Annotated in this window: 53 protein-coding genes and 1 pseudogene (2 of these 54 running past the window's edge); 45 read left to right on the top strand and 9 right to left on the bottom strand. The window is 51.0% G+C overall.

Features of this window, described 5'->3' with window-relative positions:
• From PLA01S_RS18280 to PLA01S_RS18150, 29 genes are all read left to right on the top strand, one after another.
• Positions 1–1,268: the 3' portion of a phage tail sheath family protein gene (locus tag PLA01S_RS18280; RefSeq protein WP_127593452.1), read on the top strand. It extends 199 nt beyond the left edge of the window; 1,268 of the gene's 1,467 nt are visible here — the last part of the coding sequence; the start codon falls outside the window, past its left edge; it ends in the stop codon at positions 1,266–1,268.
• 96 nt (positions 1,269–1,364) lie between these two features.
• A complete protein-coding gene (locus PLA01S_RS18275) occupies positions 1,365–1,772 on the top strand; it encodes a phage tail tube protein (RefSeq protein WP_009594594.1) in 408 nt (135 codons plus the stop codon).
• A 140-nt stretch (positions 1,773–1,912) separates the two neighbouring features.
• Positions 1,913–2,347: a phage tail assembly chaperone gene (locus PLA01S_RS18270; protein ID WP_127593451.1), complete on the top strand. Its 435-nt coding sequence runs from the start codon at positions 1,913–1,915 to the stop codon at positions 2,345–2,347.
• Between the two features lie 14 nt (positions 2,348–2,361).
• Positions 2,362–2,505: a hypothetical protein gene (locus PLA01S_RS32045; protein WP_164817456.1), complete on the top strand. Its 144-nt coding sequence runs from the start codon at positions 2,362–2,364 to the stop codon at positions 2,503–2,505.
• 17 nt (positions 2,506–2,522) lie between these two features.
• Positions 2,523–4,295, top strand: a complete 1,773-nt coding sequence (locus tag PLA01S_RS18265; RefSeq protein WP_127593450.1) for a hypothetical protein — start codon at positions 2,523–2,525, stop codon at positions 4,293–4,295.
• 66 nt (positions 4,296–4,361) lie between these two features.
• On the top strand, positions 4,362–5,006 hold the full coding sequence (locus PLA01S_RS18260) for a lytic transglycosylase (RefSeq protein WP_127593449.1): 645 nt from the start codon (positions 4,362–4,364) through the stop codon (positions 5,004–5,006).
• Entirely contained in the window at positions 5,003–5,980 is a 978-nt protein-coding gene (locus tag PLA01S_RS18255) for an XkdQ/YqbQ family protein (RefSeq protein ID WP_127593448.1), read from the top strand. Before PLA01S_RS18260 ends, PLA01S_RS18255 begins: the two co-directional genes overlap by 4 nt.
• Positions 5,973–6,362, top strand: coding sequence for a hypothetical protein (locus PLA01S_RS18250; protein WP_127593447.1), 390 nt, complete (start codon positions 5,973–5,975; stop codon positions 6,360–6,362). The genes PLA01S_RS18255 and PLA01S_RS18250 overlap by 8 nt, the downstream gene beginning before the upstream one ends.
• Positions 6,355–6,813, top strand: coding sequence for a DUF2634 domain-containing protein (locus PLA01S_RS18245; RefSeq protein WP_127593446.1), 459 nt, complete (start codon positions 6,355–6,357; stop codon positions 6,811–6,813). The genes PLA01S_RS18250 and PLA01S_RS18245 overlap by 8 nt, the downstream gene beginning before the upstream one ends.
• Positions 6,813–7,967 (top strand): baseplate J/gp47 family protein, encoded by a 1,155-nt coding sequence (locus PLA01S_RS18240; RefSeq protein WP_127593445.1) that lies wholly within the window; start codon positions 6,813–6,815, stop codon positions 7,965–7,967. The genes PLA01S_RS18245 and PLA01S_RS18240 overlap by 1 nt, the downstream gene beginning before the upstream one ends.
• Complete coding sequence (locus PLA01S_RS18235) at positions 7,960–8,526, top strand: YmfQ family protein (RefSeq protein WP_164817463.1); 567 nt, start codon at positions 7,960–7,962, stop codon at positions 8,524–8,526. The genes PLA01S_RS18240 and PLA01S_RS18235 overlap by 8 nt, the downstream gene beginning before the upstream one ends.
• 1 nt (position 8,527) lies before the next feature.
• Positions 8,528–10,021: a hypothetical protein gene (locus PLA01S_RS18230; RefSeq protein ID WP_127593444.1), complete on the top strand. Its 1,494-nt coding sequence runs from the start codon at positions 8,528–8,530 to the stop codon at positions 10,019–10,021.
• Between the two features lie 541 nt (positions 10,022–10,562).
• Positions 10,563–11,000, top strand: a complete 438-nt coding sequence (locus PLA01S_RS33055; protein ID WP_127593443.1) for a phage tail terminator family protein — start codon at positions 10,563–10,565, stop codon at positions 10,998–11,000.
• Positions 10,997–11,170 (top strand): hypothetical protein, encoded by a 174-nt coding sequence (locus tag PLA01S_RS32040; protein WP_164817462.1) that lies wholly within the window; start codon positions 10,997–10,999, stop codon positions 11,168–11,170. Before PLA01S_RS33055 ends, PLA01S_RS32040 begins: the two co-directional genes overlap by 4 nt.
• The gene (locus PLA01S_RS18220) at positions 11,171–12,490 is read left to right on the top strand and encodes a phage tail sheath family protein (RefSeq protein ID WP_127593442.1); all 1,320 of its coding nucleotides are present in this window, start codon (positions 11,171–11,173) and stop codon (positions 12,488–12,490) included.
• 1 nt (position 12,491) lies between these two features.
• A complete protein-coding gene (locus PLA01S_RS18215; protein WP_009594586.1) occupies positions 12,492–12,950 on the top strand; it encodes a phage tail tube protein in 459 nt (152 codons plus the stop codon).
• A 28-nt stretch (positions 12,951–12,978) separates the two neighbouring features.
• Positions 12,979–13,401 carry a phage tail assembly chaperone gene (locus PLA01S_RS18210; RefSeq protein ID WP_076324761.1) on the top strand — a complete coding sequence of 141 codons (423 nt, stop codon included), beginning with the start codon at positions 12,979–12,981 and terminating at the stop codon, positions 13,399–13,401.
• Between the two features lie 194 nt (positions 13,402–13,595).
• Positions 13,596–15,482 carry a phage tail tape measure protein gene (locus tag PLA01S_RS18205; protein ID WP_127593441.1) on the top strand — a complete coding sequence of 629 codons (1,887 nt, stop codon included), beginning with the start codon at positions 13,596–13,598 and terminating at the stop codon, positions 15,480–15,482.
• A gap of 1 nt (position 15,483) precedes the next feature.
• On the top strand, positions 15,484–16,203 hold the full coding sequence (locus PLA01S_RS18200) for a LysM peptidoglycan-binding domain-containing protein (protein ID WP_127593440.1): 720 nt from the start codon (positions 15,484–15,486) through the stop codon (positions 16,201–16,203).
• A 12-nt stretch (positions 16,204–16,215) separates the two neighbouring features.
• Positions 16,216–17,181 carry an XkdQ/YqbQ family protein gene (locus PLA01S_RS18195; RefSeq protein WP_127593439.1) on the top strand — a complete coding sequence of 322 codons (966 nt, stop codon included), beginning with the start codon at positions 16,216–16,218 and terminating at the stop codon, positions 17,179–17,181.
• 6 nt (positions 17,182–17,187) lie between these two features.
• A complete protein-coding gene (locus PLA01S_RS18190) occupies positions 17,188–17,484 on the top strand; it encodes a DUF2577 domain-containing protein (RefSeq protein WP_009594605.1) in 297 nt (98 codons plus the stop codon).
• Complete coding sequence (locus PLA01S_RS18185) at positions 17,481–17,894, top strand: DUF2634 domain-containing protein (RefSeq protein WP_127593438.1); 414 nt, start codon at positions 17,481–17,483, stop codon at positions 17,892–17,894. Before PLA01S_RS18190 ends, PLA01S_RS18185 begins: the two co-directional genes overlap by 4 nt.
• Positions 17,887–18,945 carry a baseplate J/gp47 family protein gene (locus PLA01S_RS18180; RefSeq protein WP_127593437.1) on the top strand — a complete coding sequence of 353 codons (1,059 nt, stop codon included), beginning with the start codon at positions 17,887–17,889 and terminating at the stop codon, positions 18,943–18,945. The genes PLA01S_RS18185 and PLA01S_RS18180 overlap by 8 nt, the downstream gene beginning before the upstream one ends.
• Positions 18,942–19,487, top strand: coding sequence for a YmfQ family protein (locus PLA01S_RS18175; RefSeq protein WP_127593436.1), 546 nt, complete (start codon positions 18,942–18,944; stop codon positions 19,485–19,487). The genes PLA01S_RS18180 and PLA01S_RS18175 overlap by 4 nt, the downstream gene beginning before the upstream one ends.
• The gene (locus PLA01S_RS18170) at positions 19,488–22,100 is read left to right on the top strand and encodes a hypothetical protein (protein WP_127593435.1); all 2,613 of its coding nucleotides are present in this window, start codon (positions 19,488–19,490) and stop codon (positions 22,098–22,100) included.
• Positions 22,101–22,113: 13 nt separating this feature from the next.
• A complete protein-coding gene (locus PLA01S_RS18165; protein ID WP_127593434.1) occupies positions 22,114–22,695 on the top strand; it encodes a hypothetical protein in 582 nt (193 codons plus the stop codon).
• Positions 22,682–22,852: an XkdX family protein gene (locus PLA01S_RS18160; RefSeq protein WP_371860428.1), complete on the top strand. Its 171-nt coding sequence runs from the start codon at positions 22,682–22,684 to the stop codon at positions 22,850–22,852. Before PLA01S_RS18165 ends, PLA01S_RS18160 begins: the two co-directional genes overlap by 14 nt.
• A 186-nt stretch (positions 22,853–23,038) precedes the next feature.
• A complete protein-coding gene (locus tag PLA01S_RS18155; RefSeq protein WP_127593432.1) occupies positions 23,039–23,491 on the top strand; it encodes a phage holin family protein in 453 nt (150 codons plus the stop codon).
• Positions 23,478–24,263 carry a glycoside hydrolase family 73 protein gene (locus PLA01S_RS18150; RefSeq protein WP_127593431.1) on the top strand — a complete coding sequence of 262 codons (786 nt, stop codon included), beginning with the start codon at positions 23,478–23,480 and terminating at the stop codon, positions 24,261–24,263. The genes PLA01S_RS18155 and PLA01S_RS18150 overlap by 14 nt, the downstream gene beginning before the upstream one ends.
• Positions 24,264–24,573: 310 nt before the next feature.
• Here PLA01S_RS18150 and PLA01S_RS18145 read toward each other — a convergent pair whose 3' ends face one another.
• Both PLA01S_RS18145 and PLA01S_RS18140 read right to left on the bottom strand, forming a co-directional pair.
• Complete coding sequence (locus PLA01S_RS18145; protein ID WP_127593430.1) at positions 24,574–29,535, bottom strand: CBM96 family carbohydrate-binding protein; 4,962 nt, start codon at positions 29,533–29,535, stop codon at positions 24,574–24,576.
• 96 nt (positions 29,536–29,631) lie between these two features.
• On the bottom strand, positions 29,632–30,951 hold the full coding sequence (locus PLA01S_RS18140) for a polysaccharide lyase family 7 protein (RefSeq protein ID WP_127593429.1): 1,320 nt from the start codon (positions 30,949–30,951) through the stop codon (positions 29,632–29,634).
• Positions 30,952–31,379: 428 nt separating this feature from the next.
• Between PLA01S_RS18140 and PLA01S_RS18135 the strand changes: the two genes are divergently transcribed.
• From PLA01S_RS18135 to PLA01S_RS18125, 3 genes are read left to right on the top strand one after another with little or no spacing between them, the layout of a single operon-like run.
• A complete protein-coding gene (locus tag PLA01S_RS18135) occupies positions 31,380–32,795 on the top strand; it encodes a deoxyguanosinetriphosphate triphosphohydrolase family protein (protein ID WP_127593428.1) in 1,416 nt (471 codons plus the stop codon).
• Between the two features lie 23 nt (positions 32,796–32,818).
• Positions 32,819–33,781 carry an LLM class flavin-dependent oxidoreductase gene (locus PLA01S_RS18130; RefSeq protein WP_127593427.1) on the top strand — a complete coding sequence of 321 codons (963 nt, stop codon included), beginning with the start codon at positions 32,819–32,821 and terminating at the stop codon, positions 33,779–33,781.
• Positions 33,782–33,800: 19 nt separating this feature from the next.
• Complete coding sequence (locus PLA01S_RS18125) at positions 33,801–34,781, top strand: TRM11 family SAM-dependent methyltransferase (RefSeq protein ID WP_127593426.1); 981 nt, start codon at positions 33,801–33,803, stop codon at positions 34,779–34,781.
• A gap of 13 nt (positions 34,782–34,794) precedes the next feature.
• Here the strand turns inward: PLA01S_RS18125 and PLA01S_RS18120 are convergent, their stop codons facing one another.
• The gene (locus PLA01S_RS18120) at positions 34,795–35,106 is read right to left on the bottom strand and encodes an MGMT family protein (RefSeq protein WP_071222479.1); all 312 of its coding nucleotides are present in this window, start codon (positions 35,104–35,106) and stop codon (positions 34,795–34,797) included.
• Positions 35,107–35,211: 105 nt separating this feature from the next.
• On the bottom strand, positions 35,212–36,165 hold the full coding sequence (locus PLA01S_RS18115; RefSeq protein ID WP_127593425.1) for a D-2-hydroxyacid dehydrogenase: 954 nt from the start codon (positions 36,163–36,165) through the stop codon (positions 35,212–35,214).
• A 302-nt stretch (positions 36,166–36,467) separates the two neighbouring features.
• On the opposite strand from PLA01S_RS18115, the gene thpR reads away from it, so the two are divergent.
• From thpR to PLA01S_RS18100, 3 genes are all read left to right on the top strand, one after another.
• Positions 36,468–37,049 (top strand): RNA 2',3'-cyclic phosphodiesterase, encoded by a 582-nt coding sequence (thpR, locus tag PLA01S_RS18110; protein WP_164817461.1) that lies wholly within the window; start codon positions 36,468–36,470, stop codon positions 37,047–37,049.
• Positions 37,050–37,146: 97 nt separating this feature from the next.
• On the top strand, positions 37,147–38,046 hold the full coding sequence (locus PLA01S_RS18105) for a cell wall hydrolase (RefSeq protein ID WP_127593424.1): 900 nt from the start codon (positions 37,147–37,149) through the stop codon (positions 38,044–38,046).
• Between the two features lie 42 nt (positions 38,047–38,088).
• On the top strand, positions 38,089–38,772 hold the full coding sequence (locus PLA01S_RS18100; protein ID WP_127593423.1) for a metal-dependent hydrolase: 684 nt from the start codon (positions 38,089–38,091) through the stop codon (positions 38,770–38,772).
• 100 nt (positions 38,773–38,872) lie between these two features.
• On the opposite strand, the gene PLA01S_RS18095 is transcribed toward PLA01S_RS18100, so the two are convergent.
• A complete protein-coding gene (locus PLA01S_RS18095) occupies positions 38,873–40,048 on the bottom strand; it encodes an MGDG synthase family glycosyltransferase (protein WP_127593422.1) in 1,176 nt (391 codons plus the stop codon).
• A gap of 331 nt (positions 40,049–40,379) precedes the next feature.
• Between PLA01S_RS18095 and PLA01S_RS18090 the strand changes: the two genes are divergently transcribed.
• The 4 genes from PLA01S_RS18090 (at position 40,380) to PLA01S_RS32035 (ending at position 48,938) form a co-directional block, all read left to right on the top strand.
• Positions 40,380–40,961 (top strand): TetR/AcrR family transcriptional regulator, encoded by a 582-nt coding sequence (locus PLA01S_RS18090; RefSeq protein WP_127593421.1) that lies wholly within the window; start codon positions 40,380–40,382, stop codon positions 40,959–40,961.
• A gap of 197 nt (positions 40,962–41,158) precedes the next feature.
• The gene (locus tag PLA01S_RS18085) at positions 41,159–43,426 is read left to right on the top strand and encodes a YhgE/Pip domain-containing protein (protein ID WP_127593420.1); all 2,268 of its coding nucleotides are present in this window, start codon (positions 41,159–41,161) and stop codon (positions 43,424–43,426) included.
• Positions 43,427–43,872: 446 nt separating this feature from the next.
• On the top strand, positions 43,873–48,468 hold the full coding sequence (gene gltB / locus PLA01S_RS18080) for a glutamate synthase large subunit (protein WP_127593419.1): 4,596 nt from the start codon (positions 43,873–43,875) through the stop codon (positions 48,466–48,468).
• A gap of 326 nt (positions 48,469–48,794) precedes the next feature.
• The gene (locus tag PLA01S_RS32035; RefSeq protein ID WP_164817460.1) at positions 48,795–48,938 is read left to right on the top strand and encodes a hypothetical protein; all 144 of its coding nucleotides are present in this window, start codon (positions 48,795–48,797) and stop codon (positions 48,936–48,938) included.
• Positions 48,939–49,029: 91 nt separating this feature from the next.
• Here PLA01S_RS32035 and PLA01S_RS18075 read toward each other — a convergent pair whose 3' ends face one another.
• Complete coding sequence (locus PLA01S_RS18075) at positions 49,030–49,398, bottom strand: helix-turn-helix domain-containing protein (RefSeq protein WP_076324736.1); 369 nt, start codon at positions 49,396–49,398, stop codon at positions 49,030–49,032.
• Positions 49,399–49,656: 258 nt separating this feature from the next.
• Here PLA01S_RS18075 and PLA01S_RS18070 point away from each other — a divergent pair, with 258 nt between their 5' ends.
• Together PLA01S_RS18070 and PLA01S_RS18065 are read left to right on the top strand one after the other, a co-directional pair.
• The gene (locus tag PLA01S_RS18070; protein ID WP_164817459.1) at positions 49,657–50,019 is read left to right on the top strand and encodes a hypothetical protein; all 363 of its coding nucleotides are present in this window, start codon (positions 49,657–49,659) and stop codon (positions 50,017–50,019) included.
• Positions 50,020–50,487: 468 nt separating this feature from the next.
• The gene (locus tag PLA01S_RS18065) at positions 50,488–51,414 is read left to right on the top strand and encodes an LCP family glycopolymer transferase (RefSeq protein WP_127593417.1); all 927 of its coding nucleotides are present in this window, start codon (positions 50,488–50,490) and stop codon (positions 51,412–51,414) included.
• A gap of 110 nt (positions 51,415–51,524) precedes the next feature.
• Here the strand turns inward: PLA01S_RS18065 and PLA01S_RS18060 are convergent.
• A pseudogene (locus PLA01S_RS18060) lies at positions 51,525–51,716 on the bottom strand (helix-turn-helix domain-containing protein); the annotation flags it as partial.
• A gap of 586 nt (positions 51,717–52,302) precedes the next feature.
• On the opposite strand from PLA01S_RS18060, the gene PLA01S_RS18055 reads away from it, so the two are divergent.
• Positions 52,303–53,220: an ABC transporter ATP-binding protein gene (locus PLA01S_RS18055; protein WP_127593416.1), complete on the top strand. Its 918-nt coding sequence runs from the start codon at positions 52,303–52,305 to the stop codon at positions 53,218–53,220.
• On the top strand, positions 53,210–53,986 hold the full coding sequence (locus PLA01S_RS18050; protein ID WP_127593415.1) for an ABC transporter permease: 777 nt from the start codon (positions 53,210–53,212) through the stop codon (positions 53,984–53,986). Before PLA01S_RS18055 ends, PLA01S_RS18050 begins: the two co-directional genes overlap by 11 nt.
• A gap of 137 nt (positions 53,987–54,123) precedes the next feature.
• Here PLA01S_RS18050 and PLA01S_RS18045 read toward each other — a convergent pair whose 3' ends face one another.
• Both PLA01S_RS18045 and PLA01S_RS18040 read right to left on the bottom strand, forming a co-directional pair.
• The gene (locus PLA01S_RS18045) at positions 54,124–54,543 is read right to left on the bottom strand and encodes a bactofilin family protein (protein WP_127593414.1); all 420 of its coding nucleotides are present in this window, start codon (positions 54,541–54,543) and stop codon (positions 54,124–54,126) included.
• Between the two features lie 33 nt (positions 54,544–54,576).
• Complete coding sequence (locus tag PLA01S_RS18040) at positions 54,577–55,548, bottom strand: M23 family metallopeptidase (protein WP_100539135.1); 972 nt, start codon at positions 55,546–55,548, stop codon at positions 54,577–54,579.
• A 238-nt stretch (positions 55,549–55,786) separates the two neighbouring features.
• Here PLA01S_RS18040 and cls point away from each other — a divergent pair, with 238 nt between their 5' ends.
• Both cls and PLA01S_RS18030 read left to right on the top strand, forming a co-directional pair.
• A complete protein-coding gene (gene cls / locus PLA01S_RS18035; protein WP_127593413.1) occupies positions 55,787–57,217 on the top strand; it encodes a cardiolipin synthase in 1,431 nt (476 codons plus the stop codon).
• Positions 57,218–57,385: 168 nt separating this feature from the next.
• Positions 57,386–57,671, top strand: partial view of a YitT family protein gene (locus tag PLA01S_RS18030; RefSeq protein WP_100539133.1) — the start only. Its footprint extends 632 nt past the window's final position; the window shows 286 of its 918 coding nt (coding positions 1–286); its start codon is at positions 57,386–57,388; its stop codon lies off the right edge, out of view.

Raw genomic sequence — 57,671 nt, 5'->3', positions numbered from 1 at the left:
ATAGCCAGGATGGGGCTACGGCTTACGAAACGCTTTACCTGGCCTTGCTTGGCGGGCCGAAGAAGCTGCTGGCTTATCGCCTGGCAGATAACACGGCGGCAGCGTCTAGCGTAACGCTGCAAAATGCGGAAGCCACGCCTTCCGATGTACTGAAGCTGCAGGCCAAATATCCGGGCAGTCGGGGCAATGGCTTCTCCGTAACCGTGCAGCCGTCGCTGATCGACCCGACAGCACGCGAGCTTCGCCTCTATGAAGGCGCCAAACTGCTTGGTACTTATACAAGCCTGGACGGGACAGCAGCGTCGATTGCGGCGCAGATCAATGAAGACGATGAGAACCTCTGGGTAACGGCTACCGCATTGGAAGCGGCCGGCGTTCCTGCTGATGTGAATGGAGCTGTGCTGTCCGGAGGCAAAAGCGGCAACGGCGGCCTGACGAATGCTGATTATATCGAGATGCAGGATGCGGTCGAAGGCCAGGAATTCAATGTGCTTGCCCTGGACTATGCTGCAGATATGGCTCTGCTGCAGAGCTTTGCGGCCTGGGTGAAGCGTCTTCGTCAAGAAGGACGCGGCGTGATGGCCGTATTCGGGGGAAGCGTAGCGGACGATACCTCCAAGGATGCAGCCAAACTGGCGGCAGCCCGCTCGCTTGCATTGAACCATGAAGGGATTATCAATGTAGGTACGGGCGTGCGTCTGTCCGGCGTGAACTACAGTTCTGCCCAGACGGCTGCTTATGTGGCCGGGCTTATTGCGGGTCAACGCTTGAACCAATCCGCTACATACGCGGTAACGCCATTCGAAGATGTGACTCGCCGCTGGACCCGATCCGAGCAGGAGCAGGCTGTACGCAATGGCGTGTTCGTCCTGTTCTACGACGGTCGCCAGGTAAAGGCGCTGCGCGGCATCAACACGTTGGTAAATCCGGCGGAAGGCCAAAACAATGCCTGGAAAAAAATCCGTTCCATCCGCGTGATGGATGCGATCCATGCGGATTTGCAGCTGGCCGCGGAACAGACCTACATCGGTAAGGTGAACAACACGGAGGAAGGCCGTCTGGCGCTGATCGGCGCCGTGAAGGAATATCTCGCTTCGTTGTCGCTGAGCAATGTCATCGAGCCGGACGGCTATGACGTCATTCTCGATCCGGCCTACTACGGCGATTCCGCCGTGAACACGCCGGAGCCGGACCAGGTCTTCCTGCAGTGGAACGTGAAGCTGACCGATGTGATGGAGCAGCTGTTCGGTACGTTTTACGTGCAATAATAACGAGTTCGTCGATCAGCGTATTTAAGATGAGACGGACTGCCCGGAGAGGGCTTTTTCAAGAAAAAACTTATCGAAATCGAGGAGGAACTTAACATGTTGGATGCTTCAAGAGTCATTATGGGGACATACGGCCAGGCATATATTGACGGGGTTTGGCAGACGCACATTAACAAGCTGGAAGCCAGCGTGGAATTGGAGAAGCGCGAGCTAAAGCTGGTCGGTAACGACTGGACAGTACACAAAAACGGCAGCAAAAAAGGAACCGGCACGATGAGCGGTTACAAGGTCACTTCCGATATGATTTCCCGCGGCTTCACCAAATTCGATATCATCTCCAAGTTGGATGATCCCGAATCCTACGGCCATGAGCGCGTTCGCCTGATCCGCTGTATGCCGGACAAAATCCAGCTGGCTAACTGGACGGCCGGTGAAGAAGTGCAGGAGGAAACTTCATTTACCTTTGAGGGGTACGAGCTGTTGGATCCGATTCAGGGGGATTAAGAGGTTTCTTATTATCAAGGCCAAGTGCGGCGTAAAGCGGGGGTTCGCCCGGTAAGGAATGCCTGATTCGGGCGAGCGTCGCCCGCCGCAATAGGAAGATGAAATCTATTATTTTATGAGTAAAGGAGAGATATATACGCATGAGCTTGCATGAGAACATGAGCGAAGAGCAAATTTTGGACAGTCTGTTTGAGGCAGCCGAGAAGCTGCCGGAGGAAACGGTACGCATTAAGCGCCTGGATATGCAGATGGTGCTGCAAGGCTTGACTTCGAGCAAGGTGGACAGCATCCGTGAGCGCTGCACGGTTCGCCGTACGGTAAAGGGTGCGGTGGATGAGAAGGTGGATACGGAGACGTTTAATGCGCTGCTAATTTCCGAGGCGACCAGGAGTCTGTCGGTGAAGGGTTTGACGCTTAGTGGTTGGGGCGATCCGCGAATTACAAGCCGCTTGAAGCTGTCGGGCGGAGAGCAGGCGGTTCGCCGGATGCTGCTGGCCGGAGAGCTGGATGCCGTTGGCGATAAGGTGCTGGAGCTGTCCGGATTCGGAGTTGAGATTGCTGACCTAAAAAACTGATCGGCTCCGGGGGAATGACGACGATGCTGTATCATCTATGGGTCCGGCATCACCTTCGTCCCGGAGATTTTTGGCGGCTCCCGCGAGGCGAGCGCCTGCTGCTGCTCGCTTTCACCCAGGAGGAGATCGAGGGCATGGCCGGTCAGAGTTTGAAGTGAACAGGAGGTGAAACGAAATGGCTGAAGCCATGAACTACCGCATGAATCTGGTCATCGATCCGAAAAACGTGATCAAGGCCAACCGCGAGCTGCGGGCGATGGAGCGTTATTTTGAGCGGATCCAGGGACGCGTTATGAGAATCGGGCGTACCCGGATGGCGCCTGAAATCGTGCTGAAGGACAGCGCCTCGAAAGGGCTGGACAACCTGCTCGCCAAAATGCAGCGGGTGAAGTCGCAAGTCATCCAAGCCTCGGCGAATGTGAAGCTGAACGTGCAGAAGCAGATTGATACGAATTTGAATCTGAGCGTGCAGAAGCAGATCGAGGCGAGTGTTCAGGTGGATCTGCGGGCGTCAGGGCTTGATTTTTCTCCGTTGACCGATGCGTTGACGGCGAATACGGCTGCGGTGGATAAGCTTACGGCTGCGCTTGGATCGCTTCAGCTTGGGGGCGGGGGTAGCGGTAAAAAGTCTGGATGGGATACGGCTCTAGGCATTTTAGGCGGTGTTATCACCGTGGGTTCCACTATGAAAAATGGTGGCCAACTATATGGTAAAGGAAGCAAGATGCGCGAAGCATGGAGTAAAGATACACCAGATCCTACACCAGCCCCTAGGACGGCACCTAGGCCCAATGGGGTTAGAAGGGGGGGCGGCCGTGGATCCAATTCCAATCAAAGCCAGGCTGCCCCGACCCCGAATAGCCAAGGGGATAAGCCACTAACCAAATGGGGTAAGCGTTTTAACAAAGCTAAAACACTGGGAGATTTCATAGAAACTGCAGGCAACACAGGAAAGGGAGCTGTGACATTACTCAAGGATGCCGTGGGTATGACGAAAGGAATGTTTGGCGGCGGCGGGGGCAGCGGCATCGTATCCGGAGGCGCGGCGAGCGCTGCCAAGACGGGTGCTGGATCAGATGCAGTAAAACAGGCGGCTGACGGTAGCGCTGGAGCAAGTGCAGTAAAAAATGCCGGCAAAAGCGGCCTAGGCTCCGGCTTGATGAAGGGGCTTGGCAAAAGGGTTCTTGGCCCGTTGAGCTATATAGCCGATGCGACCGCAATCGCTACTGCTAAACCGGGAAAAGAACGAAACCAAGCGATAGGCTCTACCGTAGGGGGCGGCATCGGAAGCACGATCGGCGGCCTCGTCGGCTCCGTGATTCCAGTTGCAGGCACCTTGATCGGTTCTACGCTCGGCGGCACCGTAGGAAGCTTTATTGGCGAGAAGGTGGGCGGCGCTATCACCGGTGTCAGCGAACAGTTCAAAGAAGGCAAGGAGAAAGTGTCGAAATGGTTCTCCAAGACGTTTTCCTTCGGAAAAAAAGACAAGGAAGCCGTTCAATCGAAGGAGACTCCTTCCAGTTCGGCTGCCCTTCCAGCTCCCATCATTCCGAAACCAGCACCGGCTGATTTTAGCAAGCCGCTGCTGCCGAATCCAGCATTGAACCCGACATACGGCCCGTATGTGCCGCCTAGCCATACTGCAAGCATGAGTACTTTTGGTCCACCCGCGAGTGCAGCGCAAAACCAAGCTTTTGCAGGGAAGCCGATGTCCCCGCAATCCGTTCAGATCAGCCCGGAGCAGATGAGCACGATATCCGGCTTGCTGATGGATTTCAAAACGGAGACAACGGTGAACTACAATCTACCTCCAGGCGCGGTGCAGGTTACGGTGCATGAGGAGCACCCGATTGATGTGGAAGGATTGATCCTTCTGATCGGGCAGCGGCTGAGAGCCGAATTCAGCAAAGCGGCGCAGAACCGGAAGCCGACTCCGATGGCCTATTGAAGATGATGGTTAACAGCAGGCATGAAGTCGGTTCGAAGGCATCCATACAGAAAGGAGGGGGCCAAGTTGGAGTTTCTTTTGAAGAACGGAAAAGGCATGACGTTCCTATTCCCAGTGAATCCCGAAGAGGTGACCATTTCACGTCAAAAGGGACTGGAAACGGCGACGATTCTCAACTATGGGGAGTTTGATTTTCCACAAGGCCATCGGATCAAGGAGATATCGTTCTCTTCCTTTTTCCCACAAGAGTATGATGCAGCTTATTGCAAAGGTAAAGAGACGGATCATATTAAACCGCAAACCGCGATGAATAAACTTAACGAGTTTCTGGCATATAAAACGCCATTACAATTCGTCATTACCAAGACGGCGGTGAATGTGCCGGTGTATGTCGCTTCCCATCAGTCCACGTTCCGTGGCGGGGAGGTAGGGGATGTGTATTTTGACATCACGCTCCGGACATGGAGCGAAATGAAGGTGGCCAAAATGGCTGGCAGCAGCGGGGCAGCGGGAAGTAATAAAAAGCCCCGGGTCGACATGAAGGAAAAGAACAAGACGTACACCGTGAAGGCAGGAGACTCACTCTCCAAAATCGCCAAGCTGGAGCTCGGGGACAGCTCAAAATGGAACCAGATCTACAAGCTGAACCAGAAGACGATCGGTAAAGATCCGAACGCCATCAAGCCTGGCCAGAAGCTGGTGCTGTCATGAGTTATAAGGTGATTTTGCAGGATCAATACGATTTATCTCCTTTGGTGGAAGTTATCAGTCTGCGGGATTCACTTGAACAAGTCGCTTATCAGGGAACCGTCAATCTGGTCGTAACGCCGGATATGCCGCCGATCTCGCCGGGAATGGCGATCCGGATCAGCGGAATTCCGTATGGTAAAAAAGATTATGTTCCCCTGCTGCACCCAGCTGTCGTGTGGGAAGTGGAAACCTCGAATAACGGCGTGAAGCGGATGACCCTCACGCTGTACGATCGGACGGTATATCTGGACAAATCGGAGGATGAATATCTGTTCCCGGCAAAGCAGACCGCTACCCAGCGATTCAAAAAGTATGCGGCGGACTGGAATTTGAAAATTGCGGTTTTGCCCGATACCGAGAAGTTGCTGGGGCGTTCCGTTTACCGGACGCAGTCGATCTACGCGAGCATGTTCGCTGATCTGCGGGAGACAGCCAAAGCCGGCGGCAAGCTGTATCATCCGCGGATGATCGCTTCAGGGCTTGAGCTGTATGAGTTGGGAACGAACAAAGAGGTTTACATCCTGGAGGCTATCACGGATACTACGCAATCGCGGACGCTGGAGGGTGCGGCGACCAAGGTCAAGGTGCTGGCGACAGCCGCAAGCGAGACCGGAAAAGAGGTTCCTTCCAAGGTGATGGCCATCGAGGAGAAGGATATCGCAAAATACGGCCAACTCCAAGCTATTATTCAGGATGATGAAGTAAAGTCGCCTGCGGCCGCCCGTCAGCTGGCCCGGAGCAAGCTGAGAGGGATTCGGGAGACCATCTCCCTCAATGCACCCGATATCAATACGATCCGTGCCGGAGATGCGGTCATGCTGGGTTCAATGAAACTGCTCGTGATCTCCGTCAGCCGGGAGCTGGGCAGTCCGGGAAGCATGATGCTGGAGCTGGGGAGTTATGACGATGTAAAAAGGAGGTTTTACCTTGAATAAAGACCCCTATGGACAATTGGCGTCCTCCTTATATGCCTCATTGAATAAGCAAACCCGTCAAGCCATGGGCGGTGTAGGGGCAGTGCTCGGCACGATTACCTCGACGGGACTCAAGCTGGATGATTTCAAGCATGAGCTTCAGGACTATATGGTGGCGGAGCTACCTGGAATGCTGTCCTTGCCCCGTTATACGGCAAAGGGCACCGTAACTTTGGGGGGCCAGCAGCAGGATATGACGTTTGATGCCGAAGAGAACGATGTTGAAGATACCCTTTTTGAATTGGGAAAAGGTTTGAAACCGGGAGACCGTGTGCTCGCCGTTCGGGTCAACAGCGGCAATGACGTGGTGGTTGTATGCAAGGTGGTGAGCAGCGGTGGCTAATTTATTCCCGGAAGGCGATGACATGATCTGGACGGATGCGACCGACCCGGATGTACTGGAAGGGGACGGGGCTGTTTTTGGACGGAGCTGGCGGTATGATTTTGAAGCCGGCGAGTTCGTGATGTCCCCGACCCGGAAGATTCCGGTTGCGGATGAGAAGGAAGCCTGGGTCATCTGGTGCGAAAAAGCGATTCGCACGCCGCGTTACCGTCATTTGATCTATACGCGCGATTACGGCAGCGAGCTGGAGGAGCTGGTCGGCAAAGGCTATGACCGATCTCTGCAAGAGAGCGAAATTCAGCGCATGGTGACCGAGACGCTGCTGGCAGACGCGCGGACGGAGAGCGTGGATCAGTTCCTTTTTGAATGGGAAGGAGAAGCTTGCCGTTTCAGCTGCCGCATTACGAGCGTTCGGGATGAGACGGAAATTATAGAAAGCGTGGTGATCTGATGGCAGATTTGCCGTTGTATTTGTTGGATCAGACGGAAGAGAACATTATGAACCGCATGCTGAACAAAGTGCCTTCGGACATCGACAAGTCGGAGGGCTCTTTTATTTGGGATGCGCAGGCACCGGTCGCGTTTATGCTGTCCGAAGCAGCCTTGTGGGCACAGGAGCTGCTGCGTCGAGGCTTTGCGAGCACCGTGGCAAGCGATCACCCGGATATCCGGTCTGCCGAACTCGATTTGAGGACGGCAGAGCATGGGATTACCCGGCGGGAAGCGGTCGCTTCGTCCGGCAGCGTTGTGTTTACGGGAAAACCGGGGACGACCGTGCCCGCCGGAACCTATGTCGCTACGCCAGCCGATGAGGGCTCCGGGGAATCCTCCGTGGAGTATGTGACCACGTCAGGCGTTACGCTGGGTGACTTGGGTACCGGTACGGCCCCGATCCGAGCCGTCACGCCGGGCAGTAATGGCAATGTTCCTGCAGGCGTCATTCAGCTCATGATGACGTCAGTCAGCGGTGTAACCTCGGTTACGAACCCGGAGCCCACGCGGAGCGGGACGGATACCGAAAGCGATCAGTCGCTTCTGGAGCGTTTTTACGCCAAAGTCCGCAGCCAGGGAACGAGCGGCAACAAAGCCCAGTACATGCAGTGGGCCAATGAGATTGCCGGCGTAGGCGGCGTGGAAGTGGCGTCGTTGTGGAAAGGACCCGGTACCGTCGGGTTGTATCTCATAGATACGGACAAGCGTGCGGCAAGCCAGGATATCGTGGATGCCGTTCAGCAGCACATCGACCCGTCCCAGGATGGACAGGGAGAAGGCGTTGCTCCAGCGGGTCCGGTTATCACCGTGATGCCCGCGGCGGAAGTTCCGATCGATATCTCCGTCAAAGTGCAGCGCACGCAGGAGCAGCCTTCGACGATGGAAGAAATCCGGAAGCTGATCGAGGACGGTGTTCGAACGTATTTACAACAGATCGCTTTTATCCGGAAGGATCCTTTGGTGAGGTATACGCGGATTGCCGCCGTATTGCTGGATATCCCGATTATCGTCGACTACTCGGATTTGACGATTAACGGCCATACCGAGCAGCAAAATATCGAAATTGGCTCCGGTCAGGTAGCGGTGCTCGGGACGGTGAGCGTAAGTGAATAATGCCCGAATGAACAGCTTGCGCGGTCGCGAGCTGTTTTCTTATCTACCGGCCTATTACGAGACTTCCCGTGTCATGCAATCCGATATGGATGCCAAGGGCAGCGAGTTGGATGCGCTCTACCAGGCGCTGAACTCAGCCGCAGATCAGTTCTATGTCCGCACAGCAACCTGGGGCTTGGAGCGCTGGGAGATGGAACTCGGCATTCCCACCGACCGGAACAAGCCGATCGAGCAGCGGCGGGCGGTGCTGGAGTCCAAGCTGCGCGGAGCGGGAACCTTCTCCGGGGTGCTCGTGAAAAACGTGGCGGAAGCTTACGATGGCGGCACGGTTGAGGTATCTTTTCAGCCCGAGGAATGGGGCTTCATGGTTAAATTCGTGGATACGCTCGGCATCCCGCCGAATCTGGAGGATCTGAAGGCGGCGATCGAGGAGATCAAGCCGGCGCATCTGGCGGTGGCGTATGCGTTCAACTACTTGCTCATACGCGATATTCATGACGTGATGACTTTGGGCGAGCTGGGGCAGACGCCGTTAAACAAATTTGCAGGAGGTGTTTGAGTTGTCCAGTAACACACCGAATTTAGGATTGTTGAAGAAAGACCCGATGGTGGATGGCAATGAGACCTTTAACATCGAGACGATGCTGAATGAGAACTGGGATAAGGTTGATGAGGCTGTGGGGAGAACTGGAGGATACGGAGTTACGACTCAGCCTAAAGCGAACGAATATGAGGTTAATCTCTGGCCTGCTCCAGCAAGGCTTACTGCTGGGATACGGGCTACCGTAAAGGTCAATGTTGCAAGCACTGGAGCACCAATGCTCGATATTAATGGTTTAGGGGCAAAACCAGTACTTAAAACAAGCGGCAGTTCCGCAAGTTTTAAGCAGGATGGTGTGTACTCAATGGTTTATGATGGTCAGGCTTTTATCTTACAGGGTGAAGGGGGTGAATACGGAACAGCTACACCCGCAGATGTGTTGGCACCCAAAACGATCGGGACGGACGAAGGGGTAAAAACCGGGACCATGCAAGATTTAAGGGGCGAGAACCTGCCTGCTGGTTGGTTCAACGCTGAAAGAAAGACGACGGTTCAGGTCAATCAACCGCTATCGGGCTTGGTGGATGCTTACACACAGTATGAAGTAGACATGCCGACACTTCTTAGCTCCAACATCAAAAACGGGGTTCGAGTTTTTGGTGTGGATGGTGATCCGAATGTGGTGTCTACAGTAGACGCCACGGCAGCTGCTGGAGACATGCTGTCGGGAAAAAACGGTTACGTCAAAGGCCAGAAAGTTGTAGGTAACATCCCTGTATTAACAGGTGTAAGGAACGCTACAGGCACGGCAAAGTGGGGTGACGGATCCTTAGCTGTGTATCCCGAACGAGGATATCAGCAAGGCGGTGCAGGGGAAGGGGAAATAAAGGTAACGGTGCCCCAGCTACAGAATGCGGAACCACAGCTTAAAGCAGAGAACATCCGAGCGGGTGCGTCGATGTTCAACATTCCAGGAACCGCCGGATCCATTAAAAGGGTCGTTCGGGGGAGCACCACCATTGAACAAGGGCGTGACAGGAAATCCGTAGACATCAGAAGTTTCGGGCTGAACCAGGACAACACCCTTCTTTACTTTACGGTAAGGACAGCAGAGTTTTACCCCCATAAGTACCGTGTACAAGGGATACCTGCTGGCTCTTCCCCGTTACCGTCGAGCCCTCTTAGTCGGATTGATTTTTACTTGGATTTCGAAGGTGTCGGATCCATTAAATACATCGAATATCAACTGGTCGAATACGAAGGCGTAAAAAGACGAATGGCTGGGTACGCTTCCAGGGATACAGGATCAAATCCCGCTATCGTTAATTTGTCTCCGGCTGTAACCGACATGAGTAAGTGCATTTTAATAGGCTCCTACTCTACCAACCAAACGACAGGTGGTCATTACGACCCTTTATTGCAATTCGGAAGTGTATCGCAGCTCAACCTGTACGGGTCTACAAACCCCGGTTTTCGCGAAGATTGGTTTTACCAATTAATCGAATTTTACTAACATACCAACACCAGAAACGCCTCAAGAACTGCAGCCGGCGCTTTCGGAGCAAGTAACTTCCCTAAAAACTGAAAATGAATCCTTGAAGAATAGGGTTTCGGACGTCGAAATGACGCTTACCGAGATCCTATTTTCATGAGGGAAGGTGATTGCTGATGCTTAAAGATTTTCAGGTGCGAGTCGTAGCTAATGCCTGCATTACTCGGGTAAATGAGGGCGAGAGCACTATTGATCAAGTCGTATCAAATTACCCAATGCAAGCAGATGATAGCGAAAAGGTTCTGGCTCATGTGTATGTTATCCGTCCGGATCTTGTACCGACAAAATAATATCAATTTCATGCTTCGGAGTGGTCCCTGGCATTTGTTTCGGGTCGTCTTTTTTTATGATATAGGTATTATTGTATGGAGCAATCCTTAACGGGAAATTTATTCTATGAAAAATATTAAATATTAGAGGTTTCTTATTTGTATAGATTTTTTCTGACCCCAATTGAATAGAAGGATGGCAGGCTACCAATTAAAAGAGAGGAACAATAGATATGATTGTTCATGAAATGCAAACTTCTCTGAAAAGCGTCCTGCAAACGAAATTTATAGACATCTCACTAATCTCTAAAGAGGACAATGCATCACTACCCCCAGCCCCATACTTCCAAACCGAATTACCCCTAGCCGAGTTCGAGCCGATATCGACAAGTCGATATGCGGCTCGTTTTCGTTTCCGCATCTCTTACGTACCAGTGGAAGGGAAGCCGGTGGCAACGATCATGGACGAGATGCTTGAAACGTTGACATCACTTGATGTCGAAGGTCGTCCGTGCCGCGCCTCATCAGTGGCATGGGAGCGGCCAACGGGGAATGATGGGACATCAGGAGAAGGATATTTTCGCGCAGAGTATGTCATTCAGCTGACGACCGATCAGGTCAAAACGGAAAGCAAGATGCAAACATTGAAACAGGGAGGCGGATTGAAATGAGTAAAAAAGAAACAGCACCGACGTTCAACAAACACCAGCTGGCACAATCCAATCAATTTAGTAATCGCGAGAAGGATGTGCTGATCGCCATTCTCGAAGAGGGCAAAACGTACACCGTTCAGCAAGCGAAAGAGCAACTCACCACATTTTTGAAAAAGGAGGTCATCTAAATGGCCGGAGGAACATGGACAACACCCAACAAAGTAAGACCAGGCGTTTACACCCAAATCTCATCGCAGGAGCAGCCAATCGGGCGCGTAGGTGAAAGGGGGATTGCCGCACTGGGCTTGTCCCTTCCATGGGGAGAGCCGCAAAAGATTCTGACAATCAAACCAGGTACCAACCTGGTTGAGGTGCTGGGTTATGATATCACGGCACCGCAGCTGCTTTCGGTAAAAGAAACCCTCAAGCGTGCTGGCACACTTCTGTTGTACCGCTTAAATAGTGGCGTACAGGCGGCCGGTTCTGTGGCCGGACTGAAAGCAACTGCTCTTTACGGCGGAGAGCGTGGGAATGACATCCAGATCGTTGCTGAGAACGCGGTGGATGATCCCGGAAAGTTTGTGATCAGCACGCTGCTGAGCGGCAAATTTGTAGACAAGCAGCTTGTAGCTAGTGCAGCAGAACTGCAGCCGAACCTGTATGTAACCTTCGCGCCGGATACCGGCGATTTGGCCGCAACGGCAGGATTCACACTGACAGGCGGCGCTAACGGCACTGTAACGAACCAAGAGCATGTGGACTTTCTTGCCGCGCTTGAGGTCCAAGACTTCCAGACCGTTGGCCTGTTGTCTGCGGACCCAACGCTCAAGTCCCTGTATACCGCATTCATCAAGCGGCTTCGCGAGCAGGAAGGAAAGAAGGTCCAAGCTGTATTGTCTGACTATCCGGCTGCGGATTATGAAGGTATCATCTCTGTGAAAAATGGCGTTGTTCTCACTGACGGCTCCGTCGTAGACAAGGTCAAGGCGGTCGCCTGGGTCACTGGAGCCACGGCAGCGGCAGCAGTCAATGAATCTTTGACGTATGCGGCTTACGATGAAGCGGTGGATACCGATGTTCGTCTTAGCCATACGGAGATTGAAGAAGCGCTGACGAATGGCGAGTTCCTGTTTAGCTACAGCGGCGGCAAAGCCGTAGTAGAGCAGGATATTAACAGCTTTACATCGATTGAGCCGGCCAAAGCGCGCCATTTTTCCAAAAATCGGGTGGTCCGCGTCCTGGATGGCATTGCGAATGATCTGAAGCTGATTTTCGAGAAGTCCTATATCGGGAAAGTAGACAACAATGTGGATGGCCGGACGCTGTTTTGGGCGGAATGCGCGGCGTATTTTGCGTCTTTGCAGAATATCGGGGCTATCCAAAATTTCGATGCGAACGAAGATATTGTGGTGACGCCGGGCACGGAAGGCGATGTGCTGTTTGTGGATATCAAGGTACAGCCGGTGGATGCGATTGAAAAAGTATACATGAAAGTGAAGGTGGTCTAAGATGGCATTTTTACGGGCAAGCGACACGATTTCGGGGCAAGAGGGAAAGGCATTCGTCAAGATTGGCGACCGTATGGAGGAAATGTTCTACATTAAAACACTGGAAGCTACGGTGGAGAAGGAAAAAGCCGAGCTGAAAACGATGGGCCAACGCGCTGTACAGCACAAAGCCATTGGCTGGAAGGGCAGCGGCACGATGACCATTTATTACGTGACCACGCTGTTCCGCGAGCTGATGATGGAATACATTCAGACCGGCAAAGACGCCTACTTCATGATCGAAGTGCGCAACGAGGATCCGGGCTCGTCGACGGGACGTCAGACGGTTATTTTGGAAGGGGTTAACCTGGATAGCGTGATTATGGCATCGCTCGACACCGAAGCGGAGGCGCTGGAGGAAGAAGTGGCCTTCACGTTTGAAAATGTGCGGATTGAGACGCCGTTTAACCCATTAGCTTAATACTTAGCATAAATGAGGAGGAAGGAATATGAGCGATTTTAGCATGTTTTTTGCTGGGCAGTCGTCTGCGGAGATCACGGAGGAATTCGTGGTCTCTGTTCGTTTTAAGAACGCGGAAGGGAGCCCCGTTCCTTGGAAGCTGCGCAGCATCACGGAGGAAGAGAACCAGGAGTGCCGCAAAGCGGCTACGCGTAAGGTCAAGGGTAAGAATGGCGTCTTCACGCCGGAAATCGACCCGAACGACTATATGGCGAAGCTGATGGTATCGAGTGTCATCTTCCCAGATTTGAAAAACAGCGAGCTGCAAAAATCCTATGGCGTGCTAGGTGCAGAATCCCTGCTCCGCAAAATGCTGCTGCCCGGCGAGTTCGCCGCGCTTGGAGAGCGGGTGCAAGCCCTGAACGGTTTTGACCGCGATATGAACGAACTGGTGGATGACGTAAAAAACTAATCAAAGAGGGCGACGGTGATGCGAACTATGCGTACTACGCCCTCCATGAACTGCACATCCTTCCTCACCAGCTCATGGCGATGACGGTCCGGGAACGGGCCGCCATCTATGCCATGATTTCGATGCGGGTGGAGAAGGAGAAGCGTGAGCGAGTCCGGAAGCGGAGATAGGTTGTAGAAGAAGGGGGTGAGGGAATGGCGAGTGTAAAGGATGCACTCCTGCGCTTAAATAATTTAGCTAATGAAATGATCGTGAATCAGCTGTTACAGCTTGAAAACAGCTTTCAACAAACTGTTGATCAAATTGCTGAGGCAGCAGCAGAACAAGAGCAGCTTAATGAACGGATTGAACAAGGGGAGAAGAAAGCCAGCAGGCTTGGCAATGCTTTTAAATTGCTCAAATCTGTTTTTAAAGCAGCCGATTTTGTAGCCAAAATGACGATAGTTCCAGCAGCCAAAGAACAAGCATTGGAAGACTTATTTAAAGTTAAGACTGGTAATGCCGAGGTAGGTTCCGCCATATTCGAAAACGTGAAACAGAACGCATTGAAAACCGGAGTTGATGTTAACGAATCATTAAATAATGCACTATCATTCATGTCGATGACTAAAAACTCAGATCAAATCTCGCAATTAATTGGTTTTGCTGATCGAATGAGCGTACTCTCCTCCGGTAACAAAAGCTCGAAGGATGCAACTGCAGCAATTATGAGTGCGATGCAGGGTGATACTAGCGCTCTAGCTAAAAATTTTAATATTCCTGATTCCCAGCTTAAAAGTTTTAATTCGGAGATCGTATCATCGAAGGGCAATTTCACAGCGTTTCTTTCATCCATGGACAAATTGCTTCAAAGATCAGGTATGACACAGGAAGCTATGGATAACATGCTGAATTCACCAGTTAATAAGTGGAAGCAATTAATGGGGTCCGTGAACGATTCTTTTGTTCAGATGGGAGGTGGGGCGTTAGCTGCAATTATGCCAATTCTAGATATGTTAAATGCAGCTTTTGAAAACGGGACTTTCCAGCCTTTTATTGATGCTATATCCATAGGATTAACCGTAATTGCTGAGGGGTTTTTGTGGGTAGCGCAGATGATCCCTCCAGCCTGGGAATTCATTAAAGCAACGATTGCTGGTGTCGGTAACACCATATGGAGTCTGATCACTATATTTATGGGGTTACTTCCTGTTATCGTTTTAGTGGGTGTTTTTTTTGCGATGTTAAATGCAGGGATGATCATGGGGAGAATATCGGCTTATGCATTTGCGGCAGCTCAATCCCTGATGGCCACGATTACGAACATCGCTGCAGGAGCGATGAGAATATTTAATATGGTTATCAAAGCCAATCCTCTTATGCTATTAATTTCATTAATTATCGCTGCAATGGCTGCATTCGGGGCTTGGAAAGTGGTGACGCTGGGCCTTAAGCAAATATTCAGCAACGTATTCGGCTTCATTGTCGACCTGGCGCAAAACACGGTGAACACTGTCATTTCCGTCATTAACGGCATCATTAAAGGTGTTAACACGGTAGCGGGCTTTTTTGGAAAGGTCCTTGGTGTGGATACCAAGCAAATCGCCGAGATTGAGTATAAGGCAGACTTTACGAATTTTAAAGACACCGGACAGAAAGGCATAGAAGATTTCTCCATGGATACATTTAAGGATAAATTCATGCCGGATAAGAACCTGGGCAAGAACAACGAGGATCTTTTAAAACACTACAACACGGGGAAAACCGGATACGATGTTGCCGTTCCAAAAATAACCCCGACCCCGTCCATGCCTGCTATGCCCGCCATGCCAACGGCCCCAATTCCTGTAGCCCCTGCGGGCGGCAGCATCGATTCCATAGGCAAAGTGGACAACTCGGTGGACGTGGCAAGCGAGGATCTGAAGGTCATGCGCGACTTGGCGGAAGTGAATGCAATCAGCAATATGATCACCCTGACGCCGACCGTGCAGATGACGACGGGAGATATTAACTCCGGGGCCGATCTGGATACGATCATGTCGAGAATTAACCGAACGCTGGAGGAGCAGTTTGTGTCCAGTGCCGAGGGGGTGTACTTGTAGCATGAGCGATTATGGATTTTTTCTGAGCTTCAATAACCAGGAGGAGGTTTTCCGATTTCCGGTGAATCCTGAGCGGATTGACGTCAAGGATAGCGGTGAAGGTAAATCCTATACGGTCGCGGGGCTTGGCGAAGTAAATGCGATTCTGCATCCGAAGCTGACGGAGATTTCGTTTGAGAGCTTTTTCCCGGGCAGGGTGTATCCATTTGTACATCTAGGTTCTGACAAAAAGCTGAAGCTGCCGATTGACTACGTAAATACCATTAAAGGCTGGATGGAGACCCGCAGACCTGTTCGCTTTGTCATGACGGGCCTCGTTCCCGATCCGCTGAGCGGTACGGATGGTAAGAATGTGGTGCGGGCGATGAAGTCTTTTGGCATCAACATGGCGGCCTCCATCGAGAGCTTCAACTGGAATACGATGTCCGGATCGCCGGAGGATATTGAGTTCTCGATTACGCTTAAACGCTATGTGTTTTATGGGGCTCGGAAGGTGGTACCGGTAAAAGACAAAAAAGCGGCAGCCGTGAAGAAGAAAGACCGGCCGGATGACCGCAAAAAACCAACCTCCTATACGGTTGCCAAAGGCGACACCCTGTGGAGCATTGCCCAAAAGCTGCTCGGCAGCGGTTCCCGTCATGCGGACATCCAAAAACTGAATGGAATCAAGGACCATGAGGTCAGGAAGCTGGCCATCGGCCGGGTTCTCAAGATTCCCTAAAGAGGTGGCGCCATGATTGAATTGATGATTGACCGCAAGAACGGAAGCGTGTGGGATCTGGGGCAGATCGTAACCGATATCACGTGGAAAACAAGCCGTCAGGCGAAGCCGGCAAGTCTGGATATTAACTATGTGAACGATGGCCTGGCGCAGAGCAAGGCATTCGAAGTGGAGAACGGCGACATTGTGCGCTTCCGCAAGGATAACAAGGATCTGTTTTATGGATATGTTTTTTCCAAGGAGTGGGGCATGGACGCCCAGGTCAAGGTGATGGCTTACGATCAGCTGCGCTACTTGTCCAGCAACGACACTTACCGGTTCACGAATGCCAAGGTGGAGGATATCATTCGCAAGATTGCCAAGGATTTTAATCTGAAAACAGGGACGCTGGCCGATACCGGCCATACCATCCCTGCCATGCTGGAAGCAGACAAGAAGCTGATTGATATCATCTGCAAGGCCTTGGATTCTACGCTGATTGCAACCAAGCAGTATTATATGTTTTACGACCAGTATGGCGAACTGACGTTGACCAACATCAACGACATGCTGCTCATGCTTGCGGTGGGAGAAGACAGCCTTATGACGGATTTTTCATATAAAAAAAGCATCGACAACGAGACGTACAACCGCGTCAAAGTCGTGAGGGACAACAAGCAGACGGGCAAGCGGGACATTTACCTTTACCAGCACGGACAAAACATTGCCCAGTGGGGCTTGCTCCAGTTGTACGAGGTTGCTGACGAGAACATGAATCCTGCTCAGTTGAAGCAGTTAGCTCAAAATTTGTTGGAGCTGAAGAACAGGGAGCAGCAAACGTTGTCGATCGAGGCTATCGGGGATTTACGGGTCCGTGCCGGAAACACGATTTATGTGAATCTACCTGATGAAGGCTTGAAGCCGTATCTCATCGATGAATGTACGCATAAATTCTCGGACGGTACGCACACGATGTCGCTGAATATGAAGGTGGTGTAAGCAGGAATGCTGGATATTATCAAAAAAGCCAGTCTCAGCGCCGTGGGTAGCACAAACCCGATGGCGGTGCTGTACGGTACAGTCACATCAATCCATCCTCTGGAGGTGAACGTGGATCAGCGTTTCAGCCTGACGGAGGATTTTTTGGTTATCGGAGAGTCGATGACCGAGTACAAGCTGAACATTGGCGGCGCGGAATATGTGATTCGAAAAGGGCTGGAAACGGGAGACACGGTGCTGCTCATTCGTTACCAAGGCGGGCAAACGTATCTCGTGCTGGATCGGTTGGTGAAGCCGTCATGATCCCGCAGGGAGGAACGCTGCAGCCGGGTAGCGAGATCGTGGAAACCTTGGAGCAGCCTAGCTTGACATATGACTTGAATCTGGAGGAAGGGACGATATCCGGTCATATTGACGGTCTTGAGGCCGTTAAACAGGCTGTCGTCAAAATCCTTCAGACTCGCCGATTTGAGCATCTGATCTACAGCAGCAACTATGGGCAGGAGCTGGACTCCGTCATTGGCCGCGACCCGCTGTGGGCCTATGCTGAAATCGAGCGGCATATCAAGGAGGCGCTGCTGCAGGATGATCGCGTGTTGTCGGTGGATGACATGAATATTACGTTTACTGGCGAGTTGGCCATGGCAGAGTTTACGGTCCGAAGTGTGTATGGCACATACAGTATGACCAAGGAGGTGAGGGAGGATGGTTGAGGAACAGACGTATGAAGCGATTCTGGAGCGGATGCTGGATCGCATCCCGGAGGGTATGGACAAAAGAGAGGGCAGCATCATCTACGATGCGTTGGCTCCTTCTGCAGCTGAGCTTGCCCAGATGTACGTGGAATTGGAGTATTCCATGAACCTGAAATTTGCCGCTACGGCATCGGGTGAATTTTTGGATCGAAGCATTGCCTGGTCGGGACTGACCCGAAAGCAGGCTACAAAAGCACAGCTGCTGGGGCAATTTTCGGGCAGTAACGGCGCCCCGGTGGATGTGCCTATAGGGAGCCGTTTTTCATTGGATCCGCTGAATTACAAAGTCATGACCCGACTGGGTACAGGGCAGTACGTGCTGGAATGCGAGACAAGCGGGAAGGAAGGCAACCGTCGATTCGGCTCGCTGCTTCCGCTTGAATACGTTGAAGGCTTGGTAAAGGCCGAGCTGGTGGAGCTCTGGGTACCTGGCGAAGATACCGAATCGGATGAAGCGTTATATGACCGATACCGCGAAAAAATCTCCCGGCCCGTGACCAGTGCGAACCGAAATCAGTACGAGCTGTGGGCGAGGGAGAAAGCCGGGGTCGGCAAGGCCAAGGCTTTTCCTTTATGGGACGGTCCGGGCACCGTCAAGGTGGTGCTGCTGGATAACGAGATGCGTTCGCCTACGCCTTCCGTAGTGGAATCAGTGCAGCAGCATATCGATCCGACCATGGATGGCATGGGGGAAGGAGCGGCTCCCGTCGGTTCGGTGGTCACCGTTGTGGGGGCGGCTGAAGTGCCAGTCCATATTGAAGTGCAGGTTACGCTGCTCGATGGGGCTGGCTTGGATGGTGTGCAGGGAGCGATTGAGCAGGGCGTGCGCCAGTATCTGAAAGACCTCGCCATGTCCGATCCGTTGGTCCGGTATAACCGGATCGCCAACGTGATTTTGGATATTCCGGCTGTCATTGACTACGAGGTATTGACCGTGAACGGAGGAACGGACAGCATTCCGATCCAACCGGAAGCGGTAGCTGTCCTGGGGACGGTGACGGTCCGATGAGTAAAGCCGAAGCCTGGCTGGGTTACTTGCCGTCCTTTTATCACGACGTTCGGGAAATGAAAGTCATTGCCGGAGCTGAAGGGGCCGAGCTGGACAAGCTGACCCAGCAACTGGAGGATCAGTTGGACCAGTATTATCCCGAAACCGCCACTTGGGCGCTATCCAGATATGAGCAGGACTTGAACATCCCGGTCAACTTATCCAAGCCGATTGAACAGCGGCGATCGGTGGTCATCTCAAAGATGCGGGGGAGCGGGAAGGTGTCTGCCAGCATGCTCAAAAATGTGGCACAAGCCTATGAGCGGGGCAGCATCGAGGTATCCGTCCAGCCGGCAGAGTATAAAGTGACGATTCATTTTCGAGATACGCTGGGCATCCCGCCCAATTTGAGCGATTTGAAATCGGCCATTGAGGAGATCAAGCCCGCCCATATGGCGGTCGATTACGCTTTGCGTTACCTCACCATAGCCGAGGTGGAGGGCATGACCTTTGAGGAAATATCAGCAACAACACAAGACAGATTGTTGGGAGGAGGAGCCTAAATGACGAATCCGGTTACACCGAATATCGGGTTGAACAAAATTGATCGAACCTCGCCGTCTACGACGTATTTCGATCTGGAGAAGTATATTGATCAGAACGCAGATGCCGTAGATCGGTTCGCGGGTGAAACCAGCGAGGCCATCTGCGCATTGGAAAAGCGTCTGGATACGGAAGAGCGCAGGGAAGTCGTGCTGCAGCCGGGGCTTCAGATCGTGAACGCGGAGCGGAGCGCGCCTTTTAAGTTGAGCGGGATTAAAGGGCGGACGTTGGTGAATTTGTTGGGGAGGGATGGGGGATGCGAGAGTCTAACTGGTTGGACTGCTCGACCTAGTTTTGCATCTGCTTCATTAGATACCTCGTATAAGGAATCGGGTACAGCTTCTATAAAAATAACCCAAACTAAGGAAGGCCAAGTGTACGCTCGAACAACACCATTTGGGGTTCGACCAAATTCAAATCTAGTTGCCATCTCATATATAAAAAACAGTTTACCAAACAGTTATTTATATATGAGATTTACAGACGGGCTAAATACCATTCCGGGAGTAAAGGGTAATTATGTTGACTTTGGAAACGTAGGTTTCGCATATCGTATTCTTACTGCAGTGGAATTAGGTGATCGCAACTCGGTTATGCTTGATATATCTAATTCGGGTGATATCCCTGTGGGAAGCACCTATAATATAGACTCAGTTCGAGTCTATGAGATTTCTGCTGCTGAATACGCAGCACTTGACGGCATGACACCAGAACAAGTCGCCGCAAAGTATCCGTACGTGGATAGTATTCAGCCTGTCCGTAATCCGTATGCTATCCGGTATGGGAAGAATTTGTTGCCACCATTCTATGAGTGGGTGCTACTTTCCGGGGAGACAAAGGTTATTAGTCCCTATGAGTTGAAACTAACTCCTAGCGGCTCAGGGCGAAGTAACTACGTTGATATTCCCGTAAAGGTGAATGAGACTTATTACTTTAGTGGGTATCGTGACGCGCGTTATAAAATTGAGGCAATCAATTCTAATGGAGCGATACTACAAACCCTATACAATGACGTCAATAACACTAATGGAGAGTTAAACACACAGGTAGTTATACCGGAAGGAACTAAGTTTGCCCGTATTGTGGCCTTAAATGACGTGAACATAGGAAAGGATTTTACGTTTAAAAATCCCATGCTCACACTCGATACGGATGCCAAATCGTTCAAACCGCGCGAAGACTCCATGCTCGCATTGCAAACGGACTTATACGCCGATCCAGTGACGGGTGCGAATGATGATGAAGTTTTCGAGAAAGCCGGACAGTATTTCAAGTTGAAGAAGTGGAATGTGTTTACTATTTCGAATAATATACAACCAACTGTAGGTAATGCAATAGGGTATAAAAAGATTAATATGCAAGTTAACAATGCTGGAATTGGTGGAGCAAGTAGAAGTGGATATGCGACTAAGTACGATGGGAAAGTATTGACTATTGACGCAAATGCATCTGCCCCAGATACTGCATATTTAAATTCTAATGGTGTTAATTTGACTGTAACTGTGGCGAGCACAGACAGCGGATGGGGCGACAACTACACGCCGACAGCCGACGAGATTAAGGCGTATTTTATGGGATGGAAGATGTATGACGCAACAGGTAACGCCTCTTCTGTGTATAACGGTGCTGGTGGTAAAGCCTGGGTGAATTTGGCCAAGTACAAAAAAGGGGACAGCTCCGATTGGAGCGTTACGTTGCCGACGGCTACAGCGAAAGGCTATACGGAATACCAACTCGTGTATCAACTCGCTACCCCGATGATTGAGGCTATCGTTTCCGAGGGCATGGTAACATTTAATGAAGGTGAAAACCAGATCGAAGTTGGATCGGGGATCGTGATTCGGGAGAATAACGTCGCTTCCGTTGCGAGTAATGGAGTTGCCACATTTAACGGTGCAACCTATCCATTGAAAAATCGCGTTGCTGCATTTATCGGATTATACAAAGACAGTATCAGAATTACACCTGATAGTTCTGGCTTTCGGACTCCGGGATCAGCTTTGGAGATATCTAATGGGCCTGCATGGGCCAGTCTGAACAAAGAGCGATACGACGCATCCGCTGCATATTCTGTCACATACCTGACGTTGGATAAATCGCCTGTTGCTCCATTCACTGGATCTTACGCAGCTAACGAAAAGTTGATGCTCCAAGAGCTGACCGACGCCGTGCAGCAAAATGTGACCTCTGTATCGGTGCTGATGAATAAGAAGGCGGATAGGGATACGCCGGGTTGGATAACACCGACATTGATAAATGGATGGATTCCTTATGCAGAAAGCACGCACTATTATGGATATACTACAGCTCAATACATGAAAGACTCCCAAGGTTTTGTATACCTTAGAGGATTAATAAAAAAAGGTTCCCCAAGCACAATATTTTACCTTCCAGGAGGGTATCGGCCAAAGCAAAGTATTACATTTGTAACAATTTGCTACGACGGGTCTACTGAACAAGTAACTAGAATTAGAATTTCATCGGATGGTTCTGTCTCTTATGTAGTAGGCCCTGCAATATCCGCTGAAGCATCTTGGTTGTCCTTAAATTTACCGCCGTTCACAATAGACTAAAAGGAGGTATCACATGAAAGCCGTACCTAAAGTAAATGAAGAAGGCCTCTATTTAGAGGACACCTTAGTGGACGATACCTTTTCTGGTGTCGTCCCTTTTTATTCCTACATGGAACAAGGGATACCAGATGTGCTGACCACAATTGGAGGCGTTCAGGGACCAAAAAATGAGTCATCCAACGAACCAGAATCCAACATCTCCGGCTACATCATCGGCATCCCGGTAACTCTTGGCTTGTTCCGCCCGCGTTTTGATCTTGCAGCCTGGAATGCATACCAGTCTGCCGTAAGTGCAGCACAAGACTCATTCCAACAAGCCTTGTCGGATTGGAGAGAACTCCCAGAAGAGCAACGCGGCGACATGCCGGTTCTGGAGTCAACGCCTCAACCAACTCTTTGGATCGAAGGTCTAACCCTAGAAGAAATCGAGAAGTTAACCAAACCTCAACCTGAAGAACCCAATGAAGTGGATCGCTTAGGTTCCGAGATGGTAACGCGGGAATTGGAGGCCTTGGAGCTGCGTCAACAGAACGAGGCACAGGGCGCTCAAATCGTGGGACTTGAATTGCGGTTGCTGTCGCTTGAAAATAACTGATCGAAAGGAGCGGGAGACGATGTTCGAGAACGATTTTGAACGATTGAGGTACTACTATGAAAAGAACTGGGCACAGAAGTCTCAATTGAGACAGTATGTTGCGTTTGGCGTGATCACCTCGGATGAATATGAAGTCATCACTGGCGAGGCATACTAAACGCTGCTTTGAATGGCCTAACATGAAAAGAGGCTTCAACGAAGAAGGCGGAAGCATGATCCGCAGGCGAAGTGGTGTACTGCTAAAGAGGTTTATCTCTCGCTTAAAGCAGCTATGAATAACTTCAACCCAAGTCCTCGGCTCCTCCGAGGGCTTTTTCAAAACCATATAAAAGGAGGAACAATTATGTATGAGCACATCGGTCAGCTGTTTAAGATGCTGGTGGCGGGGACGGGGGCCGTGACAGGGTACGTCTGGGGCGGATGGTCGCTGCCGCTGCATCTGTTGTTGTGGTTCGTGGTGATAGATTGGTTGACCGGATGGGGCGCGGCCTGGATGAACGGCGAGCTGCGCAGCCGAATTGGATATACTGGTATTGCAAGGAAAATGACCATTTTTCTGATCATCGCCCTGATGCATCTGGTGGACCGGGTGCTGGGGGAGATGAATTATTTTCAGAATACCGTGATCTTCTTCTATCTCGCGAATGAGCTGCTGTCTATTATTGAGAACGTTGGGAGAATGGGGGTACCGATCCCCCAGTCCCTGCGTAATGTGGTGCAGGTATTCCAGATCAAATCCGAAGAAGGGGATAAGCCAACCGCACGAAAGGAGGAGAAAAAGGATGGAAGCCTCTGAATTTATAGCCAAGCTGGCACCCATAGCTACTCAGGATATGCGTCAGTACGGGGTGCCTGCTTCGCTTACGCTTGCCCAGGCGATCCTGGAATCCAATTGGGGAATGAGCGGCTTAACGCAAAAAGCAAACAATCTGTTTGGCATCAAAGGAACTGGCCCAGCGGGAAGCGTCACTATGCAGACAACCGAGTACCGGGGACAGACGCCTTATGCGACCCAAGCTCAGTTTCGTAAGTATAACAGCTGGAGCGAATCGGTTGCCGACCATACCCGGCTGATCCTGAATGGCACGCGTGACAAGCCACAGCGCTACCATGGCGTGTTATGGGCGGATTATAAAACGGCGGCGACCGAGATTTGGAGAGGGGGCTATGCCACAGACCCCAATTATCCGAAAAAGCTCATTTCCATTATGGAGCAGAACTGGCTCTATCAATATGATGTGCCTAGTCCAGAGGAGGAGGAACGTATGAAAATCGAACAATTAACGGCCGAGCTGCAAAAAACACAAGAGCAGATGCAGCAGCTTAGTAAGCAATATGCTTCTGCTATGAAACTGCTAGCCGAGCAGAGCAATGAAATGAAGCAGATGAACAAAAGGCTCAAGGTTGTTGAGACGGAGAAACCGGCTAAAGTTCCAGCTTGGGCGGAACCTGCAGTACAAGCTGCACAGCAGGCAGAAGTATTGCATGATCCTGAGGGCAGTTTTGATTTTTATCGAATCATGACCGTGCTGCATCGTCTGGGAATTTTCGATAGACCGAGCAAGTGATCCGAAAATTATCAATGGCAGATGCTTTCGCAAGTTTCATCTATATAATGAAGCGGTTTTTGAGTTATGTTGAAGAATAAAGCTGCCCAACCGTAATAGGACGGTATGGGCAGCTTTTGTTGTATGGGTGGATATATATCCGTTGGTGCTCCACTAGCATCTTTATGCTCGGTTATTCATTTCCAAAATGTGCTGTTATAGTGTGTCCGAGTCGTCTTTTTTTTCTCGGCGCATTTCATGCCGGTCGAATTGTTCGATAAATCCCTGTCCATGCATTTACATTACTAATAATTCACTGTGTAAATCAATCTCACTTCACCCTCACCGTCCCCACTGCCTGCGCTTGATTCCCCGCATGGTCCGTAACGGTATAGATTACCGTGTAGATCCGACTTTGGCCGCGTGCCGATTTATCCGCTCGCAGCCGAAAATGGGTATCATAGGTGCCGAACTCGGCATCCTGAATATCCGGTCCTCGATCAACTCCCTTGTTATTGTCTTTACTTTCGCTGTTACCCGTGTCCTTATCTTTCCCGTTCATATTCTCCTGTATATCCCCGCTATGCCCTTTGCCCTCTGCACTTTCCATAGTGATAGAGGTTAGCACGATGGATGCAACGCCAGAGCCTTCATCGCTAGATTCGAGGTCCGCGTGAATATCGACCATTTTGTGGTTCGGCGCCTTCAGTACGGAAGGAGAGAGTGTAACCTTAAGCACCGGGGCGATTTTATCGATGTTCGATACGGTGGCCGTCATCGTCCCCTCGTTTCCATCCTCATCTGCATATTCGAAGGTAAATGAACCATTCTCCGTAAAGCTGTAAGTAGGAGAGCCACTGTTATTGGTAACGGTAAACGGACGATTCGAGACCAAGGCTGCAACAACGTCTCTATTCGTCGGGGCCATCGTGCTGTACTCCAAGCTCACGGTGAAATCGGTATACGTGACGCCAGGGGCTGCCGTAAAGTTCTCGCCGATATTGTCCAGCGTATTGCCGCTTAGTTTGATATTCTGGCCCGCCTTGAGCTGAATTCCGTTGCTGTTCCCGGTAATGGTATTGTTCAGAATCTGCACGTTCTCCGGGTCTCCGGCTCCAATGCCGCCCGCGTTGGTGTCCCCGTTGTCATGCTCGAGGAGAATGCCCCAATAATGCTCGGCGGTGTTCTGGCGGATTGTGTTGCCCTTGATGATCGTGCCCGGTCCGTTCAAAATGTTGATGCCCGCGGCGTCCGGAATGTCGACGGTATTCTCGATTCGGTTGTTCTCAATGATGGTATCCGGTGAGCCCATCGATACAACGATGCCTTCCCGCGCATTGCGGATCGTGTTGTCGTGAATATAGTTTTGCGGACCGGATTTGCTGTGATTGGTCGGGGCCGTTCCTCCGGTATTGCCAATGCCGATGCCGCCACCATACGGCATGTCGGTGATCAGGTTACCGTGAATCTCGTTAAAATACTCCAGCTCCCCATGCAGATCAATCGCATCCAGCCGGACTTGGTGGAATTCATTATGCCGGATCACATTGTTATGGGCCACATATTGAATGAGTGCGCCGTGACGAAGATAAGGCCCCTCGAAGGAAGAGTCCTCGACCAGATTCCACCTTGTATCATTGGCAAACCCGTTGCGGTCGACCTTCGGTACGCCCTGAATGGATACACCGTACCCGGCACCGCCCGGCCCAAGGTCCGTGGCATTTTGGAACGTGGTGTTGCGGACGACGATATCATGGCTGTTCTCGATGCGGACGCCCATGCGGCTGAATTTCTCGATCGTCACGCTGTCGATCGTGATGTTGTATGAAGGCGCCTCGCCATAATTGGCGGCAATGATCATCATGTCCGGACCGCCGGCATCCGGGTTGTTGATTCTGTGATCGGTCGAATATTGACCTTCCCAGGCGGAGGTCAGCGTTAGGTTGGAGATGGTCAGATCATGCTGCTTGGCGGATCTCAGCATCGTACTGTTCCGAATCTTGTTCAACGAGGTCTTCAGGATCGCACCGTTCTGGCTCTCCCCCCGTAAATTGACCTCCGATTTCAGCATCAGATTGGTCAGTCCATCAGGTGTACTGTTTAAGTTGTATATGCCATTCGGGAAAAACACTTCGTCTCCCGGGAGTGCCTCATCCATTGCTCGTTGAATCGCCGGTCGATCGTCCGAGCCGTTGTCTGCAGGATCTGCTCCGTAATCGATAACGTTCAGCGTCCTTCCGGTAACAGCAAAAGCCTGATGTACCGGATGGTCGCTGCCGTCTGCATTCTTCATGCCGGGAGCGGTAAAAGGAACGGTTCCTTCCGGAGGCTGCGGCACAAAATCCGGAATAATGGCCACAGGCGTATCCCCGTTAGCAAAAGGAGGGTAGATATGGACTTCCGTCAGACTCGTGTAGGCACTGCCGTCCGAATTTCCGCGCCCGATCAGCCTCACGTATCGTGCACTCGTGTCCGGAACGTTAAAAGGCTGCATCGCGGTGGTGGTTCCGCTGCTCGAACCGTTGAACAGGGGAGTCCAGGTTACTCCATCGTCGGAGGTTTCGATATCGATCTCCGTCGCCCGAGCGTCCCCTTTATAGAAGGCAATGCCCAGATAGCCGATGTCCCGGGCTTCGCCCAGATCGTACATGATCCACGGACCGTCGCCGGCGGCAGACCAGCGGGTGTACAGATTTTGGTCCAAGGTATTATCCTCGATGTTGCCGTCGCTGCCGCTTGCCGTGACCGAGGTCACAGGCCAAGGCGCTAAGGGAGTGCTAAGCGTCGTAACCGACAGCGTCAGCGGAACCGGACTGACGTTTCCGGCGGCATCCACGGCCTCGACCTTATAGCTGTACTCCGTGTGCGGAGACAGTCCTTCTATTTCATAGCGGGTGATGTCGGAATCCAGCTCCATGACTTTGACGTCGTTTTGATAAACGTTATACTTCGCGACGATCTTATTGTCCTCCGCCGCAGGCCATGCCAAATGCACATAATCTTCGCCAATGCTGCGAATGGACAGACGGCTTCCGTCCGGCCAGGAAGGTGGCGTCGTATCCTGACTGGAATCCACCAACTCGCTAACGACCAGCGCAGGTCTTGGATTACTGGAGCCGTTGGCTTCCTTGGTATAGATATTGACGCTGACACCGGTATGGGCCGCATCCGCAAGGAGAAACGATACGCTGCCATCTGCTAGATGACTGCGGACATAGTCCGTCACATCGACGCTGTACACCTCCGGACGACCGCTATTCTCGGCCTTCACCGTAAACGACCCCACATAAGCGGCCGAATCGAGGCTGTTCACGGGCGCATTGTTCCAGGTCAGATCGCTTTCGCTCCAGGCTGTATTCTGGATCCCGTAGAGGGAGAGCTCAAGCTCCGTATTGCTGGTGCCTTTTTTCGCGGCGACCTGAAACTCGTAGCGGTAGTCAGGATCGCTCAGGGTGGAAGCATCGAATTTGAAATAGACAACCTTTTTGTTGTTGGTACCGGATGAAACGCTAAAAAGACCGACGCTTGAGCCTGTAGCGGAATTGTTATTGGTGTCTGGTTTGGAACTGTCGATCAAGGCATCGTCCGTGGGCACCAAACGGCCAACCTCAACGGGAATGCCCGTGGAAGGATCGGTTGGGTCGGTGGGGTCCGTCGGATCAGGAGGCGTATAGCCGTCTTTGTAGAGGATCGGCGTCGTTACCTCCAGATTCTTCACATGCTGCTCCATGAAGGTCCAAGCTTCCGCATCCGCGGTCGTTTTGGCTTCCCCGGTAAAGCCATGGCCCTGGCCGGAAACGATTGCGAAATCGACTACAGGCACACCGGCGGCCGTCAATTGATTGGCGAAGGTTACGCTGTCGGTATAAGGGATGGTGGCGTCCGCGTCTCCATGCCGAATCCAGAACGGCGGATCATCGGGAGTGGCGTACGTCCCCGGCATGGCAAGCCGTGCCTCAATCGGGACGGACAGGGCGTTATGCCCGCCGAGCAGCTTCGTAACCGAACTGTACCGGTCGGCAAAGTCGGTCGTGAAGTCTGCCGGTCCGTACCAGTCCACCACCGCCTGCACCTTGGTGGAGTATTCCGGCCAGCCTCCGGTTCCTTCGATATCGGGAAGATGCACCGTATCCCCGGTATCCAGCGTGACCGTATCCTCCATGGTCAGGTCTCCCGTCGTTCCAAGCAGGGAAGCGAGATGCCCTCCCGCCGAAGTGCCCCAAACGCCGATCCGGCTCGGATCGATGTGGTATTGCTCGGCATGGGCGCGCAAATAACGGATGGCCAGCTTCACGTCTTGAATCTGGGCCGGGTAAGGCGCTTCGGGGGTTAGCCGGTAGCTTAAGGAAACGCCGATATACCCGCGTTTAAGGACATAGTTGCAGATGCTGCCGAGAGCGTTTTTGCGGTCGCCTTTATTCCAGCCCCCGCCGTGAATGTAGATCATGACCGGCATAGGCTCGGCTGGCGGGGTGCTCGGAACGGCAATGGACGTATAGAGATCGCGATCCCCTGCTTTGCCGATCAAAACGTCCTCATAGAGGGTTACGCCTTCCGGCGCAGGGTATGGGCCGGTCTCGGTCGGCGGGGGTTCAGGCACAGGATCGACCGCAGGCGGAATGCCCAGTATGGCCTGACCGGACAGCGAGACGCTGTCGATGTACATGTTGGCGTTCATCGGATCACCTACCCGGAACTGGATTCGTACGTTTGGATTGCTGCTTGCTTCCGGCGGCAGCGTCCAGGTTTTCAGCGTGTTGGATTCGCTGCGCGGTGCTTCGGGCGTTCCCGGGGTCAGCTTGAAATCCTCCAGCATGTTCCAGGTCGCGCCGCCGTCGCCCGACCACTCGGCCACCATGCTGCCGCTGACATAGGATGAGGCTCTGGTATAATAACTCAGCTTAATGTTGCCGTAACCCGTCGTATTGACGGGCAGATAGACGGAATCGGTCACGTCGATCTTCATAAGGTTCGGCGTAGAAGGAGCGCTGCCGGATACGGAGGTTTTGGCTTTGCTGCCTCCATCACCGGTCTGAACCCAAGGGAGCGGAATAACGACGCCGCCCGTGGTACCGTAGCGCTCTGAATCAAAGTTATCGGAGAAGAACAGAATATCCGGTCCTTCTGGTTCCGGTAAGGGCTCGGAATCCGAGGCAACAGATTCATCCGCAAGATCGAATTCTGAAACCGATTGTGCGGATACGGCACGAAGCTGCCCCGGGGATGCCATAACGCTTATGGTGATCAGCAGGCAGAGGATCAGGCATGAGATTCGGTTCAATGTCTTCTTCAACGTTCCATCCCTCGCTTTTTAATTTGTAGTTAAAGCGTGTGTAAGAAAACCCGGAAGCAGGCGCGTGACTGCCCCGGGCATGGGATTGAGTGGATGTTAAGGATGCAGGTGCGTTAGAGAGAAGAAAGTAGCTTTCACATGGTCGGATTGATCCGGGGTGGTATCGGATTTGTTTTGGTTATAGACGCCTGCTTTGAAGTACAGATACTTATCGTTATAACCGCTAGGGAGGGTATGCGTCACGGTGGTGGCCGATCCGCCCTCTGGGGTTACTTTCACCGTCATGAGAAGCCCGGTCACTTTGATTTCATAGCTCCATTTCTGGCCGAGGGCGATGCCGTTTGCAGGATTAAGCTGGCTTGGTCCGCCGAGAATGTTCACCCAGGTGTTGTTGTTGTTCAGATCATCGGTTCCAAAATAAACGGCACCTTTGCTGTCCGAAGGACGCTTGTGGTAATAGAGCCGTATCGGTTCAGTGCTTGGGCCATGGATTTGCCCGACCACGACGCGGCCGATTTTATCGGCTTCGTTCCCGCTGACGGATACATGATCCACCCTTAAAGTAGCATTCATCGTTCCGTCCACGCCGCCTGCCTGAGATTTTATGGATGGGGAGGAGGTAGAGGTTACCCAGTTGTTGGCCCATGAGGAGGCGCTGTTCGTCGACGGATTCAGCATTTCCCGAAGCTCGGAGCGGGTGTAAGTGCTGTTCGTGGTGGTCTCACCGATATTAGGCGATGTGAACACCATGCCGCCGGTGACGGGATCGGTATAGAACCAATCCGGATGCACATACCCGCTGGCGAGTGCTCCTGCCTGGACCTCGGACGCGTCAGGCAGGGTGATTTTCCACTTGCTTAGGTCAAAATTGCCCGAAGGAGGCTCGGCAGGGTCAAGGTCCCCGCCTCCTCCATCCGCAGTGCCTCCCCATATTTCAACCTCCGTATAACTGTTCCATTGGTTGGAGGTGTTGCCGTAGCCCACAATGCGTACATACCGGGCTTCCACGACGGGGATGGAGAAGGATTGCAGCTGGTTGTTTTGAGCGCTAGTGACAGCGTTCCGTGCTTGAAGCCAGTTGGAGCCGTCGGTTGAGGTTTGAATATCGAAGGTGAATGTTCGCGAATCTCCGTTGTAAAACGCGATTTTGACCAGGGAAACCGGTTGGGCGGAGCCAAGATCCAGCCTCAGCCAAGTGCCGTCGCCTTCGCCGGACCAGCGTGTGCTGAGACTGCCGTCCACCGCTTTCGATGCATCGCAAGCGCAGCGGGTGTCATAGCTGCTGGCCGATGCGGAAGCCGAGTACTTGCTCTCTCCAGCGGCAAATCCGTGTCCTTCAAACAGAGGAGCTAACAGCATGGCTGTACTGATCAGGTAGAACGTTATTCCTTTCGAAAAAGCATGCCTTCGTTTCACAGCAATCCCTCCCGTATAATGGTGCAACCCTTATGGAATATCATTTCCCTCCTTTCCGTGGTGCGCTTTAAGATAGGAATGACAGCGCTTACCTAACAACGTAGCAAGAATGCGCGCACAGGTCTTGTGTTAATCCTATAAGCGCTTGGTGTTTTTGCATAATGGAGGATTTATTGATGCTTAAATGCCTCCTGAGGGTACGAAATAGCGCAGTGGAGATTGCAATCATCTTTTATTGATTTGCTTCAACCATCACTCCTGACGGGAATATCGTGCTTAGCGGATAACGGGTATGACGATGAGGGTATACAATGAGGGAACAGGTTCAAAGGGAATAACATTTTTCTTTCGGATCCCGTATGGCATATAATCATAAGAACGAACGATTCCGAATCGACCATAAATAGATAAAAACAGGAGTGGGATAAATGACACTGAAGGAGCTTAGAGAGCATCGCCAATATCCAGAGCAAACGAAGTCCGATGCTTCACGCGCGGTATACGAACGGGATTATTCGCGCCTGATTCATTCGCCGACGTTCCGCAGGCTGCAAGGAAAATCACAAGTATTCGGTGCCGGCACCGGCGATTACTACCGGACGCGCTTAACGCATTCGCTTGAGGTGGCGCAGATTGCGCGCGAAGCGGCACGGAGCCTGACCCGCAATTATCCCGAAGTGATGCCAGAGCAGGCGGACAACGCCGGGCTGATGATTGATCCCGAGGTGGTGGAGTGCGCGGCGATCGCCCATGATTTCGGGCATCCTCCGTTCGGCCATAAGGGCGAAGAAGTGCTGCAGGGCATTTTGGAGAAGCACATTGACCGGAGAACCGAGAAGGAGCTGACGCGTCAGCCGGGTACGCCGACACCGGAGCAGGCAGCCGAGGTGCAGCAGGCGATGCGGCGTAAATATGAGCACTTTGAAGGGAATGCGCACAATTTTCGGCTGATCATGTTTTTGGAGAAAAGAGAGAACGTCAACGGACTCAATCTGTCGGATGCGGTGCTGCTTGGCATCAATAAATATCCGTTCTCCGGGTTGGATAACCCCAAGGGGATGTACCGGCATGAATGGGAATACATCTCCCATATTCGGAAGGAGTGGCAAATTCCCGGCACGCACCGAACGCTCGAAGCGCAGCTGATGGATCTCTGCGATGACATCGCCTATTCCGCGCATGATCTGGAGGATGGCATCAAAGCCGGGAAGATCGAGGTGCACGAACACTTTTTGCGGGACAGTCACCTGAACAAACTGATCGTGGAGAAGATCATGACGCTGGAAGACGAGGTATGGAAGGGATGGACCAAGGAGCAGATTCATCCGAAGGTGGATACGGTGCTGGATGAGTTTCTGAAAATCTGGAACGAGAAAATGCCGACCTGCGAGAATGACTATTCCCGTACCCGGCGGGAGGTCAAAGCCTACTGGGTCAGCCTGTTTGTAGGTAGTTTGGGCGTAATTACGAACGGGGATTGGAAAAAGGTGACGTTTGTCAAAGACGGTGTGGAAGATGAGGATATGCTGCGTACGGTCAGCGTCCTAAAGAGTTTCGCTTGGGTGACCATGATTCGCGACCTGCGGGTTCAGCGCCTGCAAAAACGCAGCGAGTGGATCATCAAGCGCCTGTGGGACGCTTTTCTGGATCCTGTCGCCTCAACGGCGATTATTCCGTCCGACTGGCTACAGCGTTATGAGGCAGATCAGAAGCGGGCTCAGCCGATCTGGACGTGGGAGCATATGGTGATTGATTATATCGCAGGGATGACGGATGCTTTTGCCGAGAAAATCTATAACGAGTTATATGGACTCAAGGTAGGTTCGATCTATGATTTGGATTAGTAAGAGCGAACAAGGGGGATTGCATGAATAGCCAATTGAAACTGAGCGTGCTTGATCTGGTTCCGCGTTTTGGAGAGAGCTCGTTCGAAGAAGCCTTGCAGCAAGCCGTGACACTTGCCCAAAAAGTGGAAGCATGGGGCTACGGGCGCTACTGGGCGGCGGAGCACCATGATCTGGAGCATCTGTCCTGTGCATCGCCCGAGATTCTACTGGCCCATATCGGCGCCAGGACAACGCGCATCCGGCTCGGCTCCGGGGCCGTGCTGCTGCCCCACTACAGCCCGCTGAAGGTGGCGGAGAATTTCCGTATGCTGGCATCGCTGTATCCCGGACGCATCGATCTCGGGATCGGGCGGGCGCCGGGAGGTTCGGCCCATACGAGCATGGCGCTTAGCGGAAATTTCCTGGGTCATGTGGCGGATTTGCCGCAGCGGATTCGGGCTTTGACCGAACTGCTGGAGGATCGGTATCGCTATGAAGACGTGCCGGTAGCAGCGAAACCGGTGCCCGCAACTCCGCCCGTGATGTGGATGCTCGGCACGAACACGAAGAGTGCGGGGTATGCGGCCGAATTCGGGACGGGCTATGTATTCGGACAGTTTATGAGCGATACGGACGGGGCGGAAGTTCTCCAAGCTTATAGGGAAGCTTTTCTGCCAAGCGCTCATTTGCAAGAACCGTGCGCGATGGTGGCGGTAAGCGTGGTATGCGCGGAGACGGAGGAACAGGCAAAGAAGCTTGCAGCGCAAATTCCCCGACCAGGGCAGCGCACCGTGCCCACGGACCCGTCTGGTTCCGATTCGTCAGACCCATCCCAGCGGCTAATCATCGGCACGCCTGCAAGTGTGCGAAACAGACTGCAGCATATGGCAGAGCAGTACCGGTGTGACGAGTTCTTGATCGTCACGCCGGTGAGCGATTATAATGCACGGCTGGAATCCTATCGGCTGTTAATGGAGCAGCAGTCAACTGCTGCACATATATAATAGAAGAGAGACGAAATAAATGATGTATTCAAACGATAATGACGTTACTTTTGGTCCATTCTTCATAAGCGGCAAGTCCACTTATCTGTATACTTATGCCTGTCATGAAACGGAGCGGGAGCTGTGCTTGATGGAGCTGACGGAGCTGTTCGGTCATGAGCCTGACGGTGCGGATTGGCTGGAAAGCGAGCAATGGGTTGATCCGGATCGGAGCCCGTTCTTAACAGCCTGTATCGACGTCAGGATGACTGGAGAATCCATCAAAGAAATAGCCGAGCAAGCAAGTCGCATTCATCTTAACCACGCAACCTTCAAAGTCGTCTGCCTTAAGGCGGGAGATCGGTTCGGTTATGAACAATCACGCGGGTATGAACGGATGGTAGGCTGCCAAATAACAGGAACTGCACAGATGAAAGCTCCGGATGTCACGCTCGGCATGGTGTCCACAGGCGGCATGTGGAGATTGGGAATCCTTCATGAACCTGAACGTGTATGGCTGAATCATAAACAGAAGCCGCAAAATTACTCCACAGGTCTCAGCTCGCGCATCGCAAGGGCACTGGTCAACCTGGCTGTTCCTCGGTTAGGCGGAGTCGCGCTCCTGGATCCCTGCTGCGGCATGGGAAATGTATTGATTGAGGCGTTGTCGATGGGAATCGCAGCCGAGGGCCGTGACATCAATCCGCTTGCCATTCGGGGAGCGAGGGTGAATCTGAGGCACTACGGTTATGATGACAACAAAGTTGCCATTCAGGATATGAATACATTACAAGGTCATTATGATGCCGCTATCCTGGACCTGCCGTATAATCTGTGTTCCGTTTTCCCGGAGGAAGAGAAATTGCAGATGCTCCAAAGCTTACGCCGGTTGTCAGAAAGAGCTGTCATTGTCAGCACAGAGCCATTACGCGAGTTGCTGCTGAGTTCGGGCTGGAAGGTCCTGCGTCATTGCACGACCCGGAAGGGGCGTTTTGTGAGGGAGATTTGGCTGTGCGAATAATGGGGTATATGATCTATTCCCCAGGATCATAACGATATTTCTCTAAATCGATGATGCCTTTGGGATTGACGGCAACGCCTTCGTCCTGAAGATACAGCTCCTGCATGAGTCTGGACTCATCGTCCTTGATGGCGATTTCTCCTTTTGCGTTGACGACCCGATGCCACGGCAGCTTGTGAATGTGACTGAGGGTGTGAAGTATTCTGACGACTTGTCGTGCGCCCCTTGGGCTGCCGGCCAGTCTGGCCACTTGTCCATACGTCATGACATATCCTTCCGGAATGCTCCGGATCACTTCAATTACACGTTCCGTATACGGCTGCATTGATTCTCTCTCCCATTGCGTATAAAAGTAGTAAAAAATAAAGAAGGGCGTCCCGGAAGGCATGAAAACCTCGGGACGTTCCTTTTGTTGTATGGTTACCTGGTCTTAGTACGACTTGCTATAGTCGATTACATTTCGGGACAGCGGCTTACCGCTTACATAGCTCTGTAAATTTTCCAGGAAAATATCCACGGCACGCTCGCCGTAGCGATCCGTATCGCCAGCCATATGAGGGGTCATGATGACGTTCTCCATGGTCCACAGCGGATGGTCTGACGGAAGCGGCTCTTCCTCGAACACATCCAGTCCCGCGCCCGCCAATGACCCGGATTGAAGTGCCTGAATCATGTCTTCGGTTACTACGGTTTGACCCCGGCCTACGTTAACGAAAAAGGCGGAGTCCTTCATCGCCGAGAATCTTGCTTTATTGAACAGTCCACGGGTATCATCGGTGAGCGGGAGGATGTTCACGATATAATCGCCTTCAGCCAGCGCTTCATCGAGCTGATCGACCTTATACATCGCTTCCACGTAAGGATCGGACTTCCCGGAATGGCGGACCCCGACGGTCCGCATACCGAACGCCTGGGCCACGCGCGCCGTATGACTGCCGATCTGGCCGACGCCAACGATGACGATGGTTTTGCCTGCCAATTCCGTGAACGTGCCGGACGTGTCCCATTTGTTGTTCGATTGCTGTCGAATGGCGAGATGAAGGTTGCGGTTGAAGGCCAGCATCATCGCAAAAATATGCTCCGTGATCGGAACGCTATGTACGCCGCTGGCATTGGTAAGCTGAATGCCCTTTTCTTCGAGCTCTTTGAGCGGCATTTTATCCACGCCGGCTGACCATGCCTGAATCCATTTCAGTTTACTGTCCGCAGACAATATATCTTCCTGGATGGAGCGTGACCAGCCGATCATGATTTCGGCATCCTGAACGATGCTTGGCGTAAGCTCTTTCGCTTTCGTAACCAGCAGCTCGTAGTCGGGGGCGATATCCTTGATTTTTTGCTGTTGTTCCGTGGTTAAGTCGTGTATGGCAACGATTTTCGGCATGGTGCTACCTCCTAAGGAATGTGATATAAACCAGAATAAAAGCGTAACGCTCTTTGGGAACATATTATCAGAAATCATATCGTTGCGCATGGACGAACTGTCCGGATTGGAAAAATTGTACATGAATTATTGTCCGTTTTATGGTAAATTGAAGCTTCATCATATTTTTAGGCGAATTTGATGTACCCCTCATACTATTTTCAGGTCATATTGCTCAAACTATAAACGAACCACGAAAACATGGTGCCTTATAGCAGCCGGTGGCTGCTTAGGATAAAAGAGATTGGAAGGAAGTGTCTTAGTTGAGCCATTCGGCTGAGGGAGCTATGGATCGTTTATTTGTTGCCGTACATCTGCCTTCCGAGGTGTCTTCCCGGATTCAGGATTGGACGGAAACATTGGTGGAGCAAGTGACGTTCAAAAAATGGGTTCATCCGCAGGATTACCACATCACCTTACAGTTTCTGGGCGATACGCCGTCAAATCGCATAGCGGAGCTCACGGCGGCGCTGCAGGAAGTCGCCAAGGAGCATAAACCCTTCAGGCTTGGCCTTTATGATGCCGGCGTGTTCGGGGCAAGCGCCTCGCCAAGAATTTTATGGGCGGGAGTCGGCGGGGACTTGAATGCTCTGTCTCAGCTTCAGCAATCGGTGGTATCAAGGATGGAGTCTTTCGGATTTGTGCCGGAGGAGCGACCGTTTCGTCCGCATATTACGGTTGGCCGGAAATTTCAAGGAAATCAAAAATTTTCATTGGATGTTATCGGAACAGGACCCAAGCCCATCCAGTGGGAAGTGCAGCAGCTCGTTCTTTTTCGAACAAATTTGCATGCAAGTCCGATGTACGAAACAGTAGGTGTGGCGCGGCTTTCAACATTTTTCTGAAATTGAAGATAGAATGTTCATAAAATTACCATGTTTTCAAAGCCTAAAAATGTGGTTACATAGTGTAGGAATGTGCCGACATCATAGGAGGAAAAATATGGTTATGAACGTGCTACGGCAAAATCGCTGGGTTGCGCTGCTCATTGGAGCGCTCTTTGTGAGTTTGTCTCTTATAAGTTTACTTGGAATGCAGACAAAGACAACGGAAGGGGAAGAACAGCAGCAGGATATGCCGAAGTTCGTGACGGCTGCACCGGCTACTGACCCTGACCCGGATCGATTCGTAAAAGAGGCGAGTACCAAGCAGGATAGGGAACCTGTCAATATTTTGTCTTCAATTGTTTTCCAGGAGTGGAATAAGCCGGGGAGCAAGAGCCATGCTTTTTCAAGCGCAAAAGGCATAGGTTTGGCTGAAAACGGATATTGGAACTCGCAACAAGCATTGAAGACTGCAGATGAGAAAAAGAAACCATCGAAATCTCAGACTGCGGACGGGAAACCGGCAAAACAAAAGGGGACGCATGTCGTCAAATCTCAGACTGAAAGCTTATCACCCCCCACAACTTTATTCTTCACAAGAACAAATACGTTAACCCAGGATCAGAAAGACAAAGCGACCTGGACCTATGATTTGTCAGCTGAAGAACTGCTTCTGCTCCAGAAGATTGTTATGGCAGAAGCGGAAGGCGAACCGTACGAAGGCAAAGTAGCAGTTGCTAACGTTGTCTTAAACCGGCTGCGGTCAGCTAATTTTCCCGATACCATTACCGATGTCATCTATCAAAAGCACCAATTTAGTCCTGTAGCGAACGGGCGTCTTAAACGTGTCAAGCCGAACAAAGAGACGATTAAATCCGTGAATGCGGCACTTCATGGCCAAAAAGAGGTAAAGGACGATACGTACTTTTTCCTGTCTTTGAAGCTGGCTCAGGATCTGACGGTACATCATTCAAGAACGTTCGTTAAAAAAATAGGAAATCACTCTTTTTACAAGTAGTGCCCGTATGGGTAAACTAGTATGTAGGAGGTGTGTTTAAGCATGAAGTTTACGTATTACGGCCATTCTAGCATTTTGGTGGAAGAAGGCGGAGTTCGTGTGATCATCGACCCGCTGCTATCAGGGAATCCAGGCTCCGGCATCGAGCCCAAAGACGTAAAGGTGGATGCGGTTGTTCTGACGCATGGGCACTCCGATCATTTTGGCGATTGCATCGAGATTGCGAAACAGAATGATTGCCCGATTATCGCGGTCTATGAACTCGCCGTGTATTGCGGCAGCCTGGGAGCCAAATCCCATGGAATGAACATCGGCGGAAGCGCGCAGTTCGATGGCTTTAAGGTGAAGTTTACCCCGGCCTTTCATTCTTCATCCATTTCGGTAGGGGACACCTGGATCTATGCAGGGCAGCCTGGTGGCGTCATTCTGACCATGGGCGGCAAAACATTCTATCATGCAGGCGATACGAGTTTGTTTGGGGATATGCGCTTGATCGGAGAGATGAATCACATTGATGCAGCTGCGCTGCCGATTGGGGATTTATTGACGATGGGTCCACAGGACGCCCTGCTGGCCGCACAGTGGATTCGTGCGAAGCATGTCATCCCAGTGCATTATGACACGTTCCCGGGCATTAAACAGGATGCAGGGGCCTTCTGCGACGAACTAGCCAAAACAGGCATTCAGGGTCATCCATTGAAGGCTGGAGAAACGCTGGAAATATAGATGGGTTTTTCATGAAAAAAAAGCTTCCCTGTCTTCGTGACAGGGAAGCCTTTTTGGGGTAAAAGTGCAAAAGCGGGAAACATAGAACATGCTACAGATATTAGGGCTGGTCCGCTAACAGTTTGACGGCATCTTCATGATAACCGGGCATGCGTCCTTCGGTCAGCAATCGCATCACCTGGCTGGCACAGTGGTCGGGCTCCAGATGCGGGATGCGCCGCCGGCCTGCTCCGTTACGTTTCTTTGTCACCTGATCATAATGATCCGACAGCAGGTTCAGCCATTTGTCGATGACGGAAGGAGAGTCCAAAATTTCCGCATAGCCTTCGCTGACAAAGAAATGGGAATTCACTTCTTCCTGTCCCGGGATAGGCTCATAGAACAGCATAGGAATTCCCTTGGCAGCTCCCTCCGTACATGTCATACCGCCTGGCTTCGTAATGAGCAAATCCGACACTTCCATGAGTTTATGTATATCGTCGCGATAACCGAGAACATGAATGTTGGGATGCTGAAAGATCGGGTCTTCGCGCATGCTGGCAACCAGCTTCTCGTTCTGTCCCATACAGAAGACCAGCTGGATATCATCGGCCCTGCTGGCCAGCTTGCTGAGCAGCTCCTTGTTGAATACGAGGCCCCATCCGCCCCCCATAATCAGCACGGTTGGCATGTTCTTTAATCGAAGCTCGGCTTGAAGCGCCTCTCGATTGCTTCTTTCCCAGAACTTGGGATGCACCGGAATGCCAGTCACATGAATGTATTCGGGCTGAATGTCCCGCAGCAGCAGCATCTGTTTCACATGAGGCGTTGATACGAGATATTCATCCACTTCCGGATTGACCCAGGTGCCATGGGCATCATAGTCGGTAATCAGCGTATAGAGCGGAACCTTAAGCCCTTGACGCTTCAGGCGGGAGACCACGGCATTAGGAAAGGGGTGGGTACATATGATGAGATCCGGTTTCAGCTGCTCGATGACCCGCTGGGCCTGCGCATAGAATATGCGGTGCAGCGCGAGCCGCGTCAGACGGTTTAACGATTTCTTATATTGCGAACGGTACAGCATGCCGACAAGGCGAGGCCGGGTGCTGACGGTTTTTCGATAAGCGGATAAGATTAACGGCCCCACGGTTGGATTCAAAAAATTGCCAAGCTCAATGACACGGCAGTGGATGCCGGGATTCATCCGTTGTATACCTTCAGCCAGCGCATACGCTGCTTGCGTATGTCCTGTGCCGAAACCCTCGGAAAAGAGGAGCACTCTTGTATATCGCATGGTTTCACCTACTTCTTTCTCCCTCTATCTTACAAAACAGGAATCATTTTTTGAAGAGCGGCGCGAAAAAAAAGAGTATGCATCATAAGTATACGCGCAAAAGGGAAAAGCATTTCAATTATTTTACGTCTGGGAGTCAGAGTGTACCCTACATTAGACGTCTTGATAAGATTTGAACCCTGCATTCAAAATATTAAAAAATTTAACGAAAAGATATTGCAATGAATCCGATAATCTGGTAAAGTGATTTTTGACCGAATGACCGAAAAAGTATTTTGGTCAGTTTTGGAATGAAGGCCAATTTTAAAAAGATCAAGAAGGAGGGGTAAGCATGTCAGCTGTGGACCGTCGGAAGCAGGTGCTGGATGCTGCCTCCAAGTCGTTTGCTTTATTCGGATATAAAGCGACGACGATGGAACAGGTGGCAAAGATTGCGAATGTAGGGAAAGGTACGATCTACACGTTTTTCACGAATAAGGATGAACTGTTTGACGAGATTTTGCTGTCGGCCATTATGGAGATGAAGCGTATTGCCGAGCGGGAGATTCGGAAGAACAGAGATTTCTTCGACAATCTGTATCGGGTGCTGGATGCACTGCTTGATTTCAGAAGCGAGCATGAGCTGTTCATTAAGCTATCGCAAGAGGTTCGGGATATTGGCACGCCGAAGGCGCATGAAGGGTTGACGAAGGTGGAGAATGGAATCGTCGGGTATCTCGAGGGAATTGTGGAGCAGGCCATATCGATCGGCGAGCTCAAGCCGCTGGATGCCCAAGTGGTATCCTTCGTGATGCTGAAGCTGTATGTTGCGCTCACGACGGACTTCAATCAGCTTCATAAGCCGCTGAGCAAGGAACAGATCAAGGAATATATGATGGTGTTCTTGGCTGACGGGTTGAAGGCCACTACGTAAGAAGGATGTAGGAACCTCCTTCGTGATGAGGAAGGCGGACTCTCTAGGCTTGAGGGATCGTCTTCCTTGGCAGGGATCGTTTTTTTTGGCCTAAACTGACCAATTGAGGATATCGGTCATTTTGTACTGGAATGTGATCTGCCATGAGGCAGATTCATGTCGGCTGGTTATCTAGAGAAAAAAAGGAGAGAGACTGGATGAAGTCATTATCTGTATTTGCAAAAGATCTTGGCGCTGCCGTTCGGAATAAAAAAATATTGATTCCGATCATCGCGGTGCTGTTCATACCGGTCATGTACAGTGGTATGTTCCTCGGGGCCTTTTGGGACCCGTACGGAAAGATGGAGGATTTGCCCGTCGCGGTCGTCAATAACGACCAGGGCGCTGTTTTTGAAGAAAAGACGCTTCACGCTGGCGAGGATTTGGTTGCCGAGCTGAAGAAGGGAAAAGATTTTAATTGGCAATTCGTTGATCGGCAGGAAGCTGAGCAGGGCATGAAGGATAACAAATACTACATGACCATCAGCATCCCCGAGAATTTCTCACAGCAGGCGACAACTTTAATGGATGACCATCCGCAGCCTGCGCAAATCGTATTTGAGCCGAATGAAGGCTACAACTTCCTGGCGGCCCAAATCGGCGGATCTGCGGTGAAGCAGATTCAGTCCAAGGTGTCCGCGAAGGTGACGGAAGCCTATACGGAAACTTTGTTCGATCAAGTCGCCAAAGTGTCCGATGGCTTGAGCGAAGCGGGAGACGGCGCAACCAAGATATCCGAAGGTGCCGTAAAACTGGATGACGGCGCCGTGAAGCTGAAGGAAAATCTGGCTAAACTCGTCAGCGGCACACAGGAGCTTCAGGATGGAATCGCACCTTTAACACAAGGTGTGCAGGAACTGAATAACGGTGCAGGCAAGCTGAACACAGGAGCTGGCACTCTTGCTTCCGGCTTGGATCAGCTGAAAGCGGGTCACAGCAAGCTGCAGGCCGGAGCTGAGGAAGCAAGCAAGGGGGGTGCCAAGCTGCAAGCGGGGATTGAATCTGCCGCAGCCGGCAGCACCGCTCTAAATGAAGGCCTGCAAGCCAACCAGGCAGGGGCTTCCCAGCTTGCGGCAGGCGCGAAAAGCGCTCATGAAGGCAGCAGCAGCCTGAAAGCCGGGCTGAATCAATCGCTGGAGGCGACGGCTTCCCTGGAGCAAGGCGCCAAAGCCGTTGCAGACGGATTGAAGAAGCTGGCTGAAAGTAATCCTGAGCTGGCGCAAAGTCCGGAGGTTCAGCAGCTGCTGGCTGCGAGCCAATCCGTTGCCTCCGGCACAAGCGGGCTGAATGCCGGCCAGAAACAGCTGGCACAAGGCGCAGCCGAGCTGAATCGAGGCACGCTGCAGCTGCAGGAAGGCGCCGGCAAGCTGAGCGCCGGAGCGAACCAGCTGGCTGAAGGCGGCAAACAGCTCGCAGCTGGCGGCCAAGAGCTGCTGGCTGGTGCCAAACAGCTGAGCGCCGGTCAAAGCCAATTGGCTGACGGCATGAAGCTGTTCGGCACGAAGCTGAGCGAAGCGGCAGCTGGCGGAAAGGAGCTCGCAAGCGGCGCAGCCACCCTTTCGCAAGGGACGGCGCAGCTTGCAGGAGGAGCGGGCAAGCTGGGAAGCGGCGTCACAACGCTTGCCGACGGCTCGAAAAAGCTGGATTCCGGAGCCGGTGAGCTGGTAAACGGGATGAGTGAATTGAAGGAAGGCAGCGGAGAGCTTGCAGGCAAGCTGAATGAGGCTGCCGACAAGACAGGCGATATCAAAACAACCGACGAAACGGTCACCATGTTTGTCGGACCGGTACAGGTTGAAGAGCACAAAGTAAACGAAGTGCCGAACTACGGTACGGGATTCGCACCATACTTCCTGTCACTCGGTTTGTTTGTCGGAGCTCTGCTCTGTACAATTATCTTGCCGATCCGCAGTGCATCGGTACCGAATGCATCGGGCTGGAACCGGTTTATCAGCCGTACGCTGTCCTTTGCCGGTATGGGATTGATTCAAGCGCTGTTGGCATCGGTCGTTATGTTGTACGGATTGAAGCTTGAGGTGCAGAGCGTTCCGCTCTTCTATCTCTTCTCCATCATTACGAGTTTGTCGTTCATGTTCCTGGTGCAAATGTTTGTAACCTGGCTGGATCAGCCTGGACGCTTCGTCGTCATCGTTATCCTGATTCTCCAACTGACAACAAGCGCAGGCACGTTCCCGGTAGAGCTGATTCCGAATTGGATGAAGGCATTGAATCCGCTGCTGCCGATGACTTACAGCGTAAAGGGCTACAAGGATGTCATTTCCACAGGAAGTTTCGACGGCATGTGGGCCAATGTGGGTGTACTGGCCGGATTCGGTCTCGTATTCCTGGCTCTGACCGCCGTGTACTTCCTGGCTACCCGAAACAGCAAGAAGGCAGCGGACACCGATACAGCCGTGACTGCATAAGCAAGATATCTATTATATGAAGGAAGAGGACTTCCCCGAAGGTCGATCAGATCTCGGGGAAGTCCTTTTTTATGAAGAGATGTTTGGAGCGGGATGGCGAGGAAATGAGATAAGGTGAACAAAACCGCCTGTTCGGAATGTTTTATTTGCATGTTTTTTTGCACTATTCTACATAAGTTTTAACTATGTATTGTGATAACTCTCATAAAAACAATTCTTATCAAATTCATAAAAACTTTGAATTGCCTGCACTGTATGACGGTGATAAAATATATAGAACTAATAAATCTTACGTGTCAGGTAAATGTTACCCCTTGCCGCTTTTGCACAATACTGCATCACCTCAAGACAGTGTTTCCACTGCAGGAGAGGATTGATGTCCAACCTTTATGATTTCTGTTATTGATCAGCAGCATTTTATTCTATACAAAGAAAGGTTGCATCTTATGAAACATACTGATTTTCCCCAGAAACAGGGCCTCTATGATCCGCAGTTTGAAAAAGATGCTTGCGGTATGGGTTTTGTTGCCCATATCAAGGGTAAACCATCCCATGAAATCGTTAGCAGCGCGCTGACCATGCTTGCCAATATGGAGCATCGCGGCGGACAGGGCAGCGAGCCGAACTCCGGTGACGGCGCTGGGATTATGTTGCAAATTCCTCACTCCTTCTTCTCCGCCGAAGCCGCGAAACTGGGCTTTGAGCTTCCGGAGGCCGGGCATTACGGTGCTGGCATGCTGTTCCTATCCCATGATCCTGCTGTCCGCTTGGCCCATGAGGACCAGTTGGCTTCGATTATTGCTGAAGAAGGTCAAACCCTGCTTGGATTCCGTGATGTACCCACCCATGATGAAATGCTGGGTAAATCCGCAAAAGCGGCAAAGCCGTATGTCCGCCAAGTGTTCATCGGACGAAGCGCCGACATTCAGGATGATCTCTCGTTCGAGCGCAAGCTGTATGTTATCCGCCGCCGTGCCGAGCTGGCGATCCGTTACAGCGGCAAGCCCGAAGGCGACAGCTTCTATGTATCGAGCCTGTCCTGCCGGAAAATCGTATATAAAGGCATGTTAACGACGGAGCAGGTAGGGGAATTTTACTTGGACCTGCAGGAAGAGGGATTGGAATCCGCTATCGCGCTGATTCACTCCCGTTTCAGTACGAACACGTTCCCAAGCTGGGAACGCGCGCATCCGTACCGCTTCATGATCCACAACGGCGAGATCAACACGCTGCGCGGAAATGTAAACTGGATGCACGCCCGTCAATCGCTGTTCGAGCATGAACTGTTCGGAAGTGATCTGGAGAAGGTGAAACCTGTCATCAACCCGGATGGTTCCGATACCGGTATGTTCGATAATACATTTGAGTTCCTGTATCTCAGCGGTCGTTCCCTGCCGCATGTGGCCATGATGATGGTCCCTGAGCCGTGGAGCAACCATGAGAGCATGGATAAGAGCAAAAAAGCATTCTATGAATACCACAGCACGCTGATGGAGCCATGGGACGGCCCGGCTGCGATGGCGTTCACGGACGGTGTTCAGATCGGGGCTACCCTAGACCGGAACGGGCTGCGTCCATCCCGTTATTATGTAACGAAGGATGATCTGATCATTTTGTCCTCCGAAGCGGGCGTACTGGATATTCCGCCGGAAAACGTGCTGTACAAGGACCGCTTGCGTCCTGGCCGGATGCTGCTCGTCGACACGAAGGAAGGCCGGATCGTCTCCGACGAAGAAGTCAAAGCAAGCATCGCCGCGGAACTTCCATACTCTGAATGGCTCGATGAGCATCTGGTAGAGCTTCATGATCTTCCTGAAGCGCCGGAACTGCCGGATCCGAAGCATGAAAATGTACGTCAGCTGCAACAGGCGTTCGGTTATACGTATGAGGAGCTGCGCAAAGTAATCGAGCCGATGGCGATCACGGGTGCGGAAGCTGTCGCATCCATGGGATACGATGCACCGCTTGCAGTGTTGTCCGACCGTCCGCAGCGGCTGTTCAACTACTTCAAGCAGATGTTCGCCCAGGTGACGAACCCGCCGATTGATGCGATTCGAGAAGAACTAGTCACTTCAACGGCAACAACAATCGGTCCGGAGCGCAATCTGCTGAAGCCGGAGCCGGAAAGCTGCCGTCACATCCGTCTGGACTCGCCGGTGCTCTCTAATGAAGATTTTGCGAAGCTGCGCCACGTTCGTCGTCCCGGCTTCAAGTCTATGACCATTCCGATCTTCTTCCCTGCAGCCGAAGGTGCACAAGGGCTTCGCCAGGCGATCGATACCCTCTGCGAGGCGGCGGACCGGGTTATTGCCAAGGGCCATAACATCTTGATCTTGTCGGACCGCGGCGTGGATAAAGACAATGCTGCGATTCCATCGCTGCTTGCCGTATCATCTCTCCATCATCACCTGATCCGTCAGGGAACCCGAACCAAGGTGGCAATCCTGCTTGAATCCGGTGAGCCTCGCGAAGTGCATCATTACGCCTTGCTGCTTGGTTACGGCGTGAGCGCGGTCAACCCGTATCTGGCGTTCGAAACACTGGATGACATGATTTCCGAGGGTATGCTTCGCGGGATCTCGCATGAGAAAGCCGTGAAAAATTACATTAAAGCGGCAAGCAAGAGCGTCGTCAAAGTTTTGTCGAAAATGGGGATCTCCACGATCCAATCTTATCGCGGGGCCCAAATCTTTGAGGCTGTCGGCCTCAAAGAAGATTTCGTAGAAAGCTATTTCACACGGACACCATCTCGTATCGGAGGTATCGGTCTCGAAGAAGTGGCCAAGGAAACCCTGGCCCATCACGAGCGTGCCTTCACCGATAAGGATGGGAACGATAAAGCGCTGGATTCAGCCGGTGAATATCAATGGAGAGCTGACGGGGAAGAGCATTTGTTCAACCCGAGAACCATCCATTTGCTGCAGCAGGCTGTCCGCACCAATGACTATGCAACTTACAAGAAATACGCAGAGCTTGTGAAAGGCGAGAATGAGCAGCACCTTACGCTGCGCTCACTGCTCGAAATCAAGCCGGTCGGCGAACCGATACCACTGGATGAGGTTGAATCCGTAGAATCCATCATGCGTCGATTCAAAACGGGCGCAATGTCATTCGGCTCGATCAGCAAGGAAGCGCATGAGAGCCTAGCGATCGGGATGAACCGCATCGGAGGCAAGAGCAATACGGGTGAAGGCGGAGAGGATCCGGCCCGTTTCATCCCGGATGCTAATGGCGATTCCCGCCGCAGCGCCATCAAGCAGGTGGCTTCGGGACGTTTCGGCGTAACCTCCAACTACCTGGTGAACGCGGACGAAATCCAGATTAAGATGGCACAGGGCGCGAAGCCGGGCGAAGGCGGACAGCTGCCGGGCCGTAAAGTATATCCTTGGGTAGCTGAGGTTCGCGGTTCGACGCCGGGTGTTGGCCTGATCTCGCCGCCGCCGCATCATGATATCTACTCCATTGAGGATTTGGCAGAGCTTATTTACGACCTGAAGAACTCCAACCCGCGTGCGGATATCAACGTGAAGCTCGTATCCGAGGTGGGAGTGGGTACGATCGCAGCAGGTGTTGCGAAGGGCCGGGCGGATATCATTCTGGTCAGTGGTTACGATGGCGGTACGGGTGCTTCGCCGCAAGGCTCGATCCGCCATGCGGGTATGCCTTGGGAGCTTGGCCTTGCCGAGACCCATCAGACGCTTATCATGAACAATCTGCGTGACCGCGTTGTGCTCGAGACAGATGGCAAAATGCTGAACGGACGCGACTTGGTGGTAGCGGCTCTGCTTGGAGCCGAAGAGTATGGGTTCTCTACTGCACCATTGGTTGCCATCGGATGTATCATGATGCGTGTCTGCCAAATGGACACCTGTCCGGTTGGCGTAGCCACTCAGAATCCGGAGCTGCGTAAGAACTTTACAGGAGATCCGGAGCATGTTGCCAACTTTATGCGCTTTGTCGCTCAAGACATGCGCGAGCTGATGGCAGAGCTTGGTTTCCGCAACGTTAATGAGATGATTGGACGTACCGACTGCTTGGATGCCGTCAAAGCGGATCATCACTGGAAGAAGAAAGGCGTGGATATTTCCGCATTGCTGTATACGCCGGAGCTTCCCGAAGGCAGCACTCGCTATCGTACGCAAAGACAGAATCATGGCCTGGAAGAAACGCTGGATATGCGTTCACTGCTCGCCAGCGCTGCGCCTGCATTGGAATCGGGAGCAGCGGTGGAAGGTACCTTCCCAATCACAAACGTGGATCGTGCAGTGGGTACCATTCTGGGCAGTGAAGTCACGCGCAAATACGGTGCTGCCGGACTGCCGGAAGACACGATTCAATTTAACTTCGTGGGTTCCGCAGGCCAGAGCTTTGGTGCCTTTGTGCCGAAAGGGATGACGCTGACGGTTGAAGGGGATGCGAATGACTATATCGGTAAAGGTCTTTCCGGCGGCAAGCTGATCGTGAAGCCTTCACCGAAAGCAACCTTCAAAGCGGAGGAGAACATCATTGCCGGTAATACCGCGTTCTATGGTGCTACAGGCGGTGAAGCCTACGTAAGAGGCATTGCCGGTGAGCGCTTTGCCGTTCGTAACTCGGGTGCGAACATTGTCGTTGAAGGTGTCGGCGATCATGGCTGTGAATATATGACCGGCGGCCGGGTAGTCGTTCTCGGGGAAACCGGACGGAACTTCGCAGCCGGGATGTCCGGTGGTGTAGCCTACGTCTATGATCCTGAAGGAACTTTTATGGATCGCTGCAATCTGGAGATGGTGCTCCTTGAGCGCGTGGAGGATGCAGCAGAAGCGGAAGAACTCCATCATCTGGTCCAGCAGCATGAGCAGTACACCGGCAGTGTGCCGGCACAGCAAATTCTAGGAGACTGGGATCAGGCGCTCAGCCGCTTTGTCCGTATCATTCCGAAGGATTACAAACGTATGCTGCTGCATATCGAAAAGGCTCAAGACCAAGGCCTGGCGGGTGAAGCTGCGCTCCTCGCCGCATTTGAGGCGAATATGAGAGAGCTGGCTCGTACAGGGAACTAGCCTCTGATGTTATGTTAATCAGAAACCACATTGTGTTCTTTAATGAATGCAATGTGGTTTTTTTTCATATATAAAATAAGCTGTGATGAGTGTTATTGATAAATTTGTATTTTTAAACAAAATATCACAAAAGAAAATTCGACAAAATTAGAACCCGAAGCATAGGACAAAGGCTCCACAAGACGACAGCATCATGTGGATTCGTTCGTTATAATATTGGTAAGTAAGTTGTTTAATAGGTTTGTTGCTGTATACATGGTAATTTCAACACGTATTTAGCAGCTGGGATGGAGAGGAAATTATAGATAAGCGAGGTAGTTGTGGAAATGAGTGTGGACAAGGAGAGAGGCTCCGGAAGCACCGAGCAGCGGCTTGACCAGCAGAAAACGAACATCGACATCAATAAGCTCATGACTCAATTGGGAATCCATCCTGATAAATGGCTGCAATTGGAGGAACGAAAAGATTAGATATGATCTCATGGTGACAAGAAAATCCCCGACATGTTGGGATAGTCGTATCCTACACGTCGGGGATTTGTAGTTCTTGGGCATGGAGCCGTTATTTCATGGCCCGTTCCATGCGAACAAATGCAATAAATCGCTTGGCTTCATCTTCAGTTAGCTTACGGCCGTCCACTGTAAGGTTAAAGCGTTCCAATAAATCCTCATCGGATAGTTCAAGTCCGTCCACAAACGATCGAACCTCCGCATCAAGCACCGTTTTTTCCTGTGTCGTTCTCCCGATCAGATAATCTATGGATACGTCAAACAGATCTGCCAGGCGGGTCAATGTTTCGAAATCGGGCTTGCGCCGATTTTTTTCATAATGGGATAGTGCAGCACGTGTAATACCGACAGAGGTAGCGAGCTCTTCCTGAGTCCACCCATGCTGTTCACGTAATTCAGATATTCGTTCTCCGTAGTTCACGCATTGATCCCCCTTTCGAATGGCTTGTATCTATAGAAGTTAGATGAATAGATCTAAAAGTTGAATTTGCCGATTATTATATACATAAAAAGACTACTTTTTATTGACTAGATACAATATGTATCGTATTATAAACATTAATAAGATACATATTGTATCTACAATGTAAAGGTTTGGGTACAGTTAGTATCATTTTATCCATTGCAGAAATGTCCCATACCAAAAAAATTATAATAAGGAGCGGATGGGTTACCTCCAATGTTACGAGAACGGCAACACCAAATTACAGTAAGGATTAGAGTCATGCAGATCGGGGAATTAACCATTCATGGGAAAAGTCATTCCGTTACGCCGCTAGAGTTGCTGCCAAGTGGTCTTGTATTCCTATGTCCTTGGGAAATACCGATTCATTCTAATGTTATATTGGGTTACGAAATTGATGATAATGTGGATCATATTTTGCTTTCGGGCCGCATTGAATCAAGGGGACTCTTTTACGGACGCCAATTGTATCATGCGGAATTCCATACAGACGTCGATAAAAAGACCCGAATCGTGGGTATGTTGAACCGAATGATGTTCGGTCACAACGAGTCGAATAAAATGAGTCTCTATAACTGAAACGTAATTCATGGATAGCCTGCAGCGAACAGGTATTCACGGATGAATCATTATCATGGTTTATTGATATTCTACTATATTTATGTTGCTTGGTCATTAGTTCTTTTACCTTAAATCCTTGTGCATGATGAGGGATAGATCTAGAATAATGTTGTTTTTTCCTACGATTAATGAAACTTCATTATATGATTTCATATGTAGATTTTTATTTAATCTTAAAATTGGAGTTGTATATCTAGTTCAATGTAATCATGAAACATCCTCGATACATATTTCTGCGAGTTCCCTTTCTCCTGACCCTTATTCACTACGAATTCAATGTATTTATTGATAAGCGAATGATAAAAAAGCGATATAACAAGACTTTCGCTCCACCATACCGATGATGAAGGAGATTCTTTAAGTCGTGATTCAACGTCGACCTATAACGGAACAGGATAAGGTCAACGCAATGGAGGGCATCACTGGATGAAAATGACAAGGAAATGGGTCCTGTGGCTGCTGGCTATTCTTGTACTGCTGCCTTCAGCTTATCTTCTGTATACGTATCAATCCATTAAAACGACAGCAAATCGGATTTACGAAGAACGGGAGCCTTCGCCATTTGTTCCAACCTTCGTACAGGATCGGACGACAATTCAGGTCGGAGAAAAGAATATGAAGGACGCTGATCCATTTACTGTTCTGGTTTTGGGCGTAGACCAAAGGCCCTACGATCGTGGGCGATCCGACGTCATGATATTAATGGCAGTAAACCCCGCAAAGGGGTCAGTACTGATTTTTAATATTCCACGTGATACTAGGACTGATATTGTAGGACATGGAACGGTGGATAAAATCAACCATGCCTATGCCTTTGGAGGCGTTGAGATGTCGGTCAGCAGCGTCGAGAATTTTTTGCAATTCCCTATCGATTACTACATTAAAGTGGACATGGAGGGCTTCTCCAGCATTGTGGATTCATTGGGTGGAGTCACCGTAAATAACCATATGCGTTTCGAATATGCTGGCTATGTCTTTGATCAGGGGAAACTGAACTTAAACGGTGATGAAGCACTGGCATTCTCGCGTATGCGGTTTGAAGATCCTAAGGGAGACTTAGGTAGAAATGCAAGGCAACGGGAGGTTCTGAAAGGGATCTTAAATAAGTTAATAAGGATTTCGACTGTCTTTAAACTGGAATCACTTCTGGACAACATTGGAAACAGTGTCAAAACGGATATTTCGTTTGAAGAGATGAAGATGTTTGTAACAGAGTACCGTCAAAAACTAAACAAGCTGGAGCAGGTTGAAATTGCTGGCCACGGTCAAAAAATGAATGGAATTTGGTATTATATCGTCGCTGATCAAGAAAGAGAAAAGATAACGTCTACTTTAAGAGCGTATATGGAATGACTCGTAACACAAAACCCCCTTTTTGACTAGAGGGGGTTTTGTGTGTGAAGTAGAATAACGAAGCTTTCGGTTATTTTGATTATATTGGAGTGGGGGGACTAAACAGACTATCTTCCAATGATTTGATCAATCGTGGTTTGAAATACGTCCGCTAATCTTGTTAGCGTTTCCAGATTTGGTTCTCTGCGGTCCTTTTCATAATGTGATAAAGAAGCCCGACTGATACCAATAAGCTCGGATAGCTCTTCTTGGGTCCAACCTTTTTGCTCCCGCAATTTTGCAATGCGAGATCCATATGACATTCATACTCACCTCTCTACAAGTTCCATTAATTTAGAGCAAACATACATAACATAAAACATCTAATATGATACAAAATGTATCCTAAATTCCGCTTATCGTCAATACATATTGTAGCAATTATTAAAAATTTAGAAAAAAATGTATCTTTCTTAATCACTCCGTTTTTAAGGATATTTCGGATTCTGTAGTCTCATCAGGATTTGATTTATTTACGTTTGACAAAGAGTAACAAGTTATATAGAATTTTTGTAGTGGATACATTTTGTATCATTCTGACATAGAATAGAAGCATCAATCCCGGAGAGGAGATGACGGGATGAAAGAAGTGATGATGTATTGCGTCAGTTGCTGTCGGATGCTTCCCATTGCCCAAAGCCACAGCTTGTATAAAACCGGCTTCTATAAGCATAATGTTCCGGCGGGAGTCTGCAAGGAGTGTCAATCGGCTTTGTTGGTGCATCGCAAGTAGACGGCTTCATTAAAAAGCAGTATAGGGGTCATGCATTTCAACAATTTTGTCCTTTGCTCTAGTATTGTATAATTGTGGAGATTGACATGATACAAGGGCAAAGGAGAATAGATTACATGAAGCAGGAACCGCTGGTAAGACTGCTCGGGGTTACGAAGAAAATCTCGTCCAAGGTTTTGGTAGATCATGTGACTTTAGATATCCCACCTGGACAAATCTTCGGGTTTCTTGGGCCGAACGGGGCAGGCAAGACAACGACCATTCGCATGATGGTCGGGCTGATGTCCATCACCCAGGGGGATATTACCATCGGGGGTTACAGCATACGGAAGAATTATGAACAGGCAGCCGCGCAGATTGGCGCGATCGTCGAGAACCCTGAGATGTATAAATTTTTATCTGGATATAACAATCTGAAGCATTTTGCGCGCATGATGCAGGGCATTACCAAGGAGCGAATCGATGAAGTAGTGGAACTTGTCGGGCTCGGGAATCGGATTCATGAGAAAGTGCAGACCTATTCGCTGGGGATGCGCCAACGGCTCGGCGTGGCACAGGCACTACTGCACCGACCGAAGCTTCTGATCCTGGACGAGCCTACGAATGGCTTGGACCCGCAGGGCATTCGGGAACTGCGTGATTATTTGCGCCGATTGACGCAGGAGGAAGGGACGACCGTATTCGTCTCCAGTCATTTGCTGTCTGAAATGGAGCTGATGTGTGATACCGTTGGCATTATACGTCACGGCAAGCTGATTGATATCCGGCAGCTGCGGACGGCCGAGGGAGAGCGGGTGTTTGAAGAGACGGCTTTTACCGTCAATGACGCGGATGCAGCGGCAGTACTGCTCCAAGAATTCCAAGTGTCAGCCCGCGATCACCGAATCATTGTCCGCGGCGACGAGAACATGATTGCGGATATCAACGCGGCATTGGTCGGGGCGGGCATACGCGTATATGCCATACAGCCGGTGACCCGGTCGCTAGAGGATCAATTTTTGGAAATGACGGGAGGGGGATCCGTTGTTGAATAACTTTACCCGTCTTGTTGCCAATGAGAATATGAAAATTTACTATCGCATACGGACATGGGTCATGCTGGGGATTCTTCTATTGTTTAATGCGGCCATGCCTACCATGCTGTACTTTACGAATGCGCCGATGGATGTCTGGACCGTATTTACATGGACGGAGAGTTTTACCATCTACCTAAGTACGATATTTACGGTGATCGTCGCGGCGGACATCGTGGCCGGGGAGTTTGCCGGAGGCACCATCAAATTGCTGCTGATTCGGCCGTGGAGCCGAGGGAAGATTCTGTTGTCTAAATTCACCTCCCTGATTCTATTCGGTCTGCTCTGTGCAGGAATCACGGCCGTGGTGGGGATCGCCATGTCGCTGCTCTTGTTCTCCGGCAACACCGGATTATCGAATGGATTCGAGGGATCGTCGATGAACAACTCGCTGCTTCTCCTGCTGACGGATACGATCCAAGCACTGGTCATCTCGCTGATTGCGTTTATGCTCTCTACGGTATTTCGTTCTGGCGGTCTGGCGATTGGATTATCGCTGCTGGTCCTGTTCACCAAGGATATTTTCGGTTTTATCTTTAATCCGGAGCGGTTTGAATGGGCGAAGTATTTACTCTTTCTCCACACCGACCTGAGCGGCTATATCCAGTCGCCTGTCGGACCGGGGGGAGTAGGGCTGGGTTTTTCCATCACGATTCTGGTTGTTTATTGCTTGTTGTTCATGCTCATCTCTTGGTTGGTCTTTACGAAGAGAGACGTGGCAGCCTAACATATAGTTAAGAAAAGAGCTCCTTCTGTCCGTGTGAATCACAGGATGGGAAGGGGCTCTTTCATTATGTCGGCTGAAAGAACGGGCCGATCGATATAAAACTGCCGGGTTCGGGTGGTCGCCGTCCATATGCTGGGTTAACCTGCTTCCGAGCGCTGGAGCGGCAGTGTGGTGTCCGTTGACTCCGCAGGTTCTTGACTGGAGGTTTGATGCTCCATTCGGCTAGCTCCATTTAGGAGTCCGCCTTCCATAACGATTAGGGAAGCGGCGTAAACATCCCCATACATTTGCCCGGTAGGCGTAATAGTCAGTTTGTTTTCCGCCGTCACATCGCCGTACACCTTGCCGGCGACGATGACTTCCCGAGCGGAGATATTGGAGCGGGCAATCGCTTCTTCGCCGATGGTGACACAGCCTTGGCTTTCAATGGAGCCGTTAAAGCGGCCGTCAATCCGCAGGTTTTCCTCGCATTGCAGCACGCCCTCAACTTCGCTTCCTGGTCCAATTAGCGTATCCGTTCGCTGGGAAGCCCGCTTGTTCTTGTTTTTCTTTTTCATATTACATTCCTCCTCATCATGAATGGATGGTGTTTACTGCAGATAAGGCAACGGGTCAATCGTCTGGTTGTTTTTGACGACCTGGAAATGAAGATGAGGGCCTGTGCTTCGCCCGGAGGATCCCAGCTTGCCAATGGCTTCACCTTGATCGACATGATCGCCTACCGACACGTCCAGACTGTCCAGATGCATGTACCAGGTCTCCAGACCATTCGGATGTTTGACCACGATATAAAGCCCTCGGGCTCCGCTGCGTTCCGCTGCCGTCACCTCACCGGCACCTGCAGCATAGATGGGATCGCCGGTTTTACCGGCAATATCGATGCCGGCATGATAGGCCGAACGCCCGGTAAAAGGATCGCTCCGATAACCGAAATTCGATGTCAGCCGTTTAGAGGTGGTTGGCCATAGAGAGGGCGTGCCTTCACGTTTCTCTTGGGTCTCCTGGGCTTGATCCAGCGTGCGCGGAATATGACGCTCCATGCGTGAAATCAACTGCTGAATCTCCTCGAAATCATCATGGGTCTCCCTTGCGAGACTTAACATTTCATTCTCATGAACGGCAATGAATTCCCCTCCGACATGCTGCTTATCCTCCGCTGTGATGGAGGAGGTCTGTCCTGACAAGCTGCCGTGCTTCTGAATAAACTGCTGAAGCTCCTGCTCCAGCTGCTGAACGCGCTCCATCTGGACCTTCGTTTGCTCTGCTTCACCCGACAGCTGAATGATAGCTTTGTTTAGGCGTTCTATGGCTTCTTCCTTGTCGGTAACTGTCACTTCCATCTTTAAAGCTTCCAGGCTTTTCAGCATCAGCTGCTGCTCCAGACCCGAGATCGTTTGAGCCGACTGGATTTGCAGGGAAACGATCAGTCCGGCGATGGACAAAATAGCGGCCGCGGGCACCGCTATCATGAGAGGCTTGGACAGATGGATCTGTTTGACTGAATGCTGGGCATCCCGAAGCACCAGCAGGGTTAAGCGTTGTTTACGGTGTGTGGTTTTCATGGCATCTCCCTTCCATACATCGTTTGTGGATCATGGTACCCGCTAGACTTGGCCAGCTCCTTATCTAGTATGTATTCTATTCTTTCGAAGAACATGTCAAAAATTATTAGATAAGAGAACTTATTCAGTATGGTGCTGCATTGGGTAATTGAATAAATACATATGAAATTGGTCAATGATGTAGTGTAGTTATTCGGTTCAAAATACCACTATTCTTCATGGTGAGGAGGCTGCCGGTATGGTGTGGCTTCTGGTTGCACTTATTATTTTTATTTTGCAGATGGTTGCAGTGCTGCTGCTGGAGTTTCGGAATCCGTCCAAAGCCGTGGCATGGCTGTTTATTTTATTTTGCCTCCCATTGATCGGGTTTGTACTCTATTTCTTTGTGGCAAGGGACTATCAGAAACGGTTGAAGATTCGCAAGCGGGGCTCCAGACTGTTTCAGGAGCTCAGGGGGCATCTCTGGGATCGGGCCGCTGTTGTCCGGCACAAGGAAGGTATGAACAATGCCGGTTTTCATCATAATGACCGTTTGTTCAATCTGCTCAATCACTTGTCGGAGAGTCCGATCACGGGGTGTAATCAGAGCCGCGTATTGACGGACGGGGAAGAGACTTATGCTGCTATGTTGAGCGCTATGGAACAGGCCAAACACCACATCCATGTGGAGTTCTATATCTTTCGTCATGACCGGATCGGCACGAAGTTTCAGGATGTCATGATTCGAAAGGCGCGAGAAGGCGTGAAGGTACGCCTGGTTTGTGACGGGCTGGGCAGTTATAAACTCAAGAAAACGTTCATTCAGCGGTTCAAGGAATCGGGGGTGGAGTTCTATTTCTTCCTGCCCGCCATGGTTTCGATGTTCAGCCGCAGAATCAATTACCGGAATCACCGTAAAATCGTCGTGGTGGACGGCATAATCGGTTTTCTTGGCGGGATTAACGTCGGGGACGACTATCTGGGGGAATACCCGAAAATGGGCTACTGGCGCGATACGCATCTGGAAGTAAAGGGAGATGCGGTGTACTTCCTGCAAAATGTGTTTCTGCACGATTGGAAGCTTGCATCCGGAGAGCGCATTGCGGATTTCGGGCTGTTCCCGAAGCATCAATGCACGGGGAAGGAGCAGGTGCAAATATTGAGCAGCGGACCGGATCTGAACTGGAATGCCATCCAGGAGATGTGCTTCGGTGCGATTTCCGTGGCCAAAGAGCGGATATGGATCACAACGCCATATTTCATTCCCGATGAAGGGATATATGAGGCGCTGAAGACGGCAGCGGTGAGCGGTGTGGATGTACGGATCATTATTCCGGATCGTGCCGATTCCCGCTTTGTGAAGATGGCAAGCTTGTCCTACGTGGAAGAGCTGCTGGCAGCGGGAGTTACTTTCTACGAGTATGAAAAAGGGTTCATCCATGCCAAGGTGCTCATTGTGGACGAGCTTCTCGGCTCGGTCGGTACGGCGAATATGGATATGCGGAGTTTCTTCTGTAATTTCGAGCTGACAGCCGTACTGTTTGATCAGCCCCCCATAGAACGGTTGGTTTCGGATTTTAAGGAGGATCTCAAACAGAGCCGACTGATTGACGCGGAGGTATTTCGTCAGCGCGGAAGATGGCAGAGAGCAGCCGAAATTTTGTGCAGGATGCTGTCACCCTTACTATAAAAAGGAATAACTTACATGAGATGTGAGAATGACGGAAATCCGAGTAAAAAGCAGGATAAACTGCGAAAAGACTATGTCCAGCTTTTGTTTATATGATAGAATATTTATAAGGGTTTCACTTATAAATATAAATTAGCTTAGCTTTCATAAGTTGAACGGGGGAGATTTATGTCAAGTGATGTGAAGATTCTTGCGCCAGTGAAAGCGGAGCAGCAGAAGCCGGAGAATCCCAAGGCAGGCTCAACCACCTTGAAGCTTCTCCGTCGTCTGGTGTTCTTAACTTTCGGTGCGGTACTGATGGCAGTAGGGCTGGAGATCTTTCTGGTACCCAACAAAATAATTGATGGGGGCATTACCGGCGTATCCATTATGGTTTCCCATATCACCAATGTTCCGCTAGGTATATTCCTGACATTGTTCAACCTTCCATTTTTGTTTATGGGGTATAAACAAA

The sequence above is a fragment of the Paenibacillus lautus NBRC 15380 genome (assembly GCF_004000945.1).
GTDB lineage: Bacteria > Bacillota > Bacilli > Paenibacillales > Paenibacillaceae > Paenibacillus_AQ > Paenibacillus_AQ lautus.
This window is presented reverse-complemented; position numbering and strand designations above follow the sequence as displayed.

Excerpts from the sequence above, each read along its gene's own strand:
- PLA01S_RS18115 (WP_127593425.1), bottom strand. The coding sequence starts at position 36,165 with ATGCCGAAAATCGTTGCCATACACGACTTAACCACGGAACAACAGCAA.
- PLA01S_RS18275 (WP_009594594.1), top strand. The coding sequence starts at position 1,365 with ATGTTGGATGCTTCAAGAGTCATTATGGGGACATACGGCCAGGCATAT.
- PLA01S_RS18105 (WP_127593424.1), top strand. The coding sequence starts at position 37,147 with ATGGTTATGAACGTGCTACGGCAAAATCGCTGGGTTGCGCTGCTCATT.
- PLA01S_RS18155 (WP_127593432.1), top strand. The coding sequence starts at position 23,039 with ATGTATGAGCACATCGGTCAGCTGTTTAAGATGCTGGTGGCGGGGACG.
- PLA01S_RS18085 (WP_127593420.1), top strand. The coding sequence starts at position 41,159 with ATGAAGTCATTATCTGTATTTGCAAAAGATCTTGGCGCTGCCGTTCGG.
- PLA01S_RS32040 (WP_164817462.1), top strand. The coding sequence starts at position 10,997 with ATGAGTAAAAAAGAAACAGCACCGACGTTCAACAAACACCAGCTGGCA.
- PLA01S_RS18095 (WP_127593422.1), bottom strand. The coding sequence starts at position 40,048 with ATGCGATATACAAGAGTGCTCCTCTTTTCCGAGGGTTTCGGCACAGGA.
- PLA01S_RS32045 (WP_164817456.1), top strand. The coding sequence starts at position 2,362 with ATGACGACGATGCTGTATCATCTATGGGTCCGGCATCACCTTCGTCCC.
- PLA01S_RS18100 (WP_127593423.1), top strand. The coding sequence starts at position 38,089 with ATGAAGTTTACGTATTACGGCCATTCTAGCATTTTGGTGGAAGAAGGC.
- PLA01S_RS18220 (WP_127593442.1), top strand. The coding sequence starts at position 11,171 with ATGGCCGGAGGAACATGGACAACACCCAACAAAGTAAGACCAGGCGTT.
- PLA01S_RS18170 (WP_127593435.1), top strand. The coding sequence starts at position 19,488 with ATGACGAATCCGGTTACACCGAATATCGGGTTGAACAAAATTGATCGA.
- PLA01S_RS18200 (WP_127593440.1), top strand. The coding sequence starts at position 15,484 with ATGAGCGATTATGGATTTTTTCTGAGCTTCAATAACCAGGAGGAGGTT.
- PLA01S_RS18150 (WP_127593431.1), top strand. The coding sequence starts at position 23,478 with ATGGAAGCCTCTGAATTTATAGCCAAGCTGGCACCCATAGCTACTCAG.
- PLA01S_RS33055 (WP_127593443.1), top strand. The coding sequence starts at position 10,563 with ATGATTGTTCATGAAATGCAAACTTCTCTGAAAAGCGTCCTGCAAACG.
- PLA01S_RS18165 (WP_127593434.1), top strand. The coding sequence starts at position 22,114 with ATGAAAGCCGTACCTAAAGTAAATGAAGAAGGCCTCTATTTAGAGGAC.
- PLA01S_RS18040 (WP_100539135.1), bottom strand. The coding sequence starts at position 55,548 with ATGAAAACCACACACCGTAAACAACGCTTAACCCTGCTGGTGCTTCGG.
- PLA01S_RS18270 (WP_127593451.1), top strand. The coding sequence starts at position 1,913 with ATGAGCTTGCATGAGAACATGAGCGAAGAGCAAATTTTGGACAGTCTG.
- PLA01S_RS18175 (WP_127593436.1), top strand. The coding sequence starts at position 18,942 with ATGAGTAAAGCCGAAGCCTGGCTGGGTTACTTGCCGTCCTTTTATCAC.
- PLA01S_RS18125 (WP_127593426.1), top strand. The coding sequence starts at position 33,801 with ATGATGTATTCAAACGATAATGACGTTACTTTTGGTCCATTCTTCATA.
- PLA01S_RS18185 (WP_127593438.1), top strand. The coding sequence starts at position 17,481 with ATGATCCCGCAGGGAGGAACGCTGCAGCCGGGTAGCGAGATCGTGGAA.
- cls (WP_127593413.1), top strand. The coding sequence starts at position 55,787 with ATGGTGTGGCTTCTGGTTGCACTTATTATTTTTATTTTGCAGATGGTT.
- PLA01S_RS18215 (WP_009594586.1), top strand. The coding sequence starts at position 12,492 with ATGGCATTTTTACGGGCAAGCGACACGATTTCGGGGCAAGAGGGAAAG.
- PLA01S_RS18180 (WP_127593437.1), top strand. The coding sequence starts at position 17,887 with ATGGTTGAGGAACAGACGTATGAAGCGATTCTGGAGCGGATGCTGGAT.
- PLA01S_RS18120 (WP_071222479.1), bottom strand. The coding sequence starts at position 35,106 with ATGCAGCCGTATACGGAACGTGTAATTGAAGTGATCCGGAGCATTCCG.
- PLA01S_RS18045 (WP_127593414.1), bottom strand. The coding sequence starts at position 54,543 with ATGAAAAAGAAAAACAAGAACAAGCGGGCTTCCCAGCGAACGGATACG.
- PLA01S_RS18090 (WP_127593421.1), top strand. The coding sequence starts at position 40,380 with ATGTCAGCTGTGGACCGTCGGAAGCAGGTGCTGGATGCTGCCTCCAAG.
- PLA01S_RS18255 (WP_127593448.1), top strand. The coding sequence starts at position 5,003 with ATGAGTTATAAGGTGATTTTGCAGGATCAATACGATTTATCTCCTTTG.
- PLA01S_RS18195 (WP_127593439.1), top strand. The coding sequence starts at position 16,216 with ATGATTGAATTGATGATTGACCGCAAGAACGGAAGCGTGTGGGATCTG.
- gltB (WP_127593419.1), top strand. The coding sequence starts at position 43,873 with ATGAAACATACTGATTTTCCCCAGAAACAGGGCCTCTATGATCCGCAG.
- PLA01S_RS18210 (WP_076324761.1), top strand. The coding sequence starts at position 12,979 with ATGAGCGATTTTAGCATGTTTTTTGCTGGGCAGTCGTCTGCGGAGATC.
- PLA01S_RS18265 (WP_127593450.1), top strand. The coding sequence starts at position 2,523 with ATGGCTGAAGCCATGAACTACCGCATGAATCTGGTCATCGATCCGAAA.
- PLA01S_RS32035 (WP_164817460.1), top strand. The coding sequence starts at position 48,795 with ATGAGTGTGGACAAGGAGAGAGGCTCCGGAAGCACCGAGCAGCGGCTT.
- PLA01S_RS18055 (WP_127593416.1), top strand. The coding sequence starts at position 52,303 with ATGAAGCAGGAACCGCTGGTAAGACTGCTCGGGGTTACGAAGAAAATC.
- PLA01S_RS18240 (WP_127593445.1), top strand. The coding sequence starts at position 6,813 with ATGGCAGATTTGCCGTTGTATTTGTTGGATCAGACGGAAGAGAACATT.
- PLA01S_RS18065 (WP_127593417.1), top strand. The coding sequence starts at position 50,488 with ATGAAAATGACAAGGAAATGGGTCCTGTGGCTGCTGGCTATTCTTGTA.
- PLA01S_RS18205 (WP_127593441.1), top strand. The coding sequence starts at position 13,596 with ATGGCGAGTGTAAAGGATGCACTCCTGCGCTTAAATAATTTAGCTAAT.
- PLA01S_RS18190 (WP_009594605.1), top strand. The coding sequence starts at position 17,188 with ATGCTGGATATTATCAAAAAAGCCAGTCTCAGCGCCGTGGGTAGCACA.
- PLA01S_RS18070 (WP_164817459.1), top strand. The coding sequence starts at position 49,657 with ATGTTACGAGAACGGCAACACCAAATTACAGTAAGGATTAGAGTCATG.
- PLA01S_RS18135 (WP_127593428.1), top strand. The coding sequence starts at position 31,380 with ATGACACTGAAGGAGCTTAGAGAGCATCGCCAATATCCAGAGCAAACG.
- PLA01S_RS18130 (WP_127593427.1), top strand. The coding sequence starts at position 32,819 with ATGAATAGCCAATTGAAACTGAGCGTGCTTGATCTGGTTCCGCGTTTT.